The sequence below is a fragment of the Acidithiobacillus sp. HP-2 genome, assembly GCF_015100155.1.
Lineage (GTDB): Bacteria > Pseudomonadota > Gammaproteobacteria > Acidithiobacillales > Acidithiobacillaceae > Acidithiobacillus.
Map to the genome: position 1 here is coordinate 1 of NZ_JACKZA010000009.1, position 56,682 is coordinate 56,682.

The 56,682-nt window shown below is 53.5% G+C and carries 59 protein-coding genes (1 of these 59 only partly in view); 17 read left to right on the top strand and 42 right to left on the bottom strand.

Annotated features, from left to right (window positions below; translation table 11 throughout):
- The coding region (locus H7F11_RS08355) for a transposase (RefSeq protein ID WP_193658101.1) at window positions 1-322 on the top strand (322 nt) is incomplete at its 5' end.
- Between the two features lie 150 nt (window positions 323-472).
- Here H7F11_RS08355 and H7F11_RS08360 read toward each other — a convergent pair.
- Window positions 473-2,269, bottom strand: a complete 1,797-nt coding sequence (locus tag H7F11_RS08360) for a tetratricopeptide repeat protein (protein ID WP_193651546.1) — start codon at window positions 2,267-2,269, stop codon at window positions 473-475.
- A gap of 762 nt (window positions 2,270-3,031) precedes the next feature.
- Between H7F11_RS08360 and H7F11_RS08365 the strand changes: the two genes are divergently transcribed.
- On the top strand, window positions 3,032-5,005 hold the full coding sequence (locus tag H7F11_RS08365; RefSeq protein ID WP_193651547.1) for a YadA family autotransporter adhesin: 1,974 nt from the start codon (window positions 3,032-3,034) through the stop codon (window positions 5,003-5,005).
- Window positions 5,006-5,116: 111 nt separating this feature from the next.
- A complete protein-coding gene (locus tag H7F11_RS08370; RefSeq protein ID WP_193651548.1) occupies window positions 5,117-5,683 on the top strand; it encodes an OmpA family protein in 567 nt (188 codons plus the stop codon).
- A gap of 44 nt (window positions 5,684-5,727) precedes the next feature.
- Here H7F11_RS08370 and H7F11_RS08375 read toward each other — a convergent pair whose 3' ends face one another.
- Window positions 5,728-6,690 (bottom strand): tetratricopeptide repeat protein, encoded by a 963-nt coding sequence (locus H7F11_RS08375; protein WP_193651549.1) that lies wholly within the window; start codon window positions 6,688-6,690, stop codon window positions 5,728-5,730.
- Between the two features lie 323 nt (window positions 6,691-7,013).
- Between H7F11_RS08375 and H7F11_RS08380 the strand changes: the two genes are divergently transcribed.
- Both H7F11_RS08380 and H7F11_RS08385 read left to right on the top strand, forming a co-directional pair.
- Entirely contained in the window at window positions 7,014-7,589 is a 576-nt protein-coding gene (locus H7F11_RS08380; protein WP_193651550.1) for a hypothetical protein, read from the top strand.
- An 88-nt stretch (window positions 7,590-7,677) separates the two neighbouring features.
- Window positions 7,678-8,136: a hypothetical protein gene (locus H7F11_RS08385; protein WP_193651551.1), complete on the top strand. Its 459-nt coding sequence runs from the start codon at window positions 7,678-7,680 to the stop codon at window positions 8,134-8,136.
- Window positions 8,137-8,143: 7 nt separating this feature from the next.
- On the opposite strand, the gene H7F11_RS08390 is transcribed toward H7F11_RS08385, so the two are convergent.
- From H7F11_RS08390 to H7F11_RS08500, 23 genes are all read right to left on the bottom strand, one after another.
- On the bottom strand, window positions 8,144-8,911 hold the full coding sequence (locus tag H7F11_RS08390) for a hypothetical protein (RefSeq protein WP_193651552.1): 768 nt from the start codon (window positions 8,909-8,911) through the stop codon (window positions 8,144-8,146).
- Window positions 8,908-10,890, bottom strand: a complete 1,983-nt coding sequence (locus H7F11_RS08395; protein ID WP_193651553.1) for a TolC family protein — start codon at window positions 10,888-10,890, stop codon at window positions 8,908-8,910. Before H7F11_RS08395 ends, H7F11_RS08390 begins: the two co-directional genes overlap by 4 nt.
- Complete coding sequence (locus H7F11_RS08400; protein ID WP_193651554.1) at window positions 10,887-12,278, bottom strand: HlyD family type I secretion periplasmic adaptor subunit; 1,392 nt, start codon at window positions 12,276-12,278, stop codon at window positions 10,887-10,889. Before H7F11_RS08400 ends, H7F11_RS08395 begins: the two co-directional genes overlap by 4 nt.
- A gap of 1 nt (window position 12,279) precedes the next feature.
- Window positions 12,280-14,460 carry a peptidase domain-containing ABC transporter gene (locus tag H7F11_RS08405; protein WP_193651555.1) on the bottom strand — a complete coding sequence of 727 codons (2,181 nt, stop codon included), beginning with the start codon at window positions 14,458-14,460 and terminating at the stop codon, window positions 12,280-12,282.
- Window positions 14,457-15,215 carry a DUF2968 domain-containing protein gene (locus H7F11_RS08410; protein ID WP_193651556.1) on the bottom strand — a complete coding sequence of 253 codons (759 nt, stop codon included), beginning with the start codon at window positions 15,213-15,215 and terminating at the stop codon, window positions 14,457-14,459. The genes H7F11_RS08405 and H7F11_RS08410 overlap by 4 nt, the downstream gene beginning before the upstream one ends.
- A gap of 82 nt (window positions 15,216-15,297) precedes the next feature.
- Window positions 15,298-16,692: a sigma 54-interacting transcriptional regulator gene (locus H7F11_RS08415; RefSeq protein WP_193651557.1), complete on the bottom strand. Its 1,395-nt coding sequence runs from the start codon at window positions 16,690-16,692 to the stop codon at window positions 15,298-15,300.
- A gap of 39 nt (window positions 16,693-16,731) precedes the next feature.
- Window positions 16,732-18,246 (bottom strand): TadG family pilus assembly protein, encoded by a 1,515-nt coding sequence (locus H7F11_RS08420; protein WP_193651558.1) that lies wholly within the window; start codon window positions 18,244-18,246, stop codon window positions 16,732-16,734.
- On the bottom strand, window positions 18,243-18,791 hold the full coding sequence (locus tag H7F11_RS08425) for a hypothetical protein (protein WP_193651559.1): 549 nt from the start codon (window positions 18,789-18,791) through the stop codon (window positions 18,243-18,245). The genes H7F11_RS08420 and H7F11_RS08425 overlap by 4 nt, the downstream gene beginning before the upstream one ends.
- Window positions 18,792-18,811: 20 nt before the next feature.
- Window positions 18,812-19,639, bottom strand: coding sequence for a tetratricopeptide repeat protein (locus H7F11_RS08430; RefSeq protein WP_193651560.1), 828 nt, complete (start codon window positions 19,637-19,639; stop codon window positions 18,812-18,814).
- Window positions 19,639-20,583 (bottom strand): type II secretion system F family protein, encoded by a 945-nt coding sequence (locus H7F11_RS08435; protein WP_193651561.1) that lies wholly within the window; start codon window positions 20,581-20,583, stop codon window positions 19,639-19,641. Before H7F11_RS08435 ends, H7F11_RS08430 begins: the two co-directional genes overlap by 1 nt.
- 7 nt (window positions 20,584-20,590) lie before the next feature.
- Window positions 20,591-21,535, bottom strand: a complete 945-nt coding sequence (locus H7F11_RS08440; RefSeq protein ID WP_193651562.1) for a type II secretion system F family protein — start codon at window positions 21,533-21,535, stop codon at window positions 20,591-20,593.
- Window positions 21,535-22,869: a CpaF family protein gene (locus H7F11_RS08445; protein WP_193651563.1), complete on the bottom strand. Its 1,335-nt coding sequence runs from the start codon at window positions 22,867-22,869 to the stop codon at window positions 21,535-21,537. Before H7F11_RS08445 ends, H7F11_RS08440 begins: the two co-directional genes overlap by 1 nt.
- Complete coding sequence (locus H7F11_RS08450; RefSeq protein WP_193651564.1) at window positions 22,866-24,107, bottom strand: pilus assembly protein CpaE; 1,242 nt, start codon at window positions 24,105-24,107, stop codon at window positions 22,866-22,868. The genes H7F11_RS08445 and H7F11_RS08450 overlap by 4 nt, the downstream gene beginning before the upstream one ends.
- On the bottom strand, window positions 24,104-25,543 hold the full coding sequence (locus H7F11_RS08455) for a type II and III secretion system protein family protein (protein ID WP_227485359.1): 1,440 nt from the start codon (window positions 25,541-25,543) through the stop codon (window positions 24,104-24,106). The genes H7F11_RS08450 and H7F11_RS08455 overlap by 4 nt, the downstream gene beginning before the upstream one ends.
- A gap of 35 nt (window positions 25,544-25,578) precedes the next feature.
- On the bottom strand, window positions 25,579-26,553 hold the full coding sequence (cpaB, locus tag H7F11_RS08460; protein WP_193651565.1) for a Flp pilus assembly protein CpaB: 975 nt from the start codon (window positions 26,551-26,553) through the stop codon (window positions 25,579-25,581).
- A 36-nt stretch (window positions 26,554-26,589) separates the two neighbouring features.
- Window positions 26,590-27,243 carry a TadE/TadG family type IV pilus assembly protein gene (locus tag H7F11_RS08465; RefSeq protein ID WP_319803380.1) on the bottom strand — a complete coding sequence of 218 codons (654 nt, stop codon included), beginning with the start codon at window positions 27,241-27,243 and terminating at the stop codon, window positions 26,590-26,592.
- Window positions 27,126-27,584 carry a prepilin peptidase gene (locus H7F11_RS08470; protein WP_193651567.1) on the bottom strand — a complete coding sequence of 153 codons (459 nt, stop codon included), beginning with the start codon at window positions 27,582-27,584 and terminating at the stop codon, window positions 27,126-27,128. Before H7F11_RS08470 ends, H7F11_RS08465 begins: the two co-directional genes overlap by 118 nt.
- Window positions 27,585-27,701: 117 nt before the next feature.
- A complete protein-coding gene (locus H7F11_RS08475; RefSeq protein ID WP_227485360.1) occupies window positions 27,702-27,890 on the bottom strand; it encodes a Flp family type IVb pilin in 189 nt (62 codons plus the stop codon).
- Between the two features lie 494 nt (window positions 27,891-28,384).
- The gene (locus H7F11_RS08480) at window positions 28,385-28,771 is read right to left on the bottom strand and encodes a hypothetical protein (protein ID WP_193651568.1); all 387 of its coding nucleotides are present in this window, start codon (window positions 28,769-28,771) and stop codon (window positions 28,385-28,387) included.
- Between the two features lie 62 nt (window positions 28,772-28,833).
- Entirely contained in the window at window positions 28,834-29,052 is a 219-nt protein-coding gene (locus tag H7F11_RS08485; RefSeq protein ID WP_193651569.1) for a hypothetical protein, read from the bottom strand.
- A 190-nt stretch (window positions 29,053-29,242) separates the two neighbouring features.
- Entirely contained in the window at window positions 29,243-30,595 is a 1,353-nt protein-coding gene (locus H7F11_RS08490; protein ID WP_193651570.1) for a hypothetical protein, read from the bottom strand.
- 127 nt (window positions 30,596-30,722) lie between these two features.
- A complete protein-coding gene (locus tag H7F11_RS08495) occupies window positions 30,723-31,736 on the bottom strand; it encodes a tetratricopeptide repeat protein (protein WP_227485361.1) in 1,014 nt (337 codons plus the stop codon).
- 8 nt (window positions 31,737-31,744) lie between these two features.
- On the bottom strand, window positions 31,745-32,071 hold the full coding sequence (locus tag H7F11_RS08500; RefSeq protein WP_227485362.1) for a superinfection immunity protein: 327 nt from the start codon (window positions 32,069-32,071) through the stop codon (window positions 31,745-31,747).
- A 488-nt stretch (window positions 32,072-32,559) separates the two neighbouring features.
- On the opposite strand from H7F11_RS08500, the gene H7F11_RS08505 reads away from it, so the two are divergent.
- The 3 genes from H7F11_RS08505 (at window position 32,560) to H7F11_RS08515 (ending at window position 35,531) form a co-directional block, all read left to right on the top strand.
- On the top strand, window positions 32,560-32,994 hold the full coding sequence (locus tag H7F11_RS08505) for a hypothetical protein (protein ID WP_193651571.1): 435 nt from the start codon (window positions 32,560-32,562) through the stop codon (window positions 32,992-32,994).
- Window positions 32,995-33,361: 367 nt separating this feature from the next.
- The gene (locus H7F11_RS08510) at window positions 33,362-34,456 is read left to right on the top strand and encodes a hypothetical protein (protein ID WP_193651578.1); all 1,095 of its coding nucleotides are present in this window, start codon (window positions 33,362-33,364) and stop codon (window positions 34,454-34,456) included.
- Between the two features lie 259 nt (window positions 34,457-34,715).
- Window positions 34,716-35,531, top strand: a complete 816-nt coding sequence (locus H7F11_RS08515; protein WP_227485363.1) for a PilZ domain-containing protein — start codon at window positions 34,716-34,718, stop codon at window positions 35,529-35,531.
- Between the two features lie 498 nt (window positions 35,532-36,029).
- Here the strand turns inward: H7F11_RS08515 and H7F11_RS16725 are convergent, their stop codons facing one another.
- The 4 genes from H7F11_RS16725 to tnpA all read right to left on the bottom strand — a co-directional run bounded on the left by H7F11_RS16725 (window position 36,030) and on the right by tnpA (window position 39,147).
- Complete coding sequence (locus H7F11_RS16725; protein ID WP_413773192.1) at window positions 36,030-36,182, bottom strand: ATP-binding protein; 153 nt, start codon at window positions 36,180-36,182, stop codon at window positions 36,030-36,032.
- A gap of 607 nt (window positions 36,183-36,789) precedes the next feature.
- Window positions 36,790-38,427 carry an IS66 family transposase gene (gene tnpC / locus H7F11_RS08525; protein WP_193650022.1) on the bottom strand — a complete coding sequence of 546 codons (1,638 nt, stop codon included), beginning with the start codon at window positions 38,425-38,427 and terminating at the stop codon, window positions 36,790-36,792.
- Window positions 38,428-38,476: 49 nt separating this feature from the next.
- A complete protein-coding gene (gene tnpB, locus H7F11_RS08530) occupies window positions 38,477-38,824 on the bottom strand; it encodes an IS66 family insertion sequence element accessory protein TnpB (protein ID WP_065974223.1) in 348 nt (115 codons plus the stop codon).
- Window positions 38,815-39,147, bottom strand: a complete 333-nt coding sequence (tnpA, locus tag H7F11_RS08535; RefSeq protein WP_193650021.1) for an IS66 family insertion sequence element accessory protein TnpA — start codon at window positions 39,145-39,147, stop codon at window positions 38,815-38,817. The genes tnpB and tnpA overlap by 10 nt, the downstream gene beginning before the upstream one ends.
- 192 nt (window positions 39,148-39,339) lie before the next feature.
- On the opposite strand from tnpA, the gene H7F11_RS08540 reads away from it, so the two are divergent.
- Complete coding sequence (locus H7F11_RS08540; protein ID WP_193651901.1) at window positions 39,340-39,666, top strand: hypothetical protein; 327 nt, start codon at window positions 39,340-39,342, stop codon at window positions 39,664-39,666.
- A gap of 33 nt (window positions 39,667-39,699) precedes the next feature.
- Here the strand turns inward: H7F11_RS08540 and H7F11_RS08545 are convergent, their stop codons facing one another.
- From H7F11_RS08545 to H7F11_RS08560, 4 genes are read right to left on the bottom strand one after another with little or no spacing between them, the layout of a single operon-like run.
- Window positions 39,700-40,503 carry a hypothetical protein gene (locus tag H7F11_RS08545; protein ID WP_193651902.1) on the bottom strand — a complete coding sequence of 268 codons (804 nt, stop codon included), beginning with the start codon at window positions 40,501-40,503 and terminating at the stop codon, window positions 39,700-39,702.
- A gap of 11 nt (window positions 40,504-40,514) precedes the next feature.
- Window positions 40,515-41,654: an NAD(P)/FAD-dependent oxidoreductase gene (locus H7F11_RS08550; RefSeq protein WP_193651903.1), complete on the bottom strand. Its 1,140-nt coding sequence runs from the start codon at window positions 41,652-41,654 to the stop codon at window positions 40,515-40,517.
- Between the two features lie 58 nt (window positions 41,655-41,712).
- The gene (locus tag H7F11_RS08555) at window positions 41,713-41,943 is read right to left on the bottom strand and encodes a sulfurtransferase TusA family protein (protein ID WP_193651904.1); all 231 of its coding nucleotides are present in this window, start codon (window positions 41,941-41,943) and stop codon (window positions 41,713-41,715) included.
- Window positions 41,944-41,955: 12 nt separating this feature from the next.
- A complete protein-coding gene (locus tag H7F11_RS08560) occupies window positions 41,956-42,333 on the bottom strand; it encodes a DsrE/DsrF/DrsH-like family protein (RefSeq protein ID WP_227485364.1) in 378 nt (125 codons plus the stop codon).
- Window positions 42,334-42,690: 357 nt separating this feature from the next.
- On the opposite strand from H7F11_RS08560, the gene H7F11_RS08565 reads away from it, so the two are divergent.
- The 5 genes from H7F11_RS08565 to H7F11_RS08585 all read left to right on the top strand — a co-directional run bounded on the left by H7F11_RS08565 (window position 42,691) and on the right by H7F11_RS08585 (window position 47,185).
- The gene (locus H7F11_RS08565) at window positions 42,691-44,091 is read left to right on the top strand and encodes a sigma-54 interaction domain-containing protein (RefSeq protein WP_193651082.1); all 1,401 of its coding nucleotides are present in this window, start codon (window positions 42,691-42,693) and stop codon (window positions 44,089-44,091) included.
- Window positions 44,092-44,174: 83 nt separating this feature from the next.
- Entirely contained in the window at window positions 44,175-45,719 is a 1,545-nt protein-coding gene (locus H7F11_RS08570; protein WP_193651083.1) for a 2-isopropylmalate synthase, read from the top strand.
- 8 nt (window positions 45,720-45,727) lie between these two features.
- Window positions 45,728-46,063 carry a thioredoxin family protein gene (locus H7F11_RS08575; protein ID WP_193651084.1) on the top strand — a complete coding sequence of 112 codons (336 nt, stop codon included), beginning with the start codon at window positions 45,728-45,730 and terminating at the stop codon, window positions 46,061-46,063.
- Complete coding sequence (gene ampD / locus H7F11_RS08580; protein ID WP_227485365.1) at window positions 46,060-46,656, top strand: 1,6-anhydro-N-acetylmuramyl-L-alanine amidase AmpD; 597 nt, start codon at window positions 46,060-46,062, stop codon at window positions 46,654-46,656. The genes H7F11_RS08575 and ampD overlap by 4 nt, the downstream gene beginning before the upstream one ends.
- Window positions 46,625-47,185 carry a hypothetical protein gene (locus H7F11_RS08585; RefSeq protein WP_193651085.1) on the top strand — a complete coding sequence of 187 codons (561 nt, stop codon included), beginning with the start codon at window positions 46,625-46,627 and terminating at the stop codon, window positions 47,183-47,185. Before ampD ends, H7F11_RS08585 begins: the two co-directional genes overlap by 32 nt.
- On the opposite strand, the gene H7F11_RS08590 is transcribed toward H7F11_RS08585, so the two are convergent.
- Complete coding sequence (locus tag H7F11_RS08590) at window positions 47,140-47,844, bottom strand: epoxyqueuosine reductase QueH (RefSeq protein WP_193651086.1); 705 nt, start codon at window positions 47,842-47,844, stop codon at window positions 47,140-47,142. The two genes, H7F11_RS08585 and H7F11_RS08590, sit on opposite strands and share 46 nt — an antisense overlap.
- Before the next feature lie 77 nt (window positions 47,845-47,921).
- On the opposite strand from H7F11_RS08590, the gene H7F11_RS08595 reads away from it, so the two are divergent.
- A complete protein-coding gene (locus H7F11_RS08595; protein WP_193651087.1) occupies window positions 47,922-48,251 on the top strand; it encodes a 4a-hydroxytetrahydrobiopterin dehydratase in 330 nt (109 codons plus the stop codon).
- A 39-nt stretch (window positions 48,252-48,290) separates the two neighbouring features.
- Here H7F11_RS08595 and H7F11_RS08600 read toward each other — a convergent pair whose 3' ends face one another.
- Window positions 48,291-48,593 (bottom strand): hypothetical protein, encoded by a 303-nt coding sequence (locus tag H7F11_RS08600; RefSeq protein ID WP_193651088.1) that lies wholly within the window; start codon window positions 48,591-48,593, stop codon window positions 48,291-48,293.
- 190 nt (window positions 48,594-48,783) lie between these two features.
- Window positions 48,784-50,133 (bottom strand): heterodisulfide reductase-related iron-sulfur binding cluster, encoded by a 1,350-nt coding sequence (locus H7F11_RS08605; protein ID WP_010637212.1) that lies wholly within the window; start codon window positions 50,131-50,133, stop codon window positions 48,784-48,786.
- A gap of 175 nt (window positions 50,134-50,308) precedes the next feature.
- Between H7F11_RS08605 and H7F11_RS08610 the strand changes: the two genes are divergently transcribed.
- Both H7F11_RS08610 and H7F11_RS08615 read left to right on the top strand, forming a co-directional pair.
- Window positions 50,309-50,632 carry a hypothetical protein gene (locus tag H7F11_RS08610; RefSeq protein ID WP_227485366.1) on the top strand — a complete coding sequence of 108 codons (324 nt, stop codon included), beginning with the start codon at window positions 50,309-50,311 and terminating at the stop codon, window positions 50,630-50,632.
- 2 nt (window positions 50,633-50,634) lie between these two features.
- Window positions 50,635-51,525 (top strand): ATP-grasp domain-containing protein, encoded by an 891-nt coding sequence (locus H7F11_RS08615; RefSeq protein WP_193651090.1) that lies wholly within the window; start codon window positions 50,635-50,637, stop codon window positions 51,523-51,525.
- On the opposite strand, the gene H7F11_RS08620 is transcribed toward H7F11_RS08615, so the two are convergent.
- From H7F11_RS08620 to H7F11_RS08645, 6 genes are all read right to left on the bottom strand, one after another.
- Complete coding sequence (locus H7F11_RS08620) at window positions 51,491-52,213, bottom strand: lysophospholipid acyltransferase family protein (protein ID WP_193651091.1); 723 nt, start codon at window positions 52,211-52,213, stop codon at window positions 51,491-51,493. The genes H7F11_RS08615 and H7F11_RS08620 overlap by 35 nt on opposite strands.
- Window positions 52,210-52,749: a D-glycero-beta-D-manno-heptose 1,7-bisphosphate 7-phosphatase gene (gene gmhB / locus H7F11_RS08625; protein ID WP_193651092.1), complete on the bottom strand. Its 540-nt coding sequence runs from the start codon at window positions 52,747-52,749 to the stop codon at window positions 52,210-52,212. Before gmhB ends, H7F11_RS08620 begins: the two co-directional genes overlap by 4 nt.
- Window positions 52,749-54,848: a glycine--tRNA ligase subunit beta gene (gene glyS / locus H7F11_RS08630; RefSeq protein WP_193651166.1), complete on the bottom strand. Its 2,100-nt coding sequence runs from the start codon at window positions 54,846-54,848 to the stop codon at window positions 52,749-52,751. Before glyS ends, gmhB begins: the two co-directional genes overlap by 1 nt.
- Window positions 54,848-55,720, bottom strand: coding sequence for a glycine--tRNA ligase subunit alpha (gene glyQ / locus H7F11_RS08635; RefSeq protein ID WP_193651093.1), 873 nt, complete (start codon window positions 55,718-55,720; stop codon window positions 54,848-54,850). Before glyQ ends, glyS begins: the two co-directional genes overlap by 1 nt.
- Before the next feature lie 89 nt (window positions 55,721-55,809).
- Window positions 55,810-56,172, bottom strand: coding sequence for a roadblock/LC7 domain-containing protein (locus H7F11_RS08640; protein ID WP_024892973.1), 363 nt, complete (start codon window positions 56,170-56,172; stop codon window positions 55,810-55,812).
- Between the two features lie 52 nt (window positions 56,173-56,224).
- Window positions 56,225-56,682, bottom strand: the 3' portion of a protein-coding gene (locus tag H7F11_RS08645) for a roadblock/LC7 domain-containing protein (RefSeq protein WP_193651094.1). 181 nt of this gene lie beyond the right edge of the window; the window shows 458 of its 639 coding nt (coding positions 182-639); the start codon falls outside the window, past its right edge; it ends in the stop codon at window positions 56,225-56,227.

The following is a 56,682-nucleotide window of genomic DNA, read 5'->3' on the forward strand; positions in this document are numbered from 1 at the left end:
GGCCTACCAGTTCCGCCTGACCTTTCAGGACATCTTCACGATCAAGAATCGCCACCAGGGGGCTACCCTCTTGAAAGCCTGGTTGGAAAACGCCAGAACCAGCGATCTGCCGCCTATCGTCAGGGTCGCCTACACCATCATGAATCACTGGGATGGCGTGCTCCGATGGTTCGAGAGCCAGATCACCAATGGAATTCTGGAAGGTTTCAACAGCCTCATTCAATCCGCCAAGGCCAAGGCTCGGGGTTACCGCACGCACAAGAACTTTATCAACATGGCCTACCTGATCCTGGGCAAGCTGGATCTCAGGCTACCCACTTGAAATGACGAGGAACCAAAATAAATAACGTTTCTTAAAAGGTAACGCATACTGAAAATAACGTTACTTATAAATTTACATTGAGTTACTTAATTGGCGCGATGTTTAAGTGGTACTGTTGAATCAAGAAAAATATTGCTGCAATAGTGAAAATTAGGTGTTCACTAATTGTGCCATAATAAGAACTCGAAATGCGCTTAACACTTCGCTTATCAGCCCATTCCAGTCTCCAGGGGCTGGCTGGCGAAACAGGCGCACACTTGGATACCAGGGGCTATCGCTGCGCTTTCGTAACCAACGCCAATCGCCATCATGTGATAGCATTACCCAGGTAGGTACGTTCAGAGCCCCCGACAGATGTGCAACGGCAGTATCGACGGTGAGCACGAGATCAAGCTGGCTGATGATTGCGGCGGTATCGGCAAAATCCCCTATTTCAGTACCGAGTGGCAGAAGGGGAAAATCCACCTCCCCGATTTGTGCTTCCGCTGCCTCACCTTTCTGTAAAGAAATCAAGTGCAAACCATCAATTTCTGCCAGGGGGGCCAGTTTGCTGAGTGCTAGGGAGCGGTCCTGACCATTGCGAGCGAGTGGATTACAGGCCCAGACTACCCCGACGCGCAGTCCTTTCTGGGGCAAGCTGGGAGCCCATTTGGCAATCCACTGAGGATCTACGGTCAGGTATGGAAACTGATTGGGAATGGTGGCGACGGTAGTACCACAGAGATGTGGCAGACTCATGATGGGTGCAAAGACATCAAATGTTGGGATGTCGGTATTTTCCAGAAACACTTCCTCCACATCCTCCAGGCGCGAAAATAGGCGGAGCAGAGGTTCCCGGGTTTCCAGAAGCACCCGTCCGCCCCGTCTTTTTAATTCTGTAACGTAGCGCACCGTTTGAATCAAATCACCTATGCCTTGTTCCGCATGGATCAGAATGCGTTTACCCTGGAGCGCATTCCCATCCCAACGCTCGTGCTCAGGAAAACGGATGGGGTTACAGTTTTCCTTTGCTGCAAATCGGAGCTCATAAAGTTGGAATCCCTCTTCATAGCGCCCAAGTGATAGGGCAAAAAGACCAAAATCAAAGCCGGTGGTCGGATCGCCTGCAGAAACCTCGTAAGCGCGCTGAAACAAGGAATAGGCTTCCTCCACGATATCGCGCTCAGCAAGGACCAGAGCCAATTTCACCATCGCGTCGCTGAAATCAGGAAATCTTTCGATAGTTTCACGTAACTTTATTTCACCGGCGTCTTTTTGGCCCAAAGCATACAGGCAGGCAACCAGATTGAGCGCAGCACCCCGGTGATCAGGATCCTGCCGCAGTATCTCCCGCAGTATTTTTTCTGCTTTGTCATAGGCCTTACGTGCAAACAATGGAACGGTAATATTCACCAGCGCCATCAGAGACTCTGGTTGTAAATCAAGGGCTTTGTTTAAAACTTCTTCGGCTTCTGCGTAACGTTTCTGTTCTGAGAGGACAAAACCCAGATTACAGTAGGCATGCAAATAATCGGGGCGCACCACTAAAGCATGTTTTAGCAATTGCTCCGCTTCATTCAGGTGTTTTTGTCTGGTCAGTAATACGGCGAAATTAAGAAGCGTGTCAGAGTGATCTGGATCAATTTCAAGGGCGTGTCGGAAAATTCTTTCTGAGGCAACTTCATCATCACGTTCCATTAGACTCACCCCGAGATTGCCATAAGCCTGGGCATGTTCAGGGTTGTCTTGAATAAAAGTACGCAAGAAGGCCTCGTTTTCAGAGACAACTGCTAGGTCTGGGAGCAATATTGCCTCACCGACGACTTCCTGGACGAGATCCCACTGTGGTAACCATTCTGACTGTACTTGCTCCAGCGTCCAGGGAAACTTTTCCAGATTCTGGTATTGGTAAGATTTCCACCCCTCCAGGCCCAGATCAAAGAGAGTGTCTTGCCACAATTCAAGCATATCAACGGATTGGACAATTGTGGTGTCAACGGCCCGGAGGTCTTGCAGTTTTCGTCGATTTAAGCGGATGGATCTTGCCAATTCGGCGCGTTGTGATTTGTCGCCACAAGTCCCAAAACGCAAAAGCAGAGAAAGCAATTCGCGCAGAGTTTGTCGATAATGGAAAAGCAGAAGCCAATTATTGGGTAGTATGGACATGGACAAAATATGAGTTTATTTGTCAGAACCTGCAAGGAAATACAATCTACCAAGCAATATCACCTGACCTTCCTGTAATGTCAAGCCGGTACGCTCGATTTTGAGGATTTTTGAGTAAATACTATACATGTATGCCAGTTCGCCCGGCAGTTTAAAATTGATCTGAAACCCGTTTTTGTCTCGTTTGATATTTTATAACAGCTTAGATAATGTTTATTTATGTGTTACGCCGTGGAAAATATGTGTTACCTATAAATAACCATCTATAAAATGGCTGCGTGTCGGGTTCGCTAAGAAATTCTCTCTTCATCATTCTTATTGGGTGGAAAAATGTATTTTTTTATAACATCGTGTGACATTTGGTTAATTTTAAAGTAATCATGCATCTGGTGGGCGTCTTGAGTCAATGGGTTTAACTTGTTGTTGTATTTATGGGTTATAGCCATTCGTTCAATCGATTAGAAATCATTTGAACATGTTTGCCTGAATAGGCTTCTCTTCTGGCATGTATCTTGCTGATAGCGTCGAGAATCCACTAATAAATTGTCTCAAGGACGGATAGTTATGCAACGCATTTCATTCAATCAGAAAATTCTAACCGTGGCCGTTGTGAGCACGTTTGCTGTCATGGGCGGCGTAAATGCCCCGGCATACGCTGGAACCGTCTATGGCGGTGGAGGATTGGTAGCCTCTTTGACTCAGACACTGGGCTTGGGATCTGCCGTAACCGCGCAGGGAAGCGATGGCAACATAGCCAGTGGGCTGGGTTCCTCCGCAGGGACAAACGATACTGCCATTGGGGATAATGCAACTTCGACAGGAACAAATTCCGTAGCTTTAGGTAACGGCAGTAGCGATGGTGGTCAAAACAATGTCGTTTCCGTCGGGTCTACTTCTCAACAACGCCAAATTATTAATGTTGCTCCGGGAACCTTGAGTTCAACTAGCACCGATGCTGTCAACGGTAGCCAGCTCTATGCTACTAATCAGCAGGTGAGTTCAAATACTAGCAACATCAGTCACTTGAGTAATACAATTTCAAATATTACCTCTGTGTCTGCCAACCTATCTGCAATCAAGGCGCAGCAGGCGACCGATGTTAGTAACATCAGCAATCTGAGTAACCTGCATCAGACCAACACCACCAATATTGCCAGCAACACCAGCGATATAAGCAACATCAAAAATCAGCAGACTACCGATGTTAGCAACATCAGTAATCTGAGTAGCCAACTATCTCAACTTTCTCCTGTTAATATATCCAAAATCCAGGCGCAGCAGACCACGGATGTCAGTAACATCAGCAATCTGAGCAATCTGAATCATACCAACACCACCAACATTGCCAGCAACACCAGCAATATAAGCAACCTCAGCAATCTGAATCATGCCAACACCACCAATATTGCCAGTAACACCAGCAATATCAGCAACATCAAAAATCAGCAGACCACGGATGTCAGTAACATCAGCAATCTGAGCAATCTGAATCATAGCAATACCACCAACATTGCCAGTAACACCAGCAATATAAGCAATCTGAACAAGCAGCAGACCACGGATGTCAGTAACATCAGCAATCTGAGCAATCTGAATCATACCAACACCACCAATATTGCCAGCAACACCAGCAATATAAGCAACCTCAGCAATCTGAATCATGCCAACACCACCAATATTGCCAGTAACACCAGCAATATCAGCAACATCAAAAATCAGCAGACCACGGATGTCAGTAACATCAGCAATCTGAGCAATCTGAATAATGCCAACACCACCAACATTGCTAGTAACACCACCAACATTAGCCATATCAGCAACATCCTTAACCAAAAGGGAATTGGTGTATTTACCATTGACTCCAGTGGTAACCTAACCAGTAATAATGCTAAGCCGTCAACAGGTGTTAATGATTTTGCAGCAGGAAAAGATGCGGCTACATCTGGTGATAACAGCATTGCGATAGGTACTGGAGCAGAAGCCAATTATTCCGGTGCGGTGGCAATTGGTGCGGGAGCTGTAGCGAATGCGGATCCGGCAACGGCTATTGGTAACGATGCAGGTGCCATGGGCACCAATTCCACAGCAATTGGTGCCAATTCTACCGCTAACGGCACCAATTCGGTCGCCTTGGGGCAAGGTTCAGTGGCCAACCGAGCAAACACGGTTTCGGTGGGTGATGCGGCAACTGGGTTACAACGGCAAATCACAAATGTGGCCCCGGGAACCGCACCCAATGATGCGGCAACCTATGGGCAGGTTCAGGGCGCCATGGCATCTGCGGTAGGGCAAGCTCAGCACTATGCCGATCAGGTCGGTTCGGTCAATGCGGCTTCTCTTAATGCTGCTGCTGCTGCTGCTGCTGGTCAGGGTCCCAATACGGTGGCCGGTGGATACGGTAACTACAACGGTCAAAGTGCTTTTGCATTCACCTACCAGCACAGGTTCAACTGCAATTGGACTGGTCAGATTACGGTCGGTAGTAACGGGTCTGGAAATAATACCGCAGTTGGTGCCGGTGGTTCCTATTCTTGGTAATTGGGTAGCGTAAAACATTCCTAAATCTTAGGCAGGAACCCGCGCTCGGCTTGGGTTCCTGAAAGGAATTTCTCGCTCCATCAAGCATCATTTAGACCAGGATGAGTTACTATGGAAAAATTAAGATTTTCGTTTATTGCCTTGGCGGCTGGCAGTTTAACCCTGACCGCCTGCGCACCTGTTCATTATCATAGCTGCAATTTGTCTTGTTTTGCCAAACCAAAACCGGTAAAGGTGCAACCTGCACCGCCTCCGCCACCACCGCCAGCAAAAGTCATTGCGCCGATCGAGCAGACTATTTTGCAGAGTAAACCCATTACGATACGTGGCGTGAATTTCAATACCAACTCATCAAAACTGATTGGAAGTGATGTTTATGTGCTTGATCGTGCTGCACGCTTTGCCAGACTTCATCCTAGCGCCGTATTGCTGGTCAAAGGGTATGCCAGCAAGACAGGTTCATTTGCCTACAATCTCAAATTGTCTAAAAAGCGCGCTAACTCGGTCGCTGGTTATCTGACTTTGCAGGGTGTTCCAGACTACAGAATTATTACCAAGGGTTATTCCTGGATGGATCCTGTTGCCAGTAATGCAACTCGCCAGGGCCGGTTCCTGAATCAGCGTGTAGTCATCGACTCCACTATTCAGGTTAAAAAAATAGTGAAGCAGCAGCCCTGATTCGCATTGCCCGTTGCCATAACCGGCAATGGGCAGCCTACAACTCACTGATATTTTTTAATCAATTGTTCGGCGACCACCGCGATCTTGCCACCGCCGGATTTCGCTTTATTCAGCCACTGTAACGATTGCGTTCTGTTTTTGATGTCCGGGTTATCCTGGTAAGCGACGCCTAAAAGCAGTTCAGCTTTGGGGCTACCATTGGCTGCCGCTTTCTTCCACCAGGAAATCGCTTTCAGGATGTCCTTTTCGATTCCTTGACCTTCATAATAGCTGGCACCCACGCTGAGCTGTGCGGTTGTGTTGCCTTGTTCTGCCGCTTTTAAAAACCAGTGAAATGCTTGTGAGTAGTTTTTTGCTGTGCCATAACCCTGAGCGTAATCCCGGGCCAAAGCCAATTCGGCAATGGGATTGTTCTGGTGGGCGCTGCGAATAAACCAGGTGTTGGCATTTTCATGATTTTCAGAAACTCCCCGGCCATAATAATTGGCCAGACCCAATAACAGCTCGGCGTAGGCATCTCCCTGCCCGGCTGATTTTGTCCACCAATAAACCGCCTTCTGAGGATTTTCGGTAACTCCTTCCCCATGTGCGTAGGCGTAACCCAGGTTGTTCTGCGCCTGGGCATTTCCGGCCTGAGCAGAATGGTGCCACCAATAGGCGGCTAATTTAAGGTCTTTAGGAACACCAGTAGCAAAATAATAGGCATCTCCAAGATTAAATTGGGCTTCTGGGTCTCCCAGGTTTGCGGATGCTAACCAGGCCTGTGCAGCACGACGAGGATGGTGCATGTGTGTCCAGTAAACCCCTTGCCAATATTCGGCACGTGCTTTTGCATTCATGGCATGCGGGTTTTGTTTGTCGGGGGGATTGACTGAATTCAGGTCGGGCGGAGGCAAAACTGCAGCAGCGCAGGATAATGCAGGGTAGGCGATTAACAGCCCAAGCAGGGCTATATGGTGCTGTCGATAAATTTTCCTGGTTGGGCTGGAATAGAGCGTATGCATGGAGTATTCCTTTATAATTAAATGATTATATTACAATTATAAGGTGAGCGAGCAGGGTGGATTGCATTACGCTCTATGATGTCAGAAAAATTAGACGGGTAAAACTGTCTGGATTGTGTTGTATGTGGCACCAAGATGATTACCTGTGAGATATAAAAAGTAACATAAAAGATTCGGTAAATTTGGTAAACAATGAGTTACAGTGTTTTAAACGTGGCACATGATTTGCTAGCATCATATCGCCGGAATGATATGTATTTTTGCGGCATAAAAAATAAAGCATTTCATCCTTTATGTACTCATCTATTTTAAGGAGTAAAGTTATGGCAGGTTTAAATGTAGGTGGACTTCTCAACAGCGTGACTGGATTACTTGGTGGCCTTCTGGGCGGCTCGAGTGGCATCACTGCCAGTGATGTCAGCACCCTGATGAATGATGGGGTTACCGCGACCACCACCCTCGACAAGGCAGTTACTACTGATGCTGCAACGCTTGCAGCAGACATGACAAATGACATCACGACGGCTGCACAAGGCACTTTGAGTTTGGCAGTTAACGGTGCAAGCGCCCTGAGCAAATCCTTTCTGTCAGACAGTGCATCCACAGTGGCTTCACTGGACAAGGCGGTTGGTTCTACTATTACCGCTGATTATACCCAATATGTTGCCGGCCCTCTGGCTGCCGGGGTTGGTGGCGGAATCAGCGGTATGCTGACGGGCGTGGGTACTGGCGTGGGTAATGCGATGGCTAACATGGCTACCAGCATCCCTGCTGCCACAGCTTCCATTGTCGGCTCTTTGGGCGCTTCTACGCTTACCGCTACGGGTCTGAGCAACGTTCTGAGCAATGCCACGGTGGTCGGATCGTCCTCCTCCGGTCTTTTGGGCGGACTGCTCTAATTTAGAGCCTGTCACTCCGTTCAGAACTACAACGGCGCGGTTTATCCGCGCCGTTATTGTATGTAGTCAAAAACAGCAGGAGTTCCATATGGGTACACTAGGAAGTTTGTTGTCCGGATTGCTATCGGCGCTGGGTCTAGGCGGTTCTGCCAGTTCAACCCCTTCTTTGCAAACAGTCGGCACTGTTGGTGCCGAAATGAATCAGGCGGTCAGTCAGTCAGTTACGGATGCCGCCACCCTTGCCAGCGAAGGCCTGGGTTATGCCAGCGGAGAATTGACAAGCACCATCACGAAAACCACTTCTCTGCTTACTGGAGGAATTCTGGGAGCGGAAAATGCCTTTCCGGGACTGCTGGATGGTAGCAGCTCTATAAGCATTTCCAATCTTGAAAACACTTTGATTTCTGATGGTAATCAGGCTGGAATGGCGCTTTCAAATTTTGCGAGTACCATGCCTGCCAATGTCGCCACGGGCATTGCCGATGGTGTGAAAAGTCTGTCTTCCAGTCCATTGGTTACAGATATTGGTGGATATTTGTTTTATTAGGCATTTCTCAAGAACCTCCTCCCAGTAAAGCCTGGGAGAGATTCTCTCCTAATCCCGCATTGTGCGTTATTAAATGGTCCGGCTTCGCTTGACTGGCCGGAGTGGTCTGTGTGCCATCCATGAATTGCATCGTGCAATTGATGATCAGTTTGTTGGCTTCCCGCGCCAGACTTCCCGGAAATGGTGCATAAGGTGAAGCAGCGCGGATTAATTCGACGGCGCGGGACGACTCTGTGCCAGGCAAAGTGGAGTGTAGCAGGGCCAGACCTGCCAGGTTGCCGCTGGATACCACGGTTACTCGTAGCTTGATTTTTCCTGAATTCTGATTCAGTAGTTGACCCGAAGCCCTTTGCTCAACATGTTCTATCCAGTAGGTTACGTAGTGGCTTATCAGGCGTGCTCGCTGGCGGGATGTCAGTATGCTGAATTGCGTATGCGGTGGTGATACAGGGTTTTTCTCTCTCTTTGCGGAAAGGGGAAATGAAGATTCCCTTTGATGCAGGGATGCATTGACTGGTGCTTTGGCTTCTTTTGCATGAGGCCGTGGAGCGGCTAATTGCCTGTCCTGATGGGGATGAGGAGGAGTCGCTGACCGGCTTGCCTTGGGGAGGGGAACCATATGAAAAGTGTAGGGCGCGGCCGCAGTCCGGGTGCGTTCGTGGTTCATGATTTCAAAGACCATAGCGACAACGGCCAACACGATAAACGTGGCGCCTAACAGCCACCAGGTCAAGGCTTCTCCAGAAAAAAACTGACGATGTTTCATGGTCATCATAATGGATGATCTCCAGGAGTGTTCTCCGACTCCTGAACGACGTTCCGGGTTTTTTCGAGGAGCATGTGTACCAATTTATGAGGATGTAACATGGCATAGAACAGCCACTGTGCGACTACCCATTCGCCCTGCGCAGCCCGCCATGCAGCCTGTGCATTCATAGTCCGCAATTCGGCGGTATGGACATCCATTTTGCTGACCCGGCCATGTTCATAAAGCGCAGACAAGAGTTGTTGATCTTTTTGGGTGGAAATATACTCCTCGTGCAGGGCTTGTACCCGCCGGTTTCCTTCCTGGATTTCTTCACGATCCACGCGTAATTGTTGATGACCTTCCAGTATGGCTTGCTGGTACTGGATGTGGGCAGATTCCAGTTTGGCTTCGGCATCATGTAATTTGGCCAAATGACCTGTGAAGGGCCCGAGGCTTTGGGTGATGCTCAGTCCTACCGTGTAATTGTTGCGATTGACATTGTTGAAAGCGGGTCCGAAACCGTCGCTTGAGGTACCCAGCCAGTTGTAACCAGCCTGGAGATTCACATCCGGTAAAAAACTCCCCCGGACGGATGCTACATGGTGGCGTGCCTCGCGCATGTTGGCCAGATCGGCTTGAACAGCAGGCAGCTGATTAACGATATCTGTGTCTTCTGTCTCGTTATTGGCATTTTGCCCCGGCTCAGGTGGCATTGGGATGGTTTCGTGACCCGCCTCGCGGACCAGCGCAAAGGCACCCCGCTGACCCAGCAGGGCAGCCAGTTCGGTTTGGGACTTCAGAAGGTGCCTGCGTAAGTCATCATTTTGGGATTGATACTGAAGCAAGAGAACTCGCGCTTTATTGAGATCCAGCACACTTTCATTACCCCGCCGAAATTTTTGTTCGTTCAGGGACAGATCTTCTTCTGCCAGGGAGATCGCTTTGCGGAGAATGACTTCCTGTTGCAGCAGGCTCTGAACTTGCTGAAAGTTGACAAGCAGATCAAGCACAGCCTTATTTTGCTGATAGAGAATCTGTTCGCGTGCGACAACTACGCCCTGGTGTGCGGCAGAGAGATTTTCAATGCCGCTTCCGCCCTCGAAAAGATTGAGGGAAGCCATGATGCTCATATAGTTTGAATAAATGCTGCCTTGGGTTGCAATGATATTGGAACCCACCAAAGAAGCAGAAGGTAAGCCGCTGGTGTTGACATACATCTGGCTTTGTTCCTGAAAACTCAGATGCGGGAGAAAATCACCAATGGCCTGCAAAGAACCGGCATTCGCGCTACGCAAGTTTTGGGCGGCAAGACGGATATGGGCATTATGGTCGATGGCTGTCTGGACAAGATCATAAAGGGAACTGCCGGAATGTCTGTCGGGCTGCGACAGGCTACTGGATGCCAGGCTCGGTAGTGGCGTGATTCCCGGCGACATTACCGGTGTTGATTGGGAAATTGCAGAGGGTGGCCCAAAAATGACGACAGAATTATGCTCCGGTTTGTTGGGCCCGTTCACCGGCGTTGCAGGAATTTTTGCTGGTGCCGGTGCCGGTGCTGGTGCCGGTGCTGGTGTTGGTACCTGGTTGTTTTTCTGCACAGTTTCGCTGACTGCCGGCCGCTGAGACGCTTTCGGACTATTCAGTGAGAGTGTCGGGATTTTGCTCAGGTGAGGCGCTTTCGGGGAGACGGGTTGGGTCTCTGAAGCCGGCACTGTTGTGGACCTGGGAGTCGCTACAGGCGATGTCTGAGGCTTTTTAGCCTTTAATGGCCGCTGAGGGGAGATATCGGGCCGTTGTCTGGCCAATACCTGCTCCTGTTCCCTGGACGGATGACCATAATATTGTGGAGAAGCGGGGAGCGCATCACTGAGGGCTGCAGCCAGCCCGGTGTTGCTGATGTCATCAACTGCGCCTGACTGCGCCCTGGCAGGTAAGGCTACCGCCAGACCGAGCATGACCACGGCAAGCTGTACCGCCACTTGCAAAACCGTACCAGAATTTTTCATCGCACTGACAACCCTTCGTCCCAGTCGCGGAACAGGGGGCTGAGGAAAAATTGCAGGATGCGTCGTTCCCCGGTATTGATGTTGACGGATACGGACATGCCAGGTCGCATTTTGACAGCCTTTCCGTGCACCATCAGAGAGGGATGCGCCACGGTAACACGGATACGGTAGAACAATGCCCCGCTGGAGCCGTCGCTACCATGCTGGGAAATGGCATCAGGGCTGATTTTGTCAACTACTCCCTGCAGGGCTCCATATTGTTCAAAAGGATAAGCGGCTACCTTGACCCGTGCCTTTTGACCGACATGAACGAAGGCCATGTGACTATCAGGCAGGGCGCATTCAACGACCAGCGGGGTCCCACTCGGCACGATGCTGACCACGGATTGCGCGGGTGTCACCACCTCACCAATATTGCGTACCTCCACACTTTGCACCACGCCGTTTACCGGAGAGCGTAAGGCATGCAAGGCCAGTTCGCGGTTGGCGTGGGTTTGCTGAGCTTCCAGAGAAATCACCGATTGGGTGTTTTCACCGAGGCTGTGCAGTAAGGTGGCATGATAGTTGGCACGGGTTTCGGAAATATCCTGCTCCAGTTCGGTCTGACGTTGGGTATAGCGGGCAATGTCGCCCTTGTTTTGGGTAATTTGCCCACGCAGACTGATTTCCTTTTGTTGGGCTTCCATATACTGGATTTCCGGTATGGCCCCGATTTTGGCGAGGGCTGCATCTGCCACGACTTGCGGATGCAATAAATCTTCTTGTTGTTGCAGGGAAGCCCCCTGACTTTTGGCGGCTTCCAGAGCGGTCTGATTTTGGGCCAGACGGGATTGTTCTGCACTCTGGTGACTCCGATACTCGGCCTCCTGAGCGGCCTGCAGGGCATTTTCCATTTGCAGGTATTCGGGGTTTATCTTGGCTGTAGTGGTGAGACTGTTATGACCACTGAGTTGCGCCTGGATGCGCGCCCTTTCAATATCGCGTAGTGCCAGTTCCTGTCTGGTTGCATGGAGGGTGGCCTGAGTCACCGTCGGGTTGAGAGAGACCAGTAATTGGCCTTTGCGCACCTGCTCGCCATTGTGCACATAAATATGTTCGACAGTGGCAGTGGTGATAGGCTGAACCATTTTGACCCTACCGTCAGGAACAAATTGACCACTGGCTGTGGCGACGATATTCAATTTTCCAAAATAAGACCAGAGAATGGCAGCCACCAGAAGAAAAACCAGTGTCCACAGGATGCGGTGCTGCCACGGCGCCGGAGGTCGCTCCTGAATTTCCAGCAGGGGTGGCAAAAACTCATTTTCCAGTTTTTTCAGGGCAGCCTGACGGTTTTTTTCTCGGGCTTCTGCCACGCTACCGCGCAACCCACCCAAAGCACGTGCCATTTCAGTTTGCTCCTTCTTCGTCATGAGCCAGCAAGGCGTAGATCCCATTTTGGGCGATCAGGGTCTGATGCGCACCCTGTTCGACAATTTCGCCATCGTCCATTACCAGAATAATGTCTGCGCTACGGATGGAGGCCAGACGGTGTGCGGCCATAAAGACGGTGCGCCCTTCGCAGATTTTATGAAGATTTTTCCAGATGATACGTTCCGACTCATAGTCGAGGGCGCTGGTTGCCTCATCAAAAATAAGAATGCGCGGATCGCCCAGAAGGGCTCTGGCTATGGCAATGCGCTGCCGCTGTCCGCCAGAGAGGCTGTCCCCCCGCTCACCCACTTTGGTGTCATAGGCATCCGGCATTTTGCTGATGAATTCATGAGCGCCTGCCAGCTGCGCGGCGGCGATGACGCGATCCAGAGTGGCCTCAGGATAGACCATGGTAATGTTTTCTCGAATGGTTCCAGAAAACAGGAAGTTTTCCTGGAGTACGACGCCGATCTGTCGCCGTAACCAGTTGGGCTCGACATGGCGAAGGTCGATGCCATCAATCAGCACGGTTCCTGAATCCGGCAGATACAGCCGCTGCAGCATTTTTGCGAGGGTACTTTTGCCCGAACCGCTGCGGCCGACGATGCCGACGAAAGAGCCTGCAGGAATATCAAAACTGATGCCCTTGAGCACTTCTTCCGAATCTGCCGTATAGCGAAAACGCAGTTTGTCGAGAGTTACCCGGCCATGCAGTGCGGGTGGCGAAGCCTTGCCAATATCCACTACCGGTTCTGCCGGCGTGTTCATGAGATCACCCATGCGACTCACGGATACCCCCACCTGCTGAAAATGTTGCCAGAGCTGGGCGAGACGTAAAATGGGACCCGTGACCTGACCGGAGATCATCTGGAAGGCGATCAGTTCACCCACACTCAGTTCGCCATCCAACACCAGTTTGACCCCTACCCATAGGATTGCCAGGGTCCCCAGCCGTTGGATCATCTGGGTGAAGGCACTGGTTACACCAGCCAGACGATCTACCCGATAGGAGGCCATGACGTAGCGTGAGAGGCTTTCTTCCCAGCGCTGATAGATTTTGGACTCCACGGCGAGTGCTTTGACCGTCTGGATACCGGTGATGGTTTCCACCAGGAAGGACTGGTTTTCGGCACTGCGATCAAACTTTTCCTGGAGCAGCCGGCGCAGGACGGGGAATATGGCCAGGGATAATCCCACCATGAAGGGAATGGTGGCAAGCACCACCAAAGTCAGCAATCCGCTGTAAAAGAGCAGGACAATAATGAAAATGCCAATAAACCAAATGTCAATGAAAGACATGAGGGTAGGGCCGGTAAGAAATTGCCGCACAACTTCCAGTTCCCGGACACGCGCTACCGTAGAGCCCACCGTACGGGTTTCAAAGTAGCGCATGGGAATGCGCAGCACATGGGCAAAAAGACGCGCGCCCAGAGTGACATCAATGCGGTTGGTGGTATGGGTCATCATCAGCGTCTTGAGGACGTTGAGGGTGGTTTCAAAAGCAATCACCAGCAACATGCCGATGGCCAGGATGTCCAGGGTGGGCAGGCTGTGATAGACCAGCACCCGATCAATCACCAACTGCACGAACAAGGGCATGGCCAGCCCGAACATCTGCACCACAAATGCCGCCATCAGGACTTCGATAACGGGCTTGCGGTATTTCAGAATGATGGGTATGAACCAGCGCAACCCAAAACGCTGGTTTTCAGCACCCCATGAAAAACGCGGCTTCAGAAAAATGACCCGTCCTGTCCATGCCTTTTCCAGAGTCGCCTGATCGAGAATGAGCTGACCACGGGTAGGATCGACGGCAACCAGGCGCTGGTTTTCGAAGCGCCCCAGCACAATGTAATTACCGTCTTTCAGCTCTGCCATGACCGGATAGTGCTGGCGGGCCAGATCTGTCCATTGCAACTGGACGACTTTGGCTACCAGTTTGACTTCCCGTGCAGCCAGGATGATTTTGCCTGGAGGCAGTATGGGTGCTGTCATGCCCAATGCCCGGGCCAACTGCTCCGCATTGCAGGGGCGCTGGTAATAACCTGCAATCATGGCCAGGCATTGCAAGCCACTGGAAACGGGTTGGGCAGGGCGGGGTGACTCAGCGGGGCTGCCCGGTACCCCATTGTCCTGTTCTGAATCCTGTCCGGTCATGGATGCGCGGTGGCACGAATCTGGATTCGGCTCTTCTGAGGCGTGTAGGGCTGGGTGGGCGTCTGATGCGGTATGACCTGATTGTTAAAGCTTTCCATGGAAGGCCCAGCCTGGGCTTTGCTTTGCAGTCCGGCAATCGCACTGTTGGTCGTGCTGAGCTGTTCTTCCAGCGACTTGCGCTGGGCATCCAGGGCCTCGGCTTCCTGCAGTAATTGACTCTGGGCAGCAGTTCCAGCCTGAACAATTTTCTGTTGCGCAGAAATTTGTTGGGCCAATTCTTCTTCCCGCTTCTGCTGGGCGGCAAGGCTGCGCTTGGCGACTGCAATGCGGGCATCCAACTGGATTTTGGCAAGATCAGGCGCAGCCAGACGAATGGTCTGAGTGGCCAGTTTGGTGTAGAGCTGTTCGGCTTTGTGACCATCTGCAGTTTCGCCCACCCACCAGAAATCATGATGTTTGAGCAGAACTACCGAGTAATCGAGGGTTTGCGGATTAAAAAACATGGCGGCTGCAAAAGGACCGTTGTAAATGGTGCGCAGTTCCACAAGCTGGTGCGTTTTGATGAGACTCAGCACATGTTGAGTCAATGCGGGTGCCTGCGCGGGGGCGCTACTGGGAAGTGCTGCCGGGTTGTCAGACTGCGGGGTGGTGGCGGCGCTATCTGCATAAGCCCCGGTGCTTAATCCCATTCCGACCAGTATCCCAATGGTCATGGACAGAATACGAATGGCCGGTTGTTTTGTTCGTATACGCATGTGCTATCTCCTTGTTAATGTCTTTCAAAGCGGTGTGGTCAAAACAGAAAGCTGATTTTACGGTGTTGCTTCCTTTTTGCCATCAATCAGATAATCCGTATTTTTTCATCTTCAGCCACAAAGTCTTGCGGCTCCAACCCAGAGCATCGGCAGTTTCCGATCTGCGCCACTGATTTTTTTCCAGGGCCTGAAGTACCTGACTGCGTTCTTCCGTCCGGGATGAAAAATCGGGTAGTTCTTCCTGTTCCTGCGCTTCGCATTCCAGCGCCTCGGTACAGAGCAGATGCAGACATTCTGCCTGTTCAAAGCGATGATGTCCCAGGTAATAAGCCGCCATGCGCGCTGCCTTGTTGTACAGTTCGCGGACGTTGCCTGGAAAGGAATAACTGAAAACCCATTCCTTCAACCATAAAGGCAAATCCGGAAGCTCACAAACCTCCTGGGCATAAAGATTCAGAGACTGGCGCATGGCGGCATTGAACAGCAAAAGCTTTTCTTCTGGCCCACGTTCCTGCAGGGTCGGGACGTAAAGCTCGACGACGGCAATACGGTGATAAAAGTCGAGGCGAAAGGTGCCTTCCTGAATCATGCGGTTGAGGGGGCGGTTGGTAGCGGTCACCAGACGGAAATCCGTCTTGATGGCTTCACTGGAACCTACGGGGTGAATCATCCCGTCATCGAGGGCACGGAGTAATTTGACCTGCTGGGAAAAGGGCAGGTCGCCAATTTCGTCCAGATACAGGGTCCCTTTGTGCGCATCGCGGAAATAACCGGTATGGTCGCGCACCGCACCGGTAAACGAACCTTTGATGTGCCCGAAAAACATGGATTCAAACAAAGTGTCGGGTATGGCTGCGCAGTTTACGGCAACAAATGGACCATTTCGATATTCTGGATGAGCGTCGGCCACCATCCGGGCAATGTGTTCCTTGCCGGTTCCACTGCCTCCGCGAATGAGCACGCTTACCGAAAGCGCGCCATAAAGCCGGCTGTTGGCCACCAGTTGTTGCATGCAGGCAGCCTGATAGAGAAAAGAGCCTTCCTTGTGCAAGGGGAGTTCAACATGGGGTTTTTCGGGCTCAGCCCCGATTCCCGACTGGGTATTTTCTCCGAAGCGTGATGAGCTACGCAAAGTGTGGCGCAATACGGCTTCGAGGCTGGCACAGTTGAAATAAGCCGGGAGCACCACCCGGTCACTGACTGATGTTGCGGTATAGACACTTTGGTCGCCACTGCCCACCCAGATGACCGGGATACCCTGAATGCGTTCCCAGGCCAGATGATTCCGGTCGTAGCGACGCAATGCGCTGGTACTGATGAAGGCAATTTCGGCTTCCATCGGCGCGTCACTGGAAGGATGTTCCGCTTCTTCGTCATAGCGTAATATTTCGGGACTATTTTCCCGATTCAGGCATCTTTCCAGGCGCTTGGCAAAGTCATGCTGACCTTCCCAAACCAGTATTTGGGTAGGATTCATATAAACAACCTTATCAACATCGTCAGAATCAACAGCATGCTAGTAAACCAATACGGCATTGCCGCAACTGAGTGCTGTATATTTTACCTCAGCGGTGCCGAGCGAGATCCCGAGTATCTGGAGTACGGGAGCCAGAAGACTGATCACAGGGCTGAGAACGTCGCCAAGCTTCACTTTCAAACCGAGCAGATTCAGGTCCAGAGTCACCGATTGCTGGTTTTGTCCTGTAGAGTTCACCGTCCAGGGCTTATTCCCGTGACTTTCTGCAGCACGGGGAATCGGCAGACCAGTGAAGGTATGATCCTCATAATTTCCTGGAGGAATAGCCTGGAATGAAGAGTTGCTGAGCAGGTTGACGGAGGCACTCAGCAGACTGGTGCCAGCTCGAACTGCCACCGAACTTTGGCTTTGTGGACTGGCGCAGACAACCTGCTTGAGATCAGCAACGGCGGGACTTGCCTCCAGTACTACATGGAGCAGAGATCCCAGTAGACGAAGTTCTAAGGCAACCTGGGCCGTTTTGGCCTGGGTGATCCACTGTCCTTGGGCATTTTTCCCCCCTTCGCCATAGGCCAGTTGCGGCGGGGAAATGATGTACAGCCTCAGGCTGGCCAAGCCTAGTAAGTTGACGCCGGGGACATCCACGGCATGCTGTTGGTTCGCTAACATGGCTGATGCCGTGATCAGATCCAGAAGATTGACCCGCGCATCGACGGCAGCCTGTTTGGCGAGTCCCAGATTGAGGATCTTACTTAACTGGATGGTTGCCGTGTTTCGGGTCGCCCCAATAATTGATGACAGGGCACCGCTGGCTTGCTGGTTGTTCAGGATGCCACCACTGGCCTGGTTACCCAGAACGGTCAACGCGCCCTCATACAGTTGCGGAAGCGTCAGGTTGGCGGAAAGCAGGCTGTTGACGCTGCCGACACCAACGGACTGCGCGAGATTTCCCAAGGAAATAGTGGTGGTGGCCAGACCCTGGTAACCCAACAGCTTCAGATTCAACGAACTGCCGAGCAGCCCGCCGAGAATGCTGTTGAGTAAAGGGGACTGTGTGGAGTCCAGATCCAGCACCTGGCTGGAAATGGAAATGCCCGCCGCGCTGGGTGCCCAGGCGATGGCTTGGGCGTGCAGGGTCAAGGGCGGTCCCAAAAACAGAAAATAGGGTACCTGCTGACTGACCTGAACCTGAACTGCATTGGTCTGGCTACCGCTGGGCACGGTGGTAGAAAAATAGCTTGGAGCCGCTTGGGTATCGGGATTCCAGTTGCCGGTGTTGACGGTGATTACTCGCCCCGGAGCGGTGCTCTGGAAGCCATTGGTAAGAGCATTCTGATTGGCAGTGTTCGCAGCGTCAGTAATATTTTCAGCGCCGGCAATGGCGGCCATGTCGGCAATTTTCTGCAGATGACGCTGAACATAAATGGCGTGGGAAATATCAATGGCACCAAAGACAATGAGCATCACAATCGGCAACACCAGGGCAGTCATGATGACCAGACTGCCCTTTTCGTCGTTACGCGACTCTTTATGTCTCAGGTGCCAGTTTTTCATGGTTGCATACCGGGATACTGGGACCCTGAAATGCCGCTGGCAGAAGCCATGGGGTTAGAGCCTGAAGCAGAAGCGGTATGTGACGATGGGCTGTCAGAGGTTTTCAGATAAGCTTTGTAGCTCTGCTGGGCTTCGGCGCCGCTGATGGGTTGAAAATGACCGGCGTGCTGCCCATCGGCCTGGAATGCCAAAAGATTTTGCACGGCATCGGGGTGTTTGGGCAGGGGCATGGGTGCTACGGCATTATGGGTGATGGTCACCGTCATGGGCGTTTTGACTGGAGTCAGGGGGACGGTCTGTTGCACCCTGACAGGAGCAGGAGCAGGCTGTGCCACTGGAGCCACTACAGGTTTCGGAGCGGGTGCTGGCGTCGGGGTGGGAGCAGGAGCTGGTGCAGGTGCAGGTGCTTCCACCGGTACGGCCGCAGCGTGGGGCGGCGTATGCCAGCCCAGAATGGGTGGCTGCAGATAATTGGCTGCATCATCTGCAGCTACAGCGCCGCCACTCATTAAAGCCGTTCCGGTAATGGTGAATAAACACAACATTGCATGATTCCATGTTTTGCTCATGGTGCAGTCCTCGATGGATTCGTCGATTGAGCCGGATTGGCAGTAAAAAGCTGCGTCAGCGGCTGATTGGGAAATTGGGCAGACTGGGTTGCCGCATCTGTCTGACCAGGCGCATGCAAGCCTTGCTGCGGGTGATTCAGGCCCATCATGCGTGCGGCTTCCGCATGAATCATTTGCTGGGTATCCCAGTCTAGCTGATGGCTACTGATGACCTCCTGAGCCTGCAATGTCTGGTTACGCAGCAGGTAGTACAGCGCAATGTTACTCCAGATTCGGGAGTCGTCCGGAGCCAGTTCTCCGGCACGAAACAGGGCGGATCGAGCCTGTTCGGGTTCGTGATTCTGGAGATACGCATAGCCCAGATCATTCAATATGCCAGGATTTGTGGGGTTATGCCGGGAGGCTCTGGTAAAATAGCGGATGGCCCGGTCTTGTTGGCCTTGGGCGGCAGCCAGCAGACCCAGTCCCTGGTACCCATCGGCGGCCAGAGGACTGGAAAGCAGCCTGTTGAAGTATTTTTCGGCCTCTACGCTTGATCCCGTAGCGGCAAGCGCCCTTGCCCGCAACAGGTTGCTGGTGTCCGATGCCGGATATTGCTGGCGATAACGATCGAGCCAGGAAAGCGCGGCGTACCATTTTTTTTCAGACTCCATGCGCGCAATGAGTTGCAGACTCAATCCGGCGAGATGTTTCGGGGCAATATGTGGAGTGGGTGCCTTGACCACTACCGGTCGTTCCGGAGTGGATGCGCAACCGGCAACAACTCCCACGAGCAATGTCCAGCACAGGCGGGAAGCAGGGCGGCGGAGTAGCGTGTGCATCATCAGAACCGCCCCATGAATTTGACCAGCAGCAGCATGGCGGGTCCAACCGTGATGATGACCAGTCCCGGCAGCATCGTCAGGACCATGACCAAAGTCATTTTGACGTTCATGCGTCCTGCTCTTTCGCGCAAGGACATGTGGCGCTTTTCCTGCAGACGTTCGGCGTATTCCCGCAAGGGCTGTGCCACCTCGCCACCGAAGCGGTCAATTTGTCGAAGCATATTCACCAGTTCCTGAAAATCCGGATCCTGCAACATTTCCGCCAGTTTCTGCATGGCCTCAACCCGTGGACGACCAATGGCGATCTGTTTGTTCAGTTCCTGCATTTCCGAGGCCAACAGGGGGATCCCTGCGTCTCCGGCGCTGGCTACCGACATCAGACTCTGTTCCAGACTCAGCCCCACGCCCTGCAGTAACGCCAGCATATCCACAAAAAAGGGCAGTTCGGCATTGATCTGATCGCGTCGGCTGCGCGCCTGGGCCTCCAGAATGAATTTGGGAATCAGGTAGCCTATGGCCAGAGCGATGAATGCCGCGATAAGCACCACCAGACCGGACATCTTGATGTGTGCCAGAGTAATGATCAGGAGCGTCGCCAGACCAAGAATCAATCCAAGCCCAATGCGCAGGGCGATGAACAGGGCGGGCGCACGGCGGTGGCGATAACCCGCCTGCAGCAGCTGACGACGGTCTTCGGCGGTTCCCCAACGGGCGAGGCTGTCAGGAACCATACTTCGGGCACGCGATGTTGATGCCTGGTTAATGTTATTCCCGGTGATTTCTTCTGTCTGGTCTCCCTCAGGACGCGTTTCTACCCGCAGCAGCGAAGCCTGGGTCTGGGAAACCATAAACAGACGATAGATGCGAAAAAACAGCAACAAGCCCACGGCGAGGCTGATGGCGATCACGGCAAGAGCAACAAGAAGGGCGTGAAGATTGAACATTAGCGCTTCACCTCAGCTTCGCCATGCGATTGACCAGCACCACCCCGGTCAGCAGGAGAATGGCCCCGAAAATCAGGATGATGCGGCCGGTACCATCATCCCACATACCCAGCAGATATTTACTGTTCATAATCATGATATAGATGGCCAGACCAGGGATCAGCAGGCTCATGATCAAAGCTCCGAAACGGGTTTCTGCGGAAAGCGCATTGAGTTCAGCCTGGGCGCTGACCCGACCCCGCAACCAGTCGGCAATACGTTCAAGCACAATATCTACCCGGCCTCCATAGCGGATGTTCAGGCGCAGGACTGTGGCGACAATGGCCAGTTCCTGCATCTGATAATGCTTGGCCACCACCAGCAGGGCGCGGTCCAGGGGCATGCCCGATTGCTGGCGGCGCATGACCTGATTGAACACTTCACGAATCGGCCCCTGGGCATCCTTGGTAGCCGCCAGCATGGCCGCCGGCAAGCTGGCACCCACCCGTGAGGTACGCACGACGGTGTCCAGAAAGTTGGGCAGGTCCATCAGGGCGAGTGCTGCGCGTTTGCGGATACGCTGCTGAATGTAGGCCCAGAGCCCCATTGGATAGATGAACAGAAAGAAAATGGGGGCCATCCAGGGGCGCAGAAAAAGGGCGATCAGCAGACTCAGAAACAGCCCGATAAGCAATGACTTGATCAGCCATGTTCGGGGAGTCATCCCGGCCTGCCGCAATTTTTCCTGCAACTGCACCTGCCAGCTGTCTTTTTTTCCGGCGGCAGACTTTTCCAGAAGGTTTTTTTCTTCAGGGGTGTCTTCGTTTTTCGTGCCGGCGTCTTTCTGGTCGAAAGCCCGTAGTCTTTCCCGCAGGGGCCCCGGCAATTCCGAAGGTTTCTGCTGGATCAGGGCAATGCCCACAGCGGCTCCAATCAGGATGACGGCGAGAACAATCAGTATGAATACCAGCATCATCGCCACCCGAAATCATCGTCAGTGACGGTGGGTTGGTATTTGGCGAGTTTGGGGGTGCGCGGGGTGATACCTGTTGCCGTCCAGTGATCCTGCAATTTCCCGTCCCGGTCTTCCTGGGCTTCGTAGCGGAAATGCTCCTGCATGGAAATAATGTTATCCCCAACGCCGGTGACTTCGCTGATGGCGATGACTCTGCGGCGGCCGTCGGGAAGGCGTGCAATCTGGACGATAATTTCAATGGCCGAGGCAATCTGTCGGCGCATGGACAGGTCATTACCCGGAAATCCGCCGAAACTGAGGAGAATTTCAAGACGCTGCAGAGCCTCACGGGCGGAATTGGCATGGATGGTTCCCAGCGAGCCATCGTGACCGGTGGTCATGGCCTGCATCATTTCCAGCGCTTCACCACCGCGCACCTCGCCGATGACAATGCGGTCGGGGCGCATTCGTAAGGTATTGCGCAACAGGTCGCGGACATCTACCGCACCCGCCCCGTCATGTCCTCCGGGACGGCTTTCTAGGCGCACTACATGCTTGCTTTGCAACTGCAATTCGGCAGTGTCTTCAATGGTGATGACGCGCTCACCGTCGGGGATGAAGCTGGCAATGACATTCAGAAAGGTGGTCTTGCCGCTACTGGTCCCGCCGGAAATGAGAATGTTGCAGCGGTTGGTGACGGCGAGCTGCAGAAATTCGAGCATGGGCTGGGTCAAAGTGCCCTTTTCAACCAGGTCACCGGCACCTAAAGGGTGCGCCGGAAAACGCCGGATGGACATGACCGGGCCATTCAGTGCCAGCGGTGGAATCACGACATTCAGACGACCAATGTTGGTCAGGCGTGCATCTACGGTCGGGGATGATTCATCAATGCGGCGTCCGGTCATGGCCAGCAGGCGATGGATGATGCGCATCAGGTGGGCATCATCCTGAAAAGCCAGCTTGCTGATCTGCAGGGTTCCGGCCCGACCCAGATAAATTTCCCGGGGGCCGTTGACCAGAATATCTTCCACAGTGCTATCCTGCATGGCGGCTTCAAGCGGACCGAACCCGGTGAGTTCATTGGCCAGATCTTCAATGAGTGTTTCGGTTTCCTTTTCGCTCAGAGGGAAGGGCCGTTCGTTGTGCAGGCGATCCAGCTCCAGGGTCACAAAACGCATGACCGCTTCTTTGCGTAGAGACGCAAAATCAGCGCCAATTTCCTCAACCCGATCAATCAGGCGTTGATGCAGGTATCCCTTGAACTGCAGATAACCCTCCTGATGATGAATCTGGGTGGACTCTTCACCGGAAAAAGGCTGTACGCCGAATGCTCTTTCGTTGTCGCCATTCATCGGGTTTTTCTCCAGGCATGCCACCATTGGCTGATTCGGCTATGTGTTGGTCGAGAGGTCAGCGCAGCCTGATCTGGCCAGAGCTTCGCCAATAACTGCCCGGTCATTAACCCGAAAATATGGACCAGGGCATCTTTGGGCAGGGCCTCCACCAGAGTTTTGCCCTGATTCATGGACTGCATCAGTGGAACCCGCCGTTCGGGCAAAACCGCATTTTCCAGAAGGGGCAGCCCCAATTCATCGGCAATATCAGCGGATTCCACGCCCAATATGGGTTCATAATGATTCACGACCAGGTGCACATGGAGCCGATTACCGAGTTTTTCACGGAGATTGGCCGCAATTTTTTTGCTTTCCAGAATGTTTCCCACGGACTGATCGGTTACCAGCAGGATTTCATCGGCCGTTTGTTGCAGGTACTGACCCAAATCGGAAAAGGCCGCCCCGCCCAGGTCAGCAATGACCAGATCATAAGTGGATAAAATCAGGACCAAAAGCTGAAACGCATCGGCCAGCTTCAGGCCACGCAGGTTGTTGACTTCATGGAACAGGGGAAGGACACCAATTCCACCGGGCGTGCGGGCAATAGCCGTATTCAGATAGGTACGGTCACAACGGTCCAGATTGCGCACCGCCTCGGCAAAGCAGATGTGCGGGGCGACGCCCAGATGAATGGCGGCATCACCCACGGGTGTAGCAAAATCCAGCAACAGGACGCTGGCATCGGGTCGCTGAATCTTGAGCAGTGTTGCCATATTGCAGGCAATGGTGGTGCAGCCCGCCCCGATTCCACCACACAGCGTAATCAAGCGGCCCGTACGTTGGCGGCGCTGGCGGATTTCTGCAAGGATGCGTTCCGCCGCGTTGCGCAAAGTGGCAATGGGGGATTCCTGTTCCACATAATCCACTACCTGGGCACGCATGGCCGCCAGCAACGCCTGCTGATCGGACAACGAACCCACTCCAATAATTTTCAGGTCGGGAAAAGACAGGCGAAGCTGCTCGAAAAGTGCTGTTTCGGGATGATCATCGCCAAAATCGGCAATCAATAATGAGGCACCACTTTTGCCAACAGCCTGGACAATATCATCGGCACGCTTGCCTACCGGCAGGACGATGGCCATGCCATCCAGCGCGAGGCGCATCCAGGCCAGGCACTCTGCGCGTTGGCAAAGCGCCAGAACCACCACCTGGGTGTTGTTGCCGGGGCTGAAGGACGCGTTGGGGCGGGTCATCATTGCGTGTATCCGGGCCCCGCAGACGATTCGTCATAGTTGCTGCCGGGAAGGAAAACAGCTTTACCCAGATTTAAATGACTGTGGGCAAATTTTTCGCCCGGCAGGGCGGGAAGCTTCACCCCTGCCGCAATGGGACGCACCAGACGGGGTGTGACAATAATCGCCAGTTCCATATCCTGTTTTGAGTAGTTGATAGACCGAAAAAAGGCACCGAGTATGGGCAGGTCACCCAGAATCGGAACTTTGCTGATGTTCTGCTGCATCTGCCGATCCACCAGGCCACCTATAATCAGACTTTCACCATTGCCCAGAGTTACCGTGGTGTTGGCCTGACGGACCAGCAATGCGGGAACACTATATCCATTGAGGGTGATGGCATTGGTGTAATCCAGAGAGCTGACGGACGGGGCTACGTGCAGGGCAATTTTATGGCTGCTGAGAATGGTGGGCGTCAAATCGAGGGCAACGCCATATTTCTTGTACTGGATAGTGATGGTCGGTGACCCTGTACCACTGCTTTGGGGAACGGGAATGGGAATTTCTCCACCGGCCAGAAAGCTGGCTTTTTGACCATTCATGGCCACCAAGGTGGGCTCGGCGAGGACTTGCAGTATGTCATTGCCTTCCAGCAGGCTGAGATAACTGCTCAAACCGCTGCCATTGTTGACCTGTGCCACCAGATTGAATGCCTGGGCAAAGGGCAGTACGGATGAGGCTCCACTCAGACTGCTACCCAGAGAACTGGGTCCGGTCAGGGTCGAAGGACCAAAAGTGCCCAGAGTAAAACCGTTATTTACTGAAAAGATATTGATCCCAACATTTTTCAGTTCGGTTTTACTGAACTCCACGACCTTGACGCCAACCTGCACTTCGTCATCCACCGGAATGGTGCTTTCGTCGATGACTTTGCCGTCCTTTCCGGCCATGGCAGCAGCGGCTTCAAGGGCCGCTTCCTGCTTCATCTGGCTGGAAACTGCCCCGGACAAGGTCACGACGTTCCCCTGGGCCGTAATTTTGGGCATGCCCGGTGCGGGTGCAGCCAGCGGTGCATGGGGCGTCTGGGCATTGATATTCAGTTGCCAGACCTCTGGAGATTTGTGGCCGAGTTTCCAGACCAGCAGGCTGGTCTCGCCGGTGCTGATGCCGGTAATCAGAAAAGACTTGCCGTGACTGTTGGACAGGGGGCGGATGGAAGCCGTTTTGGGGTTGCCAATGGCAACGCGGTAGGCAGACTCATCCAGGGTTAATACCTGTTGGGTACCCACGGCAATGGCCAGTGCCCGGTAGGCGCCCGTGCTATGCGCGGACCAGTCTGCCGCCCGGGCGGTGCCCGTCACGCATGCCAGCGGTAAGGCCCCCAGCATGCCGAACAAGGCCAGTTTCAGGGCGCTGCGCAGTCGCGGCTGCAGGTATCCCGGATTTTTGTGTGTATTCATGCAGGAGTCTCGCTTTTTGTCAGGGCAGGTGCCAATCAATAAGGAACAGCGGTTTTTTGCGCACCGTCATAGAGTTGCATCATGGGTGGTGGCGGAGGCAAAGGACGCATGGCCTGTGCTTCGGCCTTGCTCTTGCCTGCCAGTCCTGGCAGGGTCAGACCGGCATATGCGCGATTTTCAGGCTTTTGCAGGGCGTCCTTGCGTTGATTCACCGGAATTTTGGTGGGGATCAGTGCTGGAGTGGGCACGGGAAAATCCTGCACATCCGGCATGCCGCTGCTCTTGGGATTGCGCAAGGCCAGCAGCAGATGGCCCTGGGCACTGGCGAGAGCCAGGGTCGCCGAAGAAGCGACCGGTACCTGCAGGACGACGGTGCTGGGGGGTTGCGCCTGCTGGCCATTGGCCTGACCGTTGACCACCGCATTGTCCTGTCCGGGTTGCGTGTGGCTCAGACTGTGCGCAACGGTTTGCGGACCCACGGCCAGCACCCGCAGCCCCGCCAGCAGCAGACGGCTTTGGGTGGGCCAGCCACCATGCATCTGTCCTTCGTTACCGGGCAGGGTGGTAAACACATCGACAAAATCGCCGGGATGCAGATGATCGCCAACGGCAATTTCTTCATTGACATGAATGGCCATGGCCAGGTCACCCTCAGGTACCTGAGTCGCCAGACCGGACACCATGTTCGCGTGCAAAACGGGCACCCCCGCGCCAATGTTCGTCGCCGGTACCTGACCGATGACCGAACTGGTCTGATGGTAAGCGCCGCTGGGAAATTCCGGGTAATGGAGGACCTTCAGGGCATCGGCCGAAATGGGTTTGCCGGCCATCAGCGGCTTGCTGGCGACCACCACGGCGACACCAGCGGGAGCCGTTGATGTGCTGTTTGGGCTGCTTTCTGCGGGGCGCTGCACACTGGGGGGAGGCAGGCTGATCACATAAGCGGCAACGCCCAGTATCACCGCCAGCAGCACCAGTATCGCAATGGCGATTTTTGCCTTGTTTCCCATGTTTCCCTGTCTCCTTGGTGATTTATGGCTGTTACATCAGTTTTGTAACAGGTTGGCATTGTCCACCTGCATGACCGCCGTGCCGGTGAGTTGATTGGGTATGCCCACCGAGCCGATGAAAGGAAAATTCATCAGTGCCGGAATGATGGGATGTTTACCATAAGGAAAAGTGACCGTCACGCTGAAGCAGGTCATATCAGCTTGATTGTAGTGACAGCCAGTGGGGGTCACGTTGGTGCTGATCCCGCCCCCCGCCAGGCCGTTCAGTACTTCTACGACATGCTGGGCAGTCTTCTTTGCCACACTGGCGCGTGCTGCGATGGCCGCATTGCTGCTAGTGGCAGGCTCATAGATCAGCGCGGCGCGGGCGCCATCTTCGGCGGCGGTGGTCATCATGCTCTGGATGACAAATATGAAGCCAAAATTGAACACGCCCCAGAGCAGCAGAAAAAAGAACACGAAAATAAACGGAAAATCAATGACCGAAGAACCCCGTTCCCGATTCTGATCTTTTACTGCTCCGCAGGGCCGGACCGGCGCTGCGGAGCAGGGCTGAGGCCTTGCCGGGTGCCTTAGCCGCCCAGTGGAAACACTAGCGGCGGCCAGTGACTGAGCAGTACAAGAGCGCTGGCGACACCAATGCCAAAACCGAAGGGGGTTTTGCGCTGCACCTGACCGCGCAGCAGGTATTCGAGGAGGATGACCGGCAGGGTAAACAGGGCGGCGAGCAGATAAATCCCCAACAGGGGCGAAGCGCCAGCCAGTACCCCGACGGCCATCATGAATTTGACATCTCCTGCCGCGAGTTTTTTGACGGCGTAGGAGGGCAGTAAAGCGAAAAAGGCGGCGGCCAGCCCCATCAGACCGGTCCACCATGGGCCACCAAGCCAGGTGATACCGCTCCACAACATCCAGAGCAGGCCGAACGCCAGAGCTCCCAGGGTGAGCACATTGGGCAGGCGCCGGCGGCGCAGATCGCTGCCGGCCAGAATCAGTGCCCAGAGGGCGGTTATTCCGGTGTGCCATTCCAATAGGTCTCCTTGGGTGCCATTGTTTACGACTTAATTAAGCTGCTTTGTTAAGCATCACCAATGCTGCCAAAATTCCAAGCCGGAAGAGGCTTGGATTGATAGTTGGAATTTTGCTACCTAGCCACCCACAGCAGTGAGTTGATTGGTAATGTTGGTGAAAACAGTGGTTATTGCCGTACGCAATGGACCATACATCGCACCAAAAATAATCGCTGCCATAATCCCGGCAATCAGCGAATATTCAATGACGCCAGCCCCTTCTTCATCCTGCACAAACCGCACAACTGCATTTTTCAACGTTTCCATGGATATTCTCCCTGTTTCATTACACCAAGCAAAACCAAAACCTGCACCTATTCAGGGCAGTCCACCGTTACAACCAGTTACGACCAGTTACAACCAACACACCGCAGTCACATTAGCAGATTACGTGCCAACGTTCTCCCCGCCTTCAGGAGAATCCGGACACGTTGCCTGACATCTGTGGCTGGTTTATTAACTAGCCTATAATCAGATTATTGCAAGGGGAGAGATCACAAAGTTTATGCTACTTCAAAAGTTGCATACCGTTTGGTATTTTGTAACATCGGGGATTTTGTTCACAATGTTGATACATGTTGTAACGCAGTGTTACAAAGTTAAAAATTCCCATAATGACACCTAAAGGTGTGCATTGGGGGTTACCAAAGCGGGAGTATCCCCGGTCTGCGCGGGATTGGTGCAACCGCCGACCTTAAGCTTGGTAATGTAGAAGCCTTCAGGTCGGGGTTGCGGACATTGCCCGCATGGGCAATGAATTTTTAGAGGATGCCCAGCAAACCGCCCAGCAGGCCGTTGGAGCCGCCCAGGAGATTGTTACCGCCGAGAAGGTCGCCACCGAGTAATCCACCCAGCAGTCCGCCACCGGCTACGGTGGTGCTGGAAGTAGTGCTGCTGCCGCCGACAGAAGCCGAGCTGCTGCTGCTCGCCATGTTGCCACTGTTGGGGTCAACAATGGAGCCGAGCAGGGAACCCAAGCCGAGGCCGCCCAATAATCCACCGTTGTAATCGCCCAGTAAACCGGCACCGCTGGTGTTGCCGTTGCCAACCAGGCTGCCCAGCAGGGCATTACCGCCGAGCAGGCCGCTGCCGTGACCGTTTGCGCCCAGGAGGCTGTCTACTACAGAACCGAGATCTAGAATGCTCATTACACGTTCCCTCGCCAGTGAGTGATGGGTGAATCCATTTTGAGGCCAGTTAATGGCCTGTTTTAGTGTTTCTGTTGGAGTTTGTGCGCTTTTTGCATAAATTGCTGCAAGCGCGCTTCCAGGGCAATCAGGGAGCAGATGCCTTCGTCCAGATCCTGAGGGTCGCCAAACGCCTGATAATAACGCAGCGTGGCGGTGATCTCGCCAAGCGCGTGCAACACGGACCCGGTTTCAGGATGAAAGAGGGCTTGCTCTGTCGCGTCCACGCGGGTTTTGTACATAAGTTTCTCCTGACCTGATACCCTGACAAAAACAGCAAGTACGGATAAGCAATTATCGTACCGGTCTACCCCGTTTTTCTAGTGCGCTGATTATTTGATGCATTGAGCGCCAGAATGGGTTTTGCTGAGTCAAAATGGGTGACACGGTCGTCCGGAAAGAGAAACAAATGGGCACGGATGATGAATCGTGCTACCAGTCGCGCAGAATTCCCCGCTCCACGATTACCTCAGAGTAGGGGTGGCCCTGGGCGACACAGGTGTTCTGTTTTGCCCAGAAATGGTCGCCTTCATGCATGGCTTGTGGATAGAGGCTATCATCCAGTGTCGGCCTGTCGGTGATGTTGACATGAAAAATGAGATTCATCAGGGCACTGGCCACTCCCGCAAACAGGTAGTCCACCGGGGTGTCGGAAATTCCGAAAGCCCGTAAATAGCCCAGGGATTCGTAGGGTTTCCAGGCGCGCAGGATCAGGCGTTGGTCAGGAATCAATTCAGTCACCCGCCAGACACCCCAGCCGAGGCTGTTGATGACGGCAACAATGCCATGAATCCAGTCGGATTGGTCACGGATCATGGGCATGATCTTTTCCTTCCAGAGGGTGGACATCATAATGCCGCCCATGGTGCGGAAGCCACAGATATGGCCCGCTTCGGTCAGCAGGGTACGCGCCAGAAAATCCCCTTGCAGGTGTCCAAAATCCTTGTATTCCTCAAGGACGGGATACTCTGCGGCAAGGGTTCTGATCAGAAAAGGTGAAGCCTGCAAGGCGTGTTTCAGTGCCTTTTCAAAGCGAAAGGACAGGAGATTGTAATAGTCTGCATAATGCACAGTCAGTTGTACGCCAAAGGCATCAATAAGGCCACTTTCCGGATTTCCCTGAATGCTCAGGTTGCTCATCTCTTCCAGAATTTGCTGTTCATCCATGTGCCGGGCGCAACTTTTGGGAGGAATATCCGTCTGCACGGCATGGGCGTCGTGCAACTGCCGGGTGAATCCGCGAAAGATTTCCCGATGTTCAGGGGCCTGGTGGAGGTGAAACAGGGTTTGCGTACCTCCGGCAGATAGTGCGGTGTTGGGTAATGCAATATCTCCCTGATAGGGAAAATTGTAGCTGGCGGTCAGACTGGCGGCGCAATAGCCCAAATCAAAAAGTTCGCCGGGAAAGTTTCTGCTACCCCGATTCAGCAGCAGGGCATTGGCATAATGCGAATAATCCTCACGCACGATCCATTCTGCGGGCGGACTATCTGGCAGGTTGCCCATGTTCAGATGCCCGAAACCACAATAGGCATATTGTTCTGCCGCCCAGCGCAGGCGCTCCTGGACGGTATTGAACGGCTGTGCGGCAAACTGCCCGGAAAGCTGTCGGTAGACGACTTCCTGCGCGGCTTCGAGTTGCAGTCCTACACCGTCCACCGACTGGCAGCCTTCCACCACCATCTGCAAAAACCGGTTGTAGTGATTGCAGTGGATGACCATGGGCTCGCCGCCCAGGAATATCTGACCGGGACTTCGGGTTTTCTGCGGCGGGGCAAAAGACATTTTTTCTCCGAATGGGGCTTGTCATGGGTAATTTTAGTAACCGAGAATAAACAAAACTGGTCATAGTTTCACCTCTTTTGGCAGACAGGCTCAACCCGGAGCTATACCCCCGGATGCTGGATCGTTTTTAAGGCGTGGCCGGATGGGAGGTTAAATGCACCACGCTGAGATAGCTCTGCGCCCGATGATCTCCCTGGTCGGCAGCCAGTTGCCACCAGTGCAGGGCGTTTGGGGTGTCGCTTGGGGTGCCGTCACCTTCGTAGTAGGCGACGCCCAGATTGGTTTCGCCACTGGGATTACCCTGCTGTGCCGCTTTCTGATACCAGTAAAAGGCCTTCGCGAGGTTTTTGGGGACGCCCTGGCCATGATTGTAGGCAACCCCCAGATTATTTTCGGCGCTGGCGTTGCCTTGAAGGGCGGCTTTTCTGAACCAGTAGACGGCTTTGGCGTAGTTTTGAGGCTTCCCTTGCCCACTGTAATAGGCGTAACCCCGCTGGTTTTCTGCTGAGGGGCTGAGCGGCTGGGTTTTCGGGACCGGGATGCGTTGGGCTACAGTGAGGGCAGATGAGGGTTCCCGGACTGGTGTTTGATCTGTTTGGGTGTTTGGGTGCCGGATAACTGCAGGAACCGGCGGGTTGGCCGGGGCGGAATCCGTCGCAGCGGGACTGGCCGGAGCGGAACTGGCCGGTGCAGAGGAAGTGCTATGGGCCGCTGTTGCTTTCAGCTTTTCCTGAGCCTGTTTCAGCATGCCTTCGGCTTGCTGAAAACCCTGGTCAACGGCGAGTTGGTACCAATAAACGGCTTTACGGGGGCTTTTGGCGACGCCGTTGCCGTAATAATAGACGCTGCCCATGACAAATTCGGCAAGCGGATCGCCCTGCAGGGCGGCTTTGCGGGACCAGGGCACGGCTTTGGCGTATTGATGTCCGAGTCCATAATAAACGCCCAGCCAGTTTTCTGCTGAGCGGTTGCCTTTTTGGGCCGCCAAAGTCAGATCGGACAATGCGGCGGTGTTTCCGGCATGGGCCTGAAGACACAGGGCATGGGCCTGCGCGCTGGTCATCGCCCAGGCTGCAGGAGATACCAGGCCAAGGGTTCCCATCAAAACAAACAGGGAGAGCGTATAATTTTTGGGGGTCATTCTATTCCTCAGTGATGGAAGCGCCGCAACGCTTTGTGTGGGGCGGGCTGTGGCCGGTGCTTGCAGCGTCCCGCAAAAATAATTGGACCTGACCAGTTGGCGCGATTCCATACGTACCACCATCCGATGATGGTCCAGCCCAGGAACAGGTTGATGAAAAACAGTTTCAGGCACCATCGGTATTTACCATGGCAGCGGTGCCATGCCTTGAAGCTCGGCAGAAAATATAAAAGAAGGGCAAGGGCCAGACCCAGTAAAAAAAAATCCCAGTCAAGCATCTGGTTGCTACCGTGTCCCGGCATCAGGGAGGAAAGCCAGGCGATGTGAACAGCCATATCTGATGTACCTCTGTGATTTCCCGAACAGTGAACAAGGAAAAAAATCTAGATTTTGGTAAAAATTCAAGCAAATTTTGTGCCTGATGTTGCATTCTTGATTTATCTTCATGAAAGTCATTGCGCGTCATTTTCGCTGATCTTGTATGTCGGGGATGATGAAGTGACAAAATGTAACGGGTTTGCTTACTTGTCTGTCTATCCACCCAAAATGGGAAATTTGGGGTGCCCGGTAATGGGTAACACAAGGTAACGTGACGGGTAGGCATGGGCGCCCAAAGTGTTACGCATGTTTGCGGGTCAGGGATTTAAAGAGTTCCGTAATTTGATTTATTAAATTTAAAACAAAGTATTATAAAATGTTACCGGGATAATCAAAATGTGGCATGCAGATTGCTTTTATGTTTCGAGTAGTGTGCTGCCAGTTAATGCATGCTTGTAACCATGAAGTGAGTTCTAAACATTACATTCAAAGGAGAAATTTGACTATGTCACTATTGAATATTGGTGGTCTTCTGAGTGGTTTGCTTGGTGGGCTTCTGGGTGGTAGCAGTTCTGCATCCTCCAGCACCGGAGACCTGATTTCCGGATTGGGAAGTACAGTCACTGGTTTGGTGGGTACTTTGGATAGCACGCTGGGCGGTACCTTGACCGGGGTGGAAGGTTTGCTGGGAAGCGTAACCGGAGACGTTGGTACGGTTTTGGGTGAAACCACCCTTGTTGCTGGAGCAACGCTGGGCGGTGTCGAAGGATTGCTGAACAATGTGGTGGACAATGTGGGTAATGCTCTGGCAGCGGTGACCACCGATGTGCCCACCCTTCTTTCCGGTACAGTGGGTGCCTTGGCTCCTGTGACCGGCACGGTAACGGGTCTGGTTGGCGGCAGCACCGGTCTTTTGGGCGGCCTGCTGGGTAGTCTCTAAGTCTTTCTGGTTTCACGTTGTATGTAGTTCTGTGGTTGTTGTTAGTAGTAGTGGTAGATGAGTACTGCTGTTATGGATGAAATGCTTACGCCCGGCTTGTTGCCGGGCTTTTTTTTTGGGGGTGGGTGGGTGCAGATCAGCCCAGAGGTCCATTGGCCGTGACAATCTGAGAGATGGTCCTGTAATTTGTGTAAACCGGGTTTTTATTTAAAGTACCAGTAAGCGCATATTAACCCGTAAACGTGGACTGGTGGAGGTCGCAAGTGCTCAACGACAGTTTCCAATTTGTCATCAGGCAAACGATTGTTGGCAGACGGGTACCATCGAAAGATGCAGCCGTGAATTTGGGCATCCCGGTAACCCGCTCATGATCCCTATCACCCCAGACATCATCGGACCTGGCATCGAAGAAGAATATGCCGATGCCATGGAACGCATCGACTTCCTGTACAACCAGTTCAAATCATATCCTGAATCCAACGATACTCCACAGGGCCGCCTCCTGCTCAGCATAGGGTGGTTTAAAAGAGAAATCATCGGTCAACATCTGTCTATTCCTGTCGACAAATCTCATCGTCATACTATTGCTTATATGTATACAAGTGGCGATCTTGGCGGCCCTGAACAGGGCAACACCGAGGATGTCGATATTGCCTTGGGAGAGTTGCTCATGGTTTTGGATGGCGATGGTCTGATAAAAAAGCGCCACTATCCCGTGCTCATCGCACAAATAAATGACTTCGCAGCGCTAGTAGCACAGAATGTTAAAACGTCGGATATATTGCCCATAGAGAAAGAGGCATTGGCACAGCTCAATGAAATAAAAGAGCAACTCACAGACCATAAAATTGATCTTCCAGTGTCAAAAAATGATTATCCGGCATGGAAAGATCCAACAGCCCTTGTACATTTCAATGATAGAGGGTTACCAAATGGATGGGCAATGAGAAAACAAATCACTCTTTCCGTGTTTAGTGGCTACACTCCATACCCTGCAAAAAAACCGCCCTTACCCGCACCCCATCCCAGGCTCACCCAGCGTGCAGCCGATCTCAGTCCCGTGCGGGATTGGCTGGTGGCCAGGACCAGCACCGTTCCTCAGGCCATGGCTGAACTCAACCAGATCATGCGTGGACGCATGCTCGAAAAGTCGGATTACCCCACCGTCGTCAACCAGATCAATCACTATTTGAAACGTGTCGACAGATATGTACCCGTCCAGGGACGATCCCCCGCAGCACGGTCTGCCCTGACGCAGATGCGGGAAATCATGGCCAGACTCCATCACCACGAAATAGACCTCCCCGTTGAACGGGATCCATACCCGGAACTGGGTGCGTTCACCACCCTGGCGGGCCTCCTCGACCAACACGATGCCGATGATTGGCTCTATTTCAACGAAATCTACTACGAGATTTTCTATGCACGGTGCCCCAACCCTGTCTGGAAAGGCGCGCAATAAGGGGGTTGAACCACAAACCGCCGAATTTTCCGTCGCCCGGCTTACCGATCGCCCGGCAAGCGGTTTGGTACGCTCAGCCCCAGTTCCCTGGCTGTCAAACAGCGCTGCTGATTGACCAGCTTTCAGCAGAAATCAGCGTTTGGATTGTTCACTCCTGAAAAGATCAGTATTCTGCCAAAATACAAAATTTTCAATGCGCTAATGGTTCATATTCCGCGATATGGGCTGGTAAAACCGAATACTGACGGATAGCTATCGAATGATGCCGATTAACATTCAATGGAAGGGGCTCCCAATCAACTTAACTCAGAGTGATACCGAACTGGCTCTGCTGCTGCCGCATCGTGCGGATCTCCCGCTTCTGGAGTATCTGCCACTGGTTTTCCTCAGCGGTGCAGAAGACCTTCTGTTACCCGAACCAGAAGACTTGGGAATCAGGGTTGGCCAGAGCGCGATTATTTATGACGAAGAAGAGGATGACAGTGGCACCCTGTGCCATACCCAGGATTGGGACCTGGGAGATCTGGTTTTGAAACCTTCCTTATCCACCCTCGACAATATGCCCAGCTACCGCAAATCGCTCATCTTCATTTTGGCTAAACCGTATTTGCTGGGTTTTTTTGCGGACTGGAAGTACTTTCAAAAAGAGGCACATCATTTTCGGCGACCGCAGCGTGTATTGCGCAGGCGGACTCGCAAAACGCAGCGGATAAGACTCGAAGGAAAGATTACTATCCGTCGTCGGGATGGCACATCGCTGTTTGCCCAGCTCTATGATTTCACTCCGACAGGGGCAGGATTTTACACCAGTGCAACGGGATTCCGTGTCGGCGAGATGCTGTTGGTGGAATTTGATATTGCGGATTGCGGGACTTGTGAGACGACTGCCACTATTGCCCGTATCGAGAACCTGGTCCATTCCAGCCATGCTTACCTGATCGGTGTTCATTTCAAGCTCACAGAAGCCCAGCATCGCAAAGCCGAGCAGCTGTATCTCTGCAAGAAGGCGGAAATGATTCAGCAACTGGCTAGCCCTGAACGGCACCGTTGGGCGCCACCGAGCCCATCTGGTTAAAAATACCTATGCCCGCTGCCGATTGGCTATCTTCGGGATGACGCTGCCAGAATGCACCGTTATCCAACTGCCTCATCACCAAACGCGACATGGGAAACTTCCGAGAGCCTTGACGGGCAATGCGTACAGTTATTTCCTTCCCTCTGAGAACAGAGATGGAGATCCAAGGTCTTCGTCTGGAAAGCATCCAGATGATAACCTCATACGCCATCTGGAATACACTTAGAAGGAAAATATTATCGTTTCTTCATGGTGTATGATAATATATTTTAAATATTGACAATCAATTAATTATAACTAATTATAAGAAATAAATATCTTTTCATTATGCCGAAATGCCAACCCGAATCCCGCAACTTATCCGTTTGCTGCACACTGGATCACAAACCGGACAGACCCTGTGCGGGCGCCTGCGAATCTTGCGCCCCACATTGTCCCGTCTGATTGTCAAACAGCGTTTAAAAATGACCAAGTAACAGCGTATATTTTTGACCAGTTTTAGAGAGGGTGGCTGCGACGTTTTTTGAACCGGTAAGAATCGTTTCCGGTCTCCAGAATATCGCAGTGGTGGGTCAGTCGATCGAGAAGCGCCGTGGTCAAGGTGCCCTGCTGCCCGATTTCAGATCGATCCAGGCCTATCCGATAGCGCACGAATTAGTTTCTATGGCACAGGATTTAGCCACTTTGTTTTGGTCAAATGCAGCACAGGACCCGCGCCTATCGAAAAGTTTCCGGGAGATGGCGATAACGCACGCGGAAAATCTGATCCGGTAAACATCCCTACGCTCTGTGTCAGGACCCATACCGAGTGTAAAACCTGAGAAAATGCTGCAGCCGCTCGGCATTAAAGGCCGCATATTTTTGTTTTGAGTGCAAAGACCAATTTGGTGGGCGGGCATACTGTCGAACCCATCAGAAACAGTTTCCAGAGTAGGCGTAGCCGCTGTACTTGCCATTATTCTCCCGATCTCATCGGCTGCCTACGCTTCTGATGGACTCGGAAAAACATTAAATACGTACTATGGTACCGAGAACCTCAGCTTCGGTGGTTTGACCTACTCAGGTTCTGATGGTGGTACGATCCCACAGATACGTTTGGGTGGAAGCTCTCGTATTGGAGATTTTTACCTTGGAGACTCTGCGCGCCTGGCCTTCGGGAAAATCGATGGCCTTAAAGCAGATAGATACTCATTTAACTTTATGCCTGGCTGGATCATCGTAAGCGTTCAGCGAACCCACCCTTGCGGATTGGCGCCAATCAGGCTAATGCAGATTTTTTCCAGTTCCACGGCAAGAGTTCGTGGAGTTTTTTGTTGGGCCAGGTCGGGAGCTTTTCGAGGACATCACAGAGGTACGCGAAGGGCTCGATACCGTTAAGCTTGCACGTTTCGATGATGCTGTAGAAGGACGCGGCCCGTTCACCACCAGCGTCATTGCCCACGAACAAGAAATTCTTGCGACCAATGGCCACACCCCGCAGCGCCCGCTCTACCGGATTATTGTCGATGCTGAGCTGACCTTCTTCGAGGTACAGCGTCAGCCCCTTCCAACGCTTCAGCGCATAGCCGATGGCTTTAGCGATGCCACTTTTCGGTGCCACCTGCATCTGGGTTTCCGTGAGCCAGATATGGAAGGCTTCCAGCAGGGGGCCAGCACGCTGCTGCCGGGCGACCACTTTCTGATCCGGTGGCGATGCCTTGATCTCCGTCTCAATGGCGTAGAGTTTGGCGATCCAGGCCAACGCCTTCTGGGCTACCGGACTGGGGCCGCGCTGTTCCACGTCATAGAAGTGGCGGCGGACATGCGCCCAGCATCCGGCTTCTGTGACTTGTTCCTTGCGGTAGAGGGCATCATAGCCCCCATAGTCATCGGTCTGGAGGATGCCTTGCCAGTCGCCCAGAAAGTGCTGCGGGTGAATGCCCTTACGGTCCGGGGCGTAATCAAAGATCACGATGGGATGCGGGGCATCCGCCTGACTGCGATACACCCAGAGATAAGCTTTGCCCGTCTTGCCGCTGCCGGGGTTGAGGACCGGCAAGGGCGTCTCGTCGGCGTGCAGAATCTTTCCTTCCAGCAAGGCCATTTTGCAGGCTTCGGCGAGCAGGCTGATCCAGTACTCGCCCTGACCCAGCCAACTGCAGAGGGTAGCGCGTGAGATCGGTACGCCCGCTCGCTGGTACTGGGTTTCCTGCCGGTACAAAGGCAGATGATCGACATGTTTCGCCGTCATCACCTGAGCCACCAGGCGCGCCGTGGGCAAGCCCTTGTCAATCACCTGGGCCGGTAATGCCGGACTTTCAAGGGTACCGCAGGGGCGGCAGGCCAGTTTGGGGCGGATGTGGCGAATCACCTGGAAGCGTCCGGGGATATAATCCAGCTTTTCGCTGATCTCTTCTCCGATGGTTTCGAGTGGCCCCCCACATTGCGCGCACGTGCACGTCTTGGGATCGTGATGCACTTCCACCCGGGGCAGGTGGGCGGGGATCGCCATGCGGCCGGGGTGGCGGCGTACGGGATGGGCAGGGAGCGTTACGGCCTGCGCATCGGCGGCTGCTCCCTCTGCACGACCAGCGGTCACGGCTGCGCTGTCTTCCAGAACGGTTTCGAGGAGGCTTTCCATCGCCGCGATTTCGGTATCCAACGTTTCTTGCCAGAGACTGATCTGGTCGGGAGAGAGTTTTTCCGAACGGCGACCGAATCGCCAGCGCTGCAGTTTGGCGATGGTGCTTTCCAGGCGGGCAATGGTTTCATCGCGCAGGGCGATGGCCGCTTGCTGTTGAGCGATGATCCGGGTGCGTTCTGCCTCTTGTTCCTCCTGTTGTTGCAGCAGGCTCAACACCAGATCGCGCAAAGCGTCCGGGCTGGTGGGAAGAGGTACGGGAGTCGTTGAAATCATGGAAAAATAGTACCAGAAATGGTGTCTTTATACAAGCAATTCCAGTCACTTACAGTAGTTTTGGTGTGCATTTTTCCAGGCTCGGTAACGGCGTCCACGGGCGCCCCTCTACCAGCATCGCCCACTGCGCAGCAGAGAGTTCCAGGGCGTCGGCATCAGCGCGGGGCCAATGGAGTCGCCCCTGATCCAGACGGCGATACACCAGCCAGAAGCCCAGTCCATCCCACAGTAATAATTTCAGACGATCCCCCCGGCGGTTGCGAAAGACAAAAGCATGACCGCAAAAAGGATCGGCAGCCAATACCCCCTGCACCTTGGCCGCCAGGCCATCAAAGCCCAGGCGCATATCCACGGGCGCTGCCGCGAGCCAAATCCGGCTGCTCGAACTTAGCCACATGGTCTTTCCAGAATCTGCACCAGGGTCTGGAGCCAGTGGGTATCTACCGGTGCCGCAAGCTTCAGGCTCCGACCGGAGAGCAGGTGAATTTCTACCGGTGAAACAGGCGTCCTGACCGGTGCAGCCAGAGTCACCGGCAAAAACCCTTCGGGCACGGCGGCCAGCAAAGGCCTACTCTCAGAATCAGCAAAGCGTTTGCGCCAGTAATGCAGCGTGGCAACGGCGATCCCCGTCTGCGCACAATAATGCTTAACCGTAAGGCCGCTCGCCTGAAAGGCATCCACTTGTTGCCGCCAATAAGCGACTTTCTCTGCTTTCTTCATCCCCATCCCTCCGCGCTGAATGCAGATCAGGATCAGTCAGGACAGAAAATTTGGGAAGGTGGGTTGCTTAGACGCTTACGGATCATCCCTCTGAACAGCGATTTAGACATCATTCCATACGTACGTCTTGCCGCTGTGCTACAGGAGCAATACTCCGGTACCAGTCTGCGAAATCCCGGGAACCGGGCTGATTTGAAGTTCGGGTACGATCTTGGTGGAGGAGCGGCATTACAATGGTCTCCTGTCAATCGGTTGGTGGTTATGCCAAGCGCTGATATTTCTTATTATCGACAAGGATACGCGCAATATAACAACAATAACGATACGCACTCGACCGTATACTTATCGACGACTGAATATCGTGAAAAACTGGGCGTTTATTATTACCTGACGAACTGGTTAAATATCGGTGTTCATGTCGGTGCTGATCAGTTTGGCACAGGTACGAATTTAGCACACGCACTACATCTTCCGGTAAAAAAGCCCCTGAACATCAGGGGCTACAAGCGGGGCGAGTAGAACACTTTAAAACGGTAAAAAGTTACCTCATGATCAGTGTCTGAGTCGGCAGGAACGGAAATGTTTGCCGACAAGCATGAGGAACTGGATGGTTTGCTGGGTTTCCGGTTTTTTCATCATGTCCCAGAGTCCGGTGATTCCCCCCTTGGGCGCGGGGGCGCTGGCGGCCTCCTCAGTGGCACCACTGAGGCAGTGCAGGAAATCGGTGAGGATATGATCCTGATCCATTTTTTCAGCGACGGCGAGCAAACGGTCCATGACCCCGGTTCGCGTTGCCCGGTCGAGCAGGCACATGGCATCGGTCGCCAACGTGGCCAGACGCGAGACCATCTCATCACTCATGGAATCACCGGCGGCCCCCGCCATCCGGGCCAGATGGACGATACGCTCCAGATCGCCGTTTTCCACCAGAGAGCTGATGGCCGGTAAGGCATGGACCACCTGACTGCGGTTCACCCGATCCAGTAAATCCATACCATCGCTGGCCAGACCCGCCAGACGACCCACCATTTCATCACTCATGGAATCGGCAGCGGCCCCACTCAGCCGCGCCAGTTGCACGATGCGCTCCAGATCGCCGTTTTCCACCAGGGAACTGATGGCCGGCAGGGCCCGCGCCACCTGGCTGCGGGTGACCTGATCCACCAGATCCAGACCGTCGCTGGCCAACCCCGCCAGACGACCCACCATTTCATCACTCATGGAGTCTGCTGCCGCACCACTCAGCCGTGCCAGGTGCACAATGCGTTCGAGATCCCCGTTCTGCACCAGATGGACCAGGGCCTCTTGGGCGCGTTGCAGCTCATCTTCAGAAGTTTCTGCCAGGACCGCAGCCATACGTCACCTCCTCAGAGTAAACCACGGGCAGTTGCCCAATAGAGTTTGTTATAGGACATCTTGAAGGCATGTACGGCTCCGGTAGGCGCTTTCGGCTGGGGCGGGGTTTTATAATCGAACATGGCATACGTTGCCCGATCCTTGCCCGCCTCAATAAAGCAGAACACCTTGCCATCATAACTGCGCACAGGCCGTCCCATCTTGAGGACCGCCGCCACATTCTCGGCAGCGGTTTCCGCTTCGAAGTGGGCCGTTGAACCCGCCTTACTGATGGGCAAATTGGTGGTATCCCCCAGCACCAGAACATTCTTGCCATGCTCCCCTTCCATGTGCAGGGAAGAGCGATTGGTGGGAATCCAGCCGTTTTCGCCCAGACCATTTTTCTCGATGACCTCCTGACCCTTATGGGGCGGCACCGCCACCAGCAGATCGTATTTCACCGCGCCGCCTTCTTCGCTCAGCACCTGGGCATTCTTGCCATCCACTTCCTTCATGTTGAACAGGGTTTCGTATTTGATGCCCATCCGGTCAAATTCCGGCGCCGCCCACTTGGCCACATTCTCCAGACTGTGCACCCGGCCAATGGGGTAAGTGTAATAGAACTCGGTCTTGTCCAGCAGGCCGCGATCCTTGATGAAGTCATGCATCGCGAAGGTGATCTCCAGGGGGATCATCGGGCACTTGTGCGGCAGCCCGACGGTGATCACGATACGCCCACCCTTGAAATCCGACAGTTGCTTGAAGAAGTCCACGGCATTTTCTGCGGTATAGCAGTTAATGGAATTTTCCTTGAGACCGGGAATTTTCTCGGGCAGGGGACGCGAACCGGTCGAAATCACGATCAGGTCGTACTCATGCACCTTGCCGCTTTTGCATTTGACGTGATTTTCGGCCAGATGAAATTCTTCAACCGGATCCACATGAAATTCAATCCCCGGCTCCAGCAGGCTTTGCTGTTCGCGGACCAGTTCATCGGGCGTTGCCCGACCCATGGCGACATACAACCAGCCGGGTTGATACACATGCTCATGACTGGCAGACAGCATCGTAATGCGCGCCTTGCCGGTTTTCATTTCATGGTGGATACGCCGTGCCAGATGATTGGCAAAAATGGTACCGCCCATACCGCCACCTACGACCAGAATTCTCATGATGTCACTCTCCTTAGGGTTTTACGCCAGGGTTTTGCGCCTGCGGTTGTTTGTGCTTCTACTTGGCCTTGCGGACCCGGATGTGCCAGGTGCCTTCGCCGTCCTGCTCAGTATCCACCATTTCGTGACCAACTTTTTTGACCCACTCCGGCACATCTGCCGCCGAACCGGTATCCGTGGACAGCAATTCCAGGGTGTCCCCGACCTGCATCATTTTTATGTTGGAAATCAGTTCCATCAGCGGCCCCGGACAAAAACTGCCACGGGCATCTACGACGCGTTCACTCATGTGCTCCTCCTTTTAAAAAGTCAGAATCTGACCGCCTTCGGCGTCACTCAGGAATTTGGTCAGGCCCAGAGGCCCGGCCACGATTTCTTCCATGCCATCTTCTTTGACGTCGAGGACATCCATAGCCATGGAGCAGGCCCAGATTTTGGCATCGCCCAGTTCCACTGCCTGCTCGAAGATCTGGTAGAAGGGAGGCACCTTACGTTCGGCCATGACTTCTCCCAGCTTGCCTTCAGCGGGCGCCTCCTTGCTATGGCCCTTCACAAAGTAGGGGAAGGCGTTCATCGACAGAAAAATATGGACGTCGGTTCCGGATACCGCCGCTACGGACGCCGCCATGGCGGCAAATTGCAACTTCTCGCGCTCGCCGCTTAAACAAATGATGTACATGCCTGACATTGTGTCTCCCGATCGTATGTGAATGCGTTAGCAATAGCAGTAAATATGCCAGCCTGTATAAGTGTTAATAAATTGAAGCTAAACCGTTTATCACGCTAGATAATTAAAAATTAAGAATAATCTAATTAACTGTATTGCTTGCTCATTTTTATATCGCGGCAGATGGAAAAGTGTCATGACATGTCATGACATGCGCTGACAAACAGAAAATCTTGTTCATAAACAAATATAATCAAGTTATGGTAATAGAAATTTTTTTGCATCCAAAAAGAAAGAAGATGCGTATTATTTACGAAACAACGCGTTCAGCCTGTAAAAGCAGTGGCCGACCAGACACCGAGGCAGATTATGGATATGCAGAATCGTGACCGTACTACTCCTGATGTGCATAAGCCCACGCAAAAGCACAAGTCAGCAACTGGTCTGGATGTTCAGAGTGTTTTGAATATTCAGCAGAACCCGATGGTTTTGATTGATGACCAGTACCGGATTATTGCAGCGAACCGGGCCTATCAGGAGGCCTATGGCGTGCAAGCAGATGAGATAATTGGGCGTTGCTGTCATGAAATTTCCCATCATTCGCCGGTGCCTTGCCATATGCGTGGAGAAGATTGTCCCCATCAGGCTGTTTTTACGACAGGAGAAGCCCACGATGTCCGGCACATTCATTATGATCATAAGAATCATGCTGAACATGTCCGTATTCGTGGACATGCCATCAAAGATCAGGAAGGGAATACCTATCTTGGCGAGGAAATCATTCGCTTGCCGCATCAGGATGAAGCCATTACCTGTGGTGACATGCGCATGGTGGGCCGTTCTCCGGCATTCATGAAATGCCTGCATCACATTGAAATGGCGGGCCGTACAGATGCCACTATTTTACTTTATGGTGAAAGTGGAGTTGGTAAGGAGTTGGCAGCCAGCGCACTCCATCAATTTTCTGCACGGGCATCTGAAGCATTTATTACCGTGGATTGTGCGTCGCTGCCTGAAACACTTTTTGAAAGTGAAATACTGGGCCATGAAAGAGGGGCTTTCACCGGTTGTCTGGGGCGTAAGCGTGGACTGTATGAAATGGCCGACCGGGGAACCCTGTTTCTGGATGAGGTGGGGGAATTACCCTTAAGTATGCAGGCTAAATTATTACGGGTTCTGGAAACCGGGAGCTTCCGGCGTTTGGGGGGTTCAGAGACCTTGCATGCCGATGTGCGTATTATCGCGGCGACCAACCGTAATTTATTGGAAATGGCGGGGCAGAGACAATTTCGGGAGGATTTATATTATCGTCTCGCAGCTATTACTATTGATTTACCGCCCTTGCGGGATCGTCGTGATGATATTGCGGGTATTGCTGCGGTGTTGCTGGAACGCATTGGTAAAAGTTGGGGGGGGCAGTGGACGCTGTCGAAAGAGGCAGAACGGCGCCTGTTTACTTACGATTTTCCGGGAAATGTTCGGGAATTGCGCAATATTCTGCAAAAAGCGGCGGCACTGGCGGATGGGCCGGTTATTCAGGCAAGTCATCTGAATTTTACGGGAGCCAGTCCAGTGTTTGCGGCGCATGCTGTCTCTTCGCCGGGTGCCGTGAGAGATTTTGGAACTGTGGCATCCGTGCCGCGCGGTGGCGCGCAGCCGGATGATCTGGAGGCTTTGTTGCGGCAATATCAAGGCAACCGGCGACGGGTGGCTGAAACTCTGGGGGTTAGTGAGCGCACTGTTTATCGTTGGTTGCGGCGAGACGCCTGAATCATTCACGAAGAAAGTGCATTGTCTTCGTTAATTGTTGGTAGCGGGGTACAATCTTCCCAATTGATTGGGAGACACAGGCTATGACAACGTCCAAAGAGCATTTGATTATTTTTGACACTACCTTGCGCGACGGCGAGCAATCTCCGGGCGCTTCCATGACCCGCGATGAAAAGTTGCGCATTGCCCAGGCCTTGGAACGCTTGCAGGTGGATGTCATTGAAGCAGGCTTTCCGGTCGCCAGCCCCGGAGATTTTGCCGCCGTGCAGGCTATCGCCAGGACCGTACGGGAAAGTCGGATATGCGGGTTGTCGCGCGCGCGGGATGAAGACATTCGCCGTGCCGGTGAGGCGTTGAAGGAAGCCAATGCTGCACGTATTCACACGTTCATTGCCACCAGCCCGATTCATATGCAGGCAAAATTGCGGATGAGTCCGGAACAGGTCCTGGAACGTGCGGTGGCTGCGGTAAAACTGGCGCGGCAGTATTGTGATGATGTGGAGTTTTCAGCGGAAGATGCGGGCCGTTCCGAGGAGGATTTTCTGTGCCGGGTGATTGAAGCGGTCATTCAGGCGGGAGCCCGTACCATCAATATTCCTGACACCGTTGGTTATAATCTGCCGGATCGCTTTGGTCAGTTGATTGCCAATTTGCGCAACCGGATTCCCAACGCCGATCAAGCCATTTTTTCGGTACATTGCCACAATGATCTGGGCCTGGCAGTGGCCAACTCCCTGTCTGCCGTGCAGCATGGTGCCCGACAGGTTGAATGCACGATCAACGGTCTGGGTGAAAGGGCGGGTAATGCCGCCCTTGAAGAAATCGTGATGGCGGTGCGTACGCGGCAAGATGCTTTTGTCTGTGATACCCGCATTGATACCAGCCAGATTGTGGCTACCAGCAAGCTGGTGTCTACCATTACCGGCTTTCCGGTCCAGCCCAACAAGGCCATTGTCGGGGCTAATGCTTTTGCCCATGAGTCAGGCATTCACCAGGATGGTGTGCTCAAGCATCGGGAGACCTATGAGATCATGCGTGCGGAAGATGTGGGCTGGTCGGCCAATCGCATGACGCTGGGAAAACTTTCCGGCCGGGCGGCGGTCCGTGCGCGTCTGGAGGCGTTGGGTATTCATCTGGAAAAAGATACGCTGGATCAGGTTTTTGCCCGCTTCAAGGATCTTGCCGACCGCAAGGCAGAAATATTTGATGAAGACCTGCAGGCGCTGGTCAACGAAGATCTGCAGGAAGAGCAGGCTGAACATTATCGTCTGGGTTATTTGCGGGTTTGCTCGGAAATGGGTACGCATCCCGAAGCCACTGTGGAAGTCTGGGTGGACGGGGTGGCCAAAACGGCCAAGGCAGTGGGTGGCGGGCCGGTAGATGCGGCATTCCAGGCCATGGAAAGTATTCTGAACAGTGAAACCCGTTTACTGCTCTATTCGGTCAATGCCATTACCACGGGTACGGATGCCCAGGGTGATGTGACCGTGCGTCTGCAGGACGCCAGTGGTCGGGCCGTCAATGGTCAGGGCGCCGATACCGATATTGTCGTGGCCAGTGCCAAAGCTTACCTTTCGGCGATGAATCGTTTGCAGGGTCCGTCACATCGCCAGCATCCGCAACTTTAAACTCAGCAATGAAAACCGTTTCTGAACTGGGTTTTTGGCAGCGTATGGCGGAAACCCGGGGTGAAGTCATTTTATTTTTCAGCTCTGCAGGCTGTCACTCCTGTCGGATCTGGCGGCGGCTGCTGAAAAATCTGGAAGAGAGCCGGAGTGGTCTGCAGGTTTGGGAGATCGATGCCGGCATTGATATGGGCATTACCCGGGAATTTGAAGTGTATCACCTGCCCGCCCTGTTTCTGTTTCGTAATGGCCAATATCAGCGTCCGATTCAGGTTGAGGCGCGGGTCCATGCTCTGGAACAGTGGCTGAACGCGCATGCTGATCTCCCTCCTGAAGAACTTCCTTGAATCCTGATCTGCCTTATCCCTGGAACGCGGCGGGCTGGCACGCCAAGGTGCATGCTGCACCCTCGTCCTATTTTGATCAAAGGCCTGTGGGTGTAGATATTGATCTGCTGGTTGTTCATGCCATCAGTTTGCCTCCAGAACAGTTTGGGAGTGGCGAAGTGCCACGATTTTTTATGGGCTGTCTGGATTTTGACCGTGATCCTTATTATGAACAGTTAAGAAACTTGCGGGTGTCTGCACATTTTTTCATTGAACGGGATGGTAAGCTTTGGCAGCATGTGAGTGTCTGGGATCGCGCCTGGCATGCAGGCGTATCTTCATGGCAAGGCCGTTCTGCCTGCAATGATTACAGTGTCGGTGTAGAGCTGGAAGGTAGTGCATCCAGCAAATTTCTGCCCATTCAATATCAACGTCTGGCCGCTTTAAGCCGGGATCTGCAAAAACTGTTTCCGGCGATAACGCGAGAACGGATTGTCGGTCACGCGGACATTGCGCCCGGGCGCAAATGGGATCCCGGTCCGGGCTTTTCCTGGGACTATTTTACAGAGGTATATGCAGCGCATGGCGGAGATCAGAGAAGCACCAAAACGTGACTGGCGACGTGGCTGGGCTGGACCCCTGGTCGTATTTGTTCTGCTGGTATTGGGAACCCTGTGGTGGCTGGGCGTATTTCATTCCGCCCAAGTGCTTGAAGAAACCGGAGTGGCTCACGCGTATATTTATCATAATTTCCAGGGCACTTATCGGCAGATGGTCAAGGCCAGAGGCAAATTATCGCCGCAGTTGCCCGCCAATTTACGCGGGCATCCTGAAATCACGATGATGGAAAATGAAAGCGGTAGCGGCGGAGATGCGATGGTTAAAGCGCGGATCGGCTATCTGATAAATGCCGGCGATGCGACGCCACCGGGATGGTTAACGGGAGACTGGCCCGCACAGAGGGTGGCAAGGGTGGAGGTGAGCGCAAATGCGGCCATCGCTTCGTGGAAAGCCTATTCCGCCCTGAGTGACTGGGGAAAGGCCCGAGGAATCCCTCTACACTATCCCTTGTTTGAAATGCTGGGTCCGGGTAATCATTACGTGTTATTGATGCCTCTGGATAAATCACCGGCTTCTTCCTGACGGACGCTGTCTTTGCCATAGAATTTGATGCCACGAATAATTTTTTCGCGGCCCTGGCTCAGACGGTGCATGTTGGTATCACGCAGGGAGTAGACACACCCGCAGTATTCCTGCTGGTAAAATCGTTCCTGCTTGGCTATTTCAATCATGCGGGCACTGCCACCGCCCTTGCGCCAATTGTAATCCCAATATTGCAGTCCTTCATGGCGGTCTGCAGCCCGGACACCACAGGCATTGATCTGGTCCATGTCTTTCCAGCGCGATATCCCCAGGGTGCTGCTGAAGACGCTGAAGCCATGCTCTGCTGCATACAGCGCCGAGCGCTCAAAGCGCATGTCGAAACAGGCAGTGCAGCGCTCGCCGCGCTCCGGTTCCCATTCCAGACCTTTCACCCGGGCAAACCAGTTGTCCTTGTCATAATCGAGGTCAATGAAAGGCACGCCCAATGCCCCGGCATAGCGGATATTTTCTTCCTTGCGCAATTCATATTCTGCCTGCGGGTGAATGTTCGGATTGTAAAACAGCACCGTAAATTCGATGCCAGCTTTGCGAATATCATCCATGATGGGACCAGCACAAGGTGCACAGCAGGAGTGCAGGAGAATATGCGTACTGCCGTCGGGCGTCTGCAATGGTGAGGGCGGCGTTTTTTTGGACATGAATGATACCTGAAAAAGCACTATGCTGATGACAATCATACAACTCATCAGTCTGTTTGCCAAAAAGGAGTTTAGCGATGTCCAGCGATTTGCGACAGGGAAAATGTCAGGCTTGTGAAGGCGGTGTCGAGAAACTTGCGGATGATAAAGTTACCGGGCGTATTGGGAGTGTATCCGGATGGCGCCTGGAGCAGGGCAGTTTATGCAGGGATTTTCAATTCAAAAACTTTTACGAAACCATGGCTTTCGTGAATGCTGTAGCGTGGATTGCTGATCGTGAAAATCATCATCCAGACATGGAAATAGGCTATGGATACTGCCTGCTACGATACTCCACCCATTCCGTAAAGGGGATCACCGAAAATGATTTTATTTGTGCCGCACAGGTGAATCAACTGCTGGAATGAGACAATGTTTCATTCCAGCAGCCTGCATTGATGCCCGTATCAGGCGTTGTTGGCAGGACGCAGCAGAGGGCGCATGCCTTCGCGAACCTGACGCTGAATGAATGCAGAGCGGCCGGGTTCCTTTTTGTCCAGTTCTGCAGCACATTCTGAATTGGTCAGAGCGGCAGCACTGAGCATGACTTCCAGCTCGCAGGTGTCAACTTTGGGATCAGTCAGGGCGGCAGGTGCTACATTCATCTGATCACCTACATGCCAGAACATCCGCGCATTCCACATGCGCAGACGGACGTTGGGATTCTGAAAAAGTTCTACGCAACGAGTATTGAGAGCCTTGCTGTCCACGGTCTTCCTCCTGTCAAAACGGATCATTTCATCGCCTGTTCGGGCGAGCGTGCTTAAGCATACTCGAAAAAGGTACCTGAAGGGGAGTTTTTTGGGGATTGAAGTATTCCATGCCCGGATAGATTTCGTATGTTAATAAAAAACCCCGCAGCAAGGCGGGGTTTTATCAGCGTGATGCTCTTTCAACTACTCAGGCAGATGCGCCCGCTTTCATGTTGATATGTTGGTTAGTGGCGAGTTCGGGGTTGTAGAGGTATTCCACATTCCCCTGCTCGACCTGTTTGAGATATTCCTGGAAGTCGGCTTTGGCCTTGTCCCAGCTGATGCCCATTTTTTCCACCAGATCTTCACAGGGTGAAGCATGCCACTGGAGCTGGACGATCTTGAAGGGATCAGCGCCACAGGCCAGGGCGGCCAGCTGCACGTCCGCAATGATCGGGATGCTGTAGTTCATGTCATGGGCCTTGCCGATCCACTGGTTCTTGTCCATGGTGGTGATACAGCCGGTGTCGATGCCAATCATGACGTCGGCGTTGGCTTCTTCCCGGGCGACCTTGATCTTGCGGTTCATGGTGAAGCTGCGGGTGAATTCGCGCTCTGAGATGATGTGCCGGAAGCCAAAGCCACAGCAGTCATACCAGGTGGAATAGTCGATGACCTGCGCACCCAGCGCCTGGGCGACCGAGGTGCCAACTGCCGTGCGATTGCCACCGAGAATGCTGTTGTCGTAAATCGCGTCTTCCGCCACCATCTTGTAGTAGTGACAGGCCGCATGGGTAGTCACCCGGATGTTGCTCATGTCGATGGTCTGCAGTTCGCTGGCAATGCGGTTGCGCATGACATGCAACCATTCACTGTAGTGCACGACTTCTTCGGGAATGACAATCTTGCCATCGACCAGGCGGCCGAGCTTGCCGAGGATCTTCTTGACCTTTTCGCGCAGTTCGGCAGATTCAATCAAATACTTGCGGATTTCCTTGTAGTTGCCGAAGGAGGTGCCGCAGTGGACCAGCGGGAAGAAGTGGCCGTTTTCATAGCCGTGCTGCTTGCCGGAGACATAGGCCTGATGGAAGTTGCGCAGGAAGACGGCGGCGAGGGATTCAACATTGCCGATGCCGGAGCCGTGGTAGTTCCAGGCGGTGCAGGAGGTCTGGTCGGTTTCGTCCAGATAATCCGTGCCAAAGTGGTTCATGAACCAGAGCAGGCTGGTGGGATAGCCGGGAATGTTACCACACTGACCGCAGCTCTTGTGATGCCAGAGCTGGTTGGTGGGTACCCGCTTTTTCCAGCCATAGAGGGTGTCTACTTCAATGGGCTTGTGGTCATCGGTGATGCGGTGAACAATAATTTCACCTTCTTTTTCCAGTGCCCACATGTGCTCGCGAATGTCGTCCATACGCTCGCCCAGGTCCATGGTGCGCCGGTCTACGTGACTGCGTACCCACGCCGTGGCCGCTTCCGCTTCGTTGGCCGATAAGTTCGTGTCCTGGAAAAAAGCCCCGTGCCCCGCTAATCCTTGCTGCGTGCTGTTGTCGCTCATTGCTGCACTCCTTGGCCGAATGGCCAGCTATTGCGAATAAACATTATTAACTGTTTATATAATTGACTATTATGCTCCACAATAATTCCTTTGCCAAGGAAAGTGGTTTTGTCGTTCAGCTTGCCGCACCATGCGGGAACAGGCACAAATTTGCAGGGACCAAACCAAGGATCAAATGAAATCAATGGAAAATATTCAAAAAGAGCAGTCTGAATTACAAATTGCAGAGCGTTGCCGGACGCTTTACCTGAATCCGCTGGTGCAGAGCAAGGGCTGGCTACCGAATTTATTTTGGCGCAACAAAAATGCGGAGGATCCTTTTGGCTGTTTGCGGGTGAATCCTCTGGAACTGGAGGTATTGTTTTCGGCAATCTGCGGACAGACATCCGAGGCGCGGAGCAGCCTCGAGCAGATCAAGCCGGGAAGGGCAGGTTTCATCGAGAGGTCCATCGCCCATGGTGAGCTCCCGTTGCTGACTTTTCATGCGGATGTGTCCTGAATATGTCGGAAACTCCAAGAATTGCGGTACTGTCCCGCTTTCCCGGGCTTTATTCCACCCAACGATTGCTCCAGGTGGTGGATGCGGCGGGAATGGAAGCCGTGTTGTTGGCCCCTGAGCAGTGTCTGTTGACTGTGAATGGCGTCCATGCGGATCTTTATGTGCAGGGTGAAAAATTTCCCCATTGCGCGGCGGTCATTCCCCGCATTGGCGGGCCGATAACGGCCTTGGGGGCGCGATTGCTGCGCTATTTTGCCGGAGAGGGTACTTTTTGTCTGAATTCTGCCGAGTCATTGCAACTGGCAAGAGACAAATTTGCCTCCCTGCAGGCTCTGGCTGCGGCGGGAATAGCTGTTCCACAAACCGTTTATTTCACGGAATCCAGGCAAAAAGAGCTGGCCTTGCAGATGCTGGGCACGCCCCTCGTTCACAAAATATTGCAGGGTTCACAGGGGGTCGGGGTGAGTCTGGCCGAGACTCCGGTAGCCGCGCGGGGGATGCTGGATACTTTTCTGAGTCTGCAGCATGAAGCCATGGTTCAGCGTTTTTTGCCGGGCCGCCAGGATGTCAGGGTGATTGTCTTGTTTGGGGAGGTTGTTGCGGCCATGCGTCGGGAATCTGCGGCGGAAGATTTTCGCAGTAATCTGCACTGTGGAGGCCGCGCTTCGGCGTTTCCTGATTTGCCTGAATCCTGGGCGGAAATTGCCCGGAAAGCTGCTGTTGCATTAGGCCTTGATTTTGCCGGTGTGGATTTGATGGCGGACGCGGATCAAAACGCACTGGTATTGGAAGTGAATCCTGTACCCAGTCTGGAGGGTATTGAAAAAAGTACTGGTGTGGACGTGGCAGGACGCGTAATTACGGCTTTGCAGCTTCGCCTGGCATCTGCATGACGGTGTTGCGAATCCAGGATTCTGCCTGTTCGGTCAAAGTGGAAGATTTTCCCTTTGGCGCAAAAGCCGGACCAATCCATAAGTCCATTTTTCCGGGTTTTTTTCGCCAGTCGTTACGGGCCCAAAAGCAGCCGCTGTTGACGGCAATGGGTAAAAGCGGGACTTCTGCGCGCAGGGCCAGTCCGGCGGCCGTGCTGCTGAAGGGCCCGACTTCGCCGCAGGGATAACGGGTTCCTTCCGGGAATATGACCACATTAAATCCGGCCGCGAGGCGTAGTTTGCCTTCTTCCATGACCTGCACGAGTGCCTGACGACCGGCACTGCGATCAATACCAATCGGCCAGGCCAGACGCAAGCCCCAGCCGATAACCGGAATCCGGAACAACTCCTGTTTGAGGACATAAGACAGGCGCGGGAAAAGACACCAGAGTAACAGGGTTTCCAGTGCCGATTGATGGTTGGCCACAATGACGCAGGGCGTATCCGGGATATTTTCCAGGCCGGTGACCTGATAACTCAATCCGCAACTCAGGCGTAACCACAGGACGGCAGTTCGCGCCCAGAGGCGGCTGGACCAGACCCGGGCGGAAAGGGGCATGGGGACGGTCAACAGGGTGAAAAATGCCCAGATGATTGTCCATAAGGTAAAGCCGATGTAGAAAATCCCGCTACGCAGGGTTTGTATCAAGAGACACCCAGGATGGCCTGTACGGCCGCAGCAAGATCCAGGAAAATCGGGAATCCAGCAGTTTCGGCATTACGACGGGTACTTTGGCCCTTGCCGGTGAGCACGAGAATAGGTTTGGCCCCGGCTTCCCGGGCGGCTTGAAGATCCCGCAGGCTGTCACCAATAGCCGGGACATTCTCAAGAGAAATTTGCAGACGTTCGGCAATTTCATGAAACATGCCCGGCAAAGGCTTGCGGCACTGACAACCCGCATCGGGCAGGTGGGGGCAAAAAAATATGGCTTCAATACGTCCGCCAAAAACGGCGAGTTCCTGGCGCATGCGCTGATGGATGGCTGTGAGGGTGCGAATATCGAAAAGCCCCCGTCCCACACCGGATTGATTGGTGGCGACGACCACCTGAAAACCGGCCCGGTTGAGGCGGGCGATGGCTTCCAGGCTGCCTGGAATGGGTCGCCATTCGGCCGGTGATTTAATGAAGGCGTTACTGTCTTCATTGATGACACCGTCCCGATCGAGGATGATCCACTGCGCCATCAGGAGCCCTGGAGTTGGGTAAAGTCGGCAATACGCAGAAACGCATCCTGCAGTCTGGTGAGGAGAGCAAGGCGGTTCTGGCGTATTTCGGGATTTTCAGCAAGGACCATGACTTTGTCGAAAAAGGTATCGACAGAAGGACGTAATCCGGCCAGAAGGTCCAGTGCGCTGGCATATTGTGCGTGCTGAAGATGGGCATGAACGGGCCCGGCCATGACTTGCCAGTGTTCCCAGAGCCGATGTTCGGCGGGATCTTCAAATAATTGTGGATCGGGGTCGTGTTGTACTTCCACATTTTCCTTGCGAAGCAGATTGTTGACGCGTTTGATCAGAGCCGCGAGCGCTTCAGCCGCCTGGTGTTCGGTCAGGAAACGTGCCAGGGCTTCCAGGCGTTTACGGGCATCGAGAACCTGATGGGGTTGACGACTGAGTACGGCATTAATCTGGTCAGCACGAAAACCTTCTTCCCTGAAATAGACCCGCATCCGGTCCTGGAAAAAGTCCAGTATGCCAGTGCGGATGACGGTGGGGTCTTTGACGATGCCATGCCCCAAAGCTTCCAGGGTCAGGGTCACGGTTTTATCCAGGGGCAGATCAAGCTCTGCATCCAGAATGATGCGTAAGACGCCCAAGGCCGCACGGCGCAACGCGAAGGGATCCCGATCACCGGTAGGAACTTTACCAATGGCAAAAAAACCGCAGAGGGTATCCAGCTTGTCGGCAATGGCCAGGCACTGGCCTGCAGGACTTTGCGGCGTGTCATCATCGCGGCCATTGGGCAGGTAATGTTGGGCAATGGCCGCAACGACCTCGGTATTTTCACCATCATGACGGGCGTAATGTCCGCCCATGATGCCTTGTAACTCCGGAAACTCCCCCACCACGCCAGAGAGCAAATCACTTTTACAAAGTGCCGCTGCGCGTTCCAGATCATCGGCTTTGACGTTACAGGGGCTGCTCAATGACCGCGCTACTTTTTGCAGGCGCAGGGTTTTGTCGTAAATGCTGCCCAGTCCTTCCTGAAAGAGGACGTTCTGCAATTCAGGAAGCCTTGCAGTCAAGGGTTTTTGGCGGTCCTGATCCCAGAAAAAAGCCGCATCCGCCAGGCGTGCCCGCAGCACCCGATTATTGCCGTGAATGACAATTCGGGCGTCCTGACTGTGTATATTGGCGGCAAACAGGTATTGGGAAATCAGGCGACCGTTTGCGTCACGTAACGGGACATAGCGCTGATGTTGCATCATGACCGTAATCAGCGCTTCTTCAGGAATTCGCAGGTAATCTTCTGCAAAGCTGCCGATCAGGATGACTGGCCATTCATTGAGTCCGGTAATCTCATCCAGTAATGCTGCCGGCAAGATGGGAGTTGCTCGCAGGTCTTCAGCAATGGCCGAAATTTTATGGGAAATATGCGCGCGGCGAGCGTCGAAGTCGGCCATGACCTGGCCATCCAGCAAAGCCGCTGCGTAATCGGCGGGCTGAAGAATCCGGATCGCTTCAGGGTGATGCACACGGTGACCAAAGCTCTGTCCACCGGCCTGCAGTCCGAATGCCTGCCAGTCCAGCACTTGTTGTCCTTGCCGCAACAGTAACCAGCGTACCGGACGAATGAAGCTGTCGTCACGGGTCCCCCAGTGCATGCGTTTACGCAAGGGGAGGGCGGCAATGGTCTGGCTGGCAATGTCAGGCAGAATGTTGTGACTACTGCGTGCTGCTTCGATTTCCCGCCAGGCCAGCACCGGTCCTTTTTCCGTGTCGAGGGTGCTGAGATCGGCAAAAGCAACCCCACAGGAGCGGGCAAAGCCTTCGGCAGCCGGGGTTATGTTACCCGCCGCATCACGTGCTCTTTCTACGGGGGGACCGCGACGGATGCTTTCCCGGGGCTGACTGTGCAGGGCCAGGTTCTGAATCCATAACGCCAAACGCCGTGGGGTGACATAAGCTTTGATTTGCCCGAAGCTGAGACCGGCTTCATTGAGCAGGCGCGTCATTTGTTCAATGGCGGCGTCACGAATGGGGAGCTGCTCACGTGCGGGCAGCTCTTCACAACCGATTTCCAGAAGGCAATCTTCCTGGAGAGGATTTTCATGGGCTGACATCATTCACTCCGTAGCAGAGGGTGGCCGAGTTCGGCACGGGCTTCTGCATAAATTTCTGCAACGCCTTTGGCCAGTCCGCGTACCCGACCAATGAAGCGGGCGCGTTCATTGACGCCGATGGCATGGCGGGCATCCAGGAGATTAAACGTATGGGAACAGTCAAGAACCCGCTCGTAGGCTGGTAAAGGGAGTTTGTTATCAAGCAGATTGCGGCAATCTGCCTCGGCGCGATCAAAGCGCTGGAAAAGGTCTTCCACTGGTGCCAGCTCGAAATTGTAGCGGGACTGTTCCACCTCGTTTTGGTGAAACACATCTCCATACAGTACGCCCGGTGTCCAGATCAGATCGTACACACTCTCTACCCCCTGCAGATACATGGCGAGACGTTCCAGACCATAGGTCACTTCGCCCATGACCGGGTGACAATCAAGGCCACCCACCTGCTGGAAATAGGTAAACTGGGTGACTTCCATGCCATTCAGCCAGACCTCCCAGCCGAGACCCCAGGCACCCAGCGTGGGTGATTCCCAGTCATCTTCGACAAAGCGGATGTCCTGCAATTTTGGATCGATGCCCAGCACCGCCAGAGACTCCAGATATAAATCCTGAAGATTATTCGGGTTGGGTTTGAGTACCGCCTGAAACTGGTAGTAATGCTGGAGACGATTGGGGTTGTCTCCGTAGCGGCCGTCTGTGGGTCGTCTGGAAGGCTGCACATAAGCGGCTCGCCATGGTTCTGGACCAATAGCGCGGAGAAAGGTGGCAGGATGAAAGGTACCGGCTCCAACGGGCATGTCCATGGGCTGCAACAACACGCAACCCTGAGCGGCCCAGAAGTTTTGGAGCCGCTGGATGATTTCCTGAAAAGTCATATGCGTCTCAGACAGTGATTTGGCGCATTATGAACCAATGGAGCAGAGGCTGTGAAGGGATCAGGATCAAATCCCTTGAAAAGGGAGGCTCACAGCAATTCGGCAATGCCACTTGACGCACGTTTGGCATCCAGAAATACCAGACCCAGCTTGGCTTCCTTGCGGGCGATAATGGTCAGTACCGCATCGGGGCCGGCATGAATGAGCAGCACATAACCGTTATCGCCCTTGATCATGACCTGTTCGAGTTCGCCGCGAGCCAGCTCTGCTGCCGTTCGGTCGCCCAGGGATAGCATGGCGGCAGCCATCGCGCCGACGCGGTCCTCGTCCATGGTGGAAGAAAGCAGTGAGGCGATGGTCAGACCATCTGTGGAGATGACCGCAGAAGCCTCAATATCGGCGGATGAGCCATTGAGGTCACTGAGGATGGATTTGAGCATTTCTTCGCGCATGGTGTTTCTCCTGAATAAACTGTCAATAATGCAATATTAAAGTGGGTTGTGCTTAGCGGTAACGTTTGTCGAGATCCTGAACCAAGGTCACGAATGATTGATCCTGGAGACGGGGCGTTCCGCTGACGACGAGCATGAAACGCTGTTGTCCGATGAACAGCGGCCAAAAGCCCAATTCCGATCGACCGGACGGGTCCAGCAGCCCCCAGGTTTCCGTGTTGACCCGTAAATTGTTTTTGAGCAGGCGATTATGGCGTGATTGCAGGGAAAGCAGATCAGCAGAAAGTCCCGCCAGCTCCTCCGCAGCTTCATGAGCAAAGCCTGCTGCAGCCAGATAAAAACCATTTTCATCGGCCAGGAGGGTTTTTTGCTGGTCAGACAGGCGGGCCAGTAGCGGTGGTAACGCGTCTTCCAGTCGCAGTGTGCTGTCAGTACGGGCCTGATGGGTACCGCGCAGAAGACCAAGGCGCTGTAGCCGGAAAATGCTGCGCAAGGCTTTATCCGTATTGT

Coding starts and splice junctions, on each gene's coding strand:
- H7F11_RS08410 (WP_193651556.1), bottom strand. CDS start 15,215: ATGCGTATACGAACAAAACAACCGGCCATTCGTATTCTGTCCATGACC.
- H7F11_RS08515 (WP_227485363.1), top strand. CDS start 34,716: ATGATGCCGATTAACATTCAATGGAAGGGGCTCCCAATCAACTTAACT.
- H7F11_RS08560 (WP_227485364.1), bottom strand. CDS start 42,333: ATGTACATCATTTGTTTAAGCGGCGAGCGCGAGAAGTTGCAATTTGCC.
- H7F11_RS08425 (WP_193651559.1), bottom strand. CDS start 18,791: ATGTTGTGTTTATTCACCATTACCGGAACGGCTTTAATGAGTGGCGGC.
- tnpB (WP_065974223.1), bottom strand. CDS start 38,824: ATGTGGCTAAGTTCGAGCAGCCGGATTTGGCTCGCGGCAGCGCCCGTG.
- gmhB (WP_193651092.1), bottom strand. CDS start 52,749: ATGGCGCAGTGGATCATCCTCGATCGGGACGGTGTCATCAATGAAGAC.
- H7F11_RS08475 (WP_227485360.1), bottom strand. CDS start 27,890: ATGGAAACGTTGAAAAATGCAGTTGTGCGGTTTGTGCAGGATGAAGAA.
- H7F11_RS08640 (WP_024892973.1), bottom strand. CDS start 56,172: ATGCGCGAAGAAATGCTCAAATCCATCCTCAGTGACCTCAATGGCTCA.
- H7F11_RS08510 (WP_193651578.1), top strand. CDS start 33,362: ATGATCCCTATCACCCCAGACATCATCGGACCTGGCATCGAAGAAGAA.
- tnpC (WP_193650022.1), bottom strand. CDS start 38,427: ATGATTTCAACGACTCCCGTACCTCTTCCCACCAGCCCGGACGCTTTG.
- H7F11_RS08495 (WP_227485361.1), bottom strand. CDS start 31,736: ATGACCCCCAAAAATTATACGCTCTCCCTGTTTGTTTTGATGGGAACC.
- H7F11_RS08445 (WP_193651563.1), bottom strand. CDS start 22,869: ATGAATGGCGACAACGAAAGAGCATTCGGCGTACAGCCTTTTTCCGGT.
- H7F11_RS08455 (WP_227485359.1), bottom strand. CDS start 25,543: ATGAATACACACAAAAATCCGGGATACCTGCAGCCGCGACTGCGCAGC.
- tnpA (WP_193650021.1), bottom strand. CDS start 39,147: ATGAAGAAAGCAGAGAAAGTCGCTTATTGGCGGCAACAAGTGGATGCC.
- H7F11_RS08430 (WP_193651560.1), bottom strand. CDS start 19,639: ATGATGCACACGCTACTCCGCCGCCCTGCTTCCCGCCTGTGCTGGACA.
- H7F11_RS08575 (WP_193651084.1), top strand. CDS start 45,728: ATGAAAACCGTTTCTGAACTGGGTTTTTGGCAGCGTATGGCGGAAACC.
- cpaB (WP_193651565.1), bottom strand. CDS start 26,553: ATGGGAAACAAGGCAAAAATCGCCATTGCGATACTGGTGCTGCTGGCG.
- H7F11_RS08555 (WP_193651904.1), bottom strand. CDS start 41,943: ATGAGTGAACGCGTCGTAGATGCCCGTGGCAGTTTTTGTCCGGGGCCG.
- H7F11_RS08605 (WP_010637212.1), bottom strand. CDS start 50,133: ATGAGCGACAACAGCACGCAGCAAGGATTAGCGGGGCACGGGGCTTTT.
- H7F11_RS08405 (WP_193651555.1), bottom strand. CDS start 14,460: ATGACCGGACAGGATTCAGAACAGGACAATGGGGTACCGGGCAGCCCC.
- H7F11_RS08610 (WP_227485366.1), top strand. CDS start 50,309: ATGAAATCAATGGAAAATATTCAAAAAGAGCAGTCTGAATTACAAATT.
- H7F11_RS08615 (WP_193651090.1), top strand. CDS start 50,635: ATGTCGGAAACTCCAAGAATTGCGGTACTGTCCCGCTTTCCCGGGCTT.
- H7F11_RS08570 (WP_193651083.1), top strand. CDS start 44,175: ATGACAACGTCCAAAGAGCATTTGATTATTTTTGACACTACCTTGCGC.
- H7F11_RS08590 (WP_193651086.1), bottom strand. CDS start 47,844: ATGTCCAAAAAAACGCCGCCCTCACCATTGCAGACGCCCGACGGCAGT.
- H7F11_RS08400 (WP_193651554.1), bottom strand. CDS start 12,278: ATGGCACGTGCTTTGGGTGGGTTGCGCGGTAGCGTGGCAGAAGCCCGA.
- H7F11_RS08385 (WP_193651551.1), top strand. CDS start 7,678: ATGGGTACACTAGGAAGTTTGTTGTCCGGATTGCTATCGGCGCTGGGT.
- H7F11_RS08395 (WP_193651553.1), bottom strand. CDS start 10,890: ATGAAAAATTCTGGTACGGTTTTGCAAGTGGCGGTACAGCTTGCCGTG.
- H7F11_RS08565 (WP_193651082.1), top strand. CDS start 42,691: ATGGATATGCAGAATCGTGACCGTACTACTCCTGATGTGCATAAGCCC.
- glyS (WP_193651166.1), bottom strand. CDS start 54,848: ATGTCAGCCCATGAAAATCCTCTCCAGGAAGATTGCCTTCTGGAAATC.
- H7F11_RS08545 (WP_193651902.1), bottom strand. CDS start 40,503: ATGGCTGCGGTCCTGGCAGAAACTTCTGAAGATGAGCTGCAACGCGCC.
- H7F11_RS08585 (WP_193651085.1), top strand. CDS start 46,625: ATGGCGGAGATCAGAGAAGCACCAAAACGTGACTGGCGACGTGGCTGG.
- H7F11_RS08595 (WP_193651087.1), top strand. CDS start 47,922: ATGTCCAGCGATTTGCGACAGGGAAAATGTCAGGCTTGTGAAGGCGGT.
- H7F11_RS08485 (WP_193651569.1), bottom strand. CDS start 29,052: ATGTACAAAACCCGCGTGGACGCGACAGAGCAAGCCCTCTTTCATCCT.
- H7F11_RS08415 (WP_193651557.1), bottom strand. CDS start 16,692: ATGAATCCTACCCAAATACTGGTTTGGGAAGGTCAGCATGACTTTGCC.
- H7F11_RS08420 (WP_193651558.1), bottom strand. CDS start 18,246: ATGAAAAACTGGCACCTGAGACATAAAGAGTCGCGTAACGACGAAAAG.
- H7F11_RS08550 (WP_193651903.1), bottom strand. CDS start 41,654: ATGAGAATTCTGGTCGTAGGTGGCGGTATGGGCGGTACCATTTTTGCC.
- H7F11_RS08440 (WP_193651562.1), bottom strand. CDS start 21,535: ATGCTGGTATTCATACTGATTGTTCTCGCCGTCATCCTGATTGGAGCC.
- glyQ (WP_193651093.1), bottom strand. CDS start 55,720: ATGACTTTTCAGGAAATCATCCAGCGGCTCCAAAACTTCTGGGCCGCT.
- H7F11_RS08365 (WP_193651547.1), top strand. CDS start 3,032: ATGCAACGCATTTCATTCAATCAGAAAATTCTAACCGTGGCCGTTGTG.
- H7F11_RS08480 (WP_193651568.1), bottom strand. CDS start 28,771: ATGAGCATTCTAGATCTCGGTTCTGTAGTAGACAGCCTCCTGGGCGCA.
- H7F11_RS08370 (WP_193651548.1), top strand. CDS start 5,117: ATGGAAAAATTAAGATTTTCGTTTATTGCCTTGGCGGCTGGCAGTTTA.
- H7F11_RS08505 (WP_193651571.1), top strand. CDS start 32,560: ATGTCACTATTGAATATTGGTGGTCTTCTGAGTGGTTTGCTTGGTGGG.
- H7F11_RS08360 (WP_193651546.1), bottom strand. CDS start 2,269: ATGCTTGAATTGTGGCAAGACACTCTCTTTGATCTGGGCCTGGAGGGG.
- H7F11_RS08380 (WP_193651550.1), top strand. CDS start 7,014: ATGGCAGGTTTAAATGTAGGTGGACTTCTCAACAGCGTGACTGGATTA.
- H7F11_RS08490 (WP_193651570.1), bottom strand. CDS start 30,595: ATGTCTTTTGCCCCGCCGCAGAAAACCCGAAGTCCCGGTCAGATATTC.
- H7F11_RS08390 (WP_193651552.1), bottom strand. CDS start 8,911: ATGATGACCATGAAACATCGTCAGTTTTTTTCTGGAGAAGCCTTGACC.
- H7F11_RS08375 (WP_193651549.1), bottom strand. CDS start 6,690: ATGCATACGCTCTATTCCAGCCCAACCAGGAAAATTTATCGACAGCAC.
- H7F11_RS08450 (WP_193651564.1), bottom strand. CDS start 24,107: ATGATGACCCGCCCCAACGCGTCCTTCAGCCCCGGCAACAACACCCAG.
- H7F11_RS08500 (WP_227485362.1), bottom strand. CDS start 32,071: ATGGCTGTTCACATCGCCTGGCTTTCCTCCCTGATGCCGGGACACGGT.
- H7F11_RS08435 (WP_193651561.1), bottom strand. CDS start 20,583: ATGTTCAATCTTCACGCCCTTCTTGTTGCTCTTGCCGTGATCGCCATC.